At 58.5% G+C, this 55,808-nt stretch carries 54 protein-coding genes and 1 tRNA gene (1 of these 55 running past the window's edge); 27 read left to right on the plus strand and 28 right to left on the minus strand.

The window, feature by feature from the left end; genetic code table 11:
• Positions 1–121: 121 nt before the first annotated feature.
• Positions 122–601: an FxsA family protein gene (locus ACE1BR_RS03635; protein WP_374867716.1), complete on the minus strand. Its 480-nt coding sequence runs from the start codon at positions 599–601 to the stop codon at positions 122–124.
• Positions 602–1,043: 442 nt separating this feature from the next.
• On the opposite strand from ACE1BR_RS03635, the gene aspA reads away from it, so the two are divergent.
• Positions 1,044–2,486: an aspartate ammonia-lyase gene (gene aspA / locus ACE1BR_RS03640; RefSeq protein WP_374867717.1), complete on the plus strand. Its 1,443-nt coding sequence runs from the start codon at positions 1,044–1,046 to the stop codon at positions 2,484–2,486.
• A 127-nt stretch (positions 2,487–2,613) separates the two neighbouring features.
• Positions 2,614–3,933: an anaerobic C4-dicarboxylate transporter gene (locus ACE1BR_RS03645; RefSeq protein ID WP_374867719.1), complete on the plus strand. Its 1,320-nt coding sequence runs from the start codon at positions 2,614–2,616 to the stop codon at positions 3,931–3,933.
• A gap of 544 nt (positions 3,934–4,477) precedes the next feature.
• Here the strand turns inward: ACE1BR_RS03645 and tsaD are convergent.
• Positions 4,478–5,491: a tRNA (adenosine(37)-N6)-threonylcarbamoyltransferase complex transferase subunit TsaD gene (tsaD, locus tag ACE1BR_RS03650; RefSeq protein ID WP_108572294.1), complete on the minus strand. Its 1,014-nt coding sequence runs from the start codon at positions 5,489–5,491 to the stop codon at positions 4,478–4,480.
• 179 nt (positions 5,492–5,670) lie between these two features.
• Here tsaD and rpsU point away from each other — a divergent pair, with 179 nt between their 5' ends.
• The 5 genes from rpsU (at position 5,671) to ACE1BR_RS03675 (ending at position 10,564) form a co-directional block, all read left to right on the plus strand.
• On the plus strand, positions 5,671–5,886 hold the full coding sequence (gene rpsU, locus ACE1BR_RS03655; protein ID WP_005309452.1) for a 30S ribosomal protein S21: 216 nt from the start codon (positions 5,671–5,673) through the stop codon (positions 5,884–5,886).
• A 15-nt stretch (positions 5,887–5,901) separates the two neighbouring features.
• On the plus strand, positions 5,902–6,345 hold the full coding sequence (locus ACE1BR_RS03660; RefSeq protein ID WP_005349081.1) for a GatB/YqeY domain-containing protein: 444 nt from the start codon (positions 5,902–5,904) through the stop codon (positions 6,343–6,345).
• 88 nt (positions 6,346–6,433) lie between these two features.
• Positions 6,434–8,221: a DNA primase gene (gene dnaG, locus ACE1BR_RS03665; RefSeq protein ID WP_317103397.1), complete on the plus strand. Its 1,788-nt coding sequence runs from the start codon at positions 6,434–6,436 to the stop codon at positions 8,219–8,221.
• Positions 8,222–8,404: 183 nt separating this feature from the next.
• The gene (gene rpoD / locus ACE1BR_RS03670; protein WP_263718854.1) at positions 8,405–10,300 is read left to right on the plus strand and encodes an RNA polymerase sigma factor RpoD; all 1,896 of its coding nucleotides are present in this window, start codon (positions 8,405–8,407) and stop codon (positions 10,298–10,300) included.
• A gap of 187 nt (positions 10,301–10,487) precedes the next feature.
• Positions 10,488–10,564: transfer RNA gene (locus ACE1BR_RS03675), tRNA-Ile, on the plus strand.
• A 150-nt stretch (positions 10,565–10,714) separates the two neighbouring features.
• Here the strand turns inward: ACE1BR_RS03675 and ACE1BR_RS03680 are convergent.
• From ACE1BR_RS03680 to purH, 4 genes are all read right to left on the minus strand, one after another.
• A complete protein-coding gene (locus ACE1BR_RS03680; protein WP_374867721.1) occupies positions 10,715–11,269 on the minus strand; it encodes a cytochrome b/b6 domain-containing protein in 555 nt (184 codons plus the stop codon).
• Positions 11,250–11,624, minus strand: a complete 375-nt coding sequence (locus ACE1BR_RS03685) for a cytochrome b562 (protein WP_101317984.1) — start codon at positions 11,622–11,624, stop codon at positions 11,250–11,252. The genes ACE1BR_RS03680 and ACE1BR_RS03685 overlap by 20 nt, the downstream gene beginning before the upstream one ends.
• Before the next feature lie 276 nt (positions 11,625–11,900).
• Positions 11,901–13,187, minus strand: a complete 1,287-nt coding sequence (gene purD, locus ACE1BR_RS03690; RefSeq protein ID WP_374867723.1) for a phosphoribosylamine--glycine ligase — start codon at positions 13,185–13,187, stop codon at positions 11,901–11,903.
• A 110-nt stretch (positions 13,188–13,297) separates the two neighbouring features.
• On the minus strand, positions 13,298–14,905 hold the full coding sequence (purH, locus tag ACE1BR_RS03695) for a bifunctional phosphoribosylaminoimidazolecarboxamide formyltransferase/IMP cyclohydrolase (protein WP_374867725.1): 1,608 nt from the start codon (positions 14,903–14,905) through the stop codon (positions 13,298–13,300).
• Between the two features lie 419 nt (positions 14,906–15,324).
• Here purH and zntR point away from each other — a divergent pair, with 419 nt between their 5' ends.
• Complete coding sequence (zntR, locus tag ACE1BR_RS03700; protein WP_374814810.1) at positions 15,325–15,780, plus strand: Zn(2+)-responsive transcriptional regulator; 456 nt, start codon at positions 15,325–15,327, stop codon at positions 15,778–15,780.
• 200 nt (positions 15,781–15,980) lie between these two features.
• On the plus strand, positions 15,981–16,220 hold the full coding sequence (locus tag ACE1BR_RS03705; protein ID WP_374867727.1) for an alternative ribosome-rescue factor A: 240 nt from the start codon (positions 15,981–15,983) through the stop codon (positions 16,218–16,220).
• A 171-nt stretch (positions 16,221–16,391) separates the two neighbouring features.
• Here the strand turns inward: ACE1BR_RS03705 and hemW are convergent, their stop codons facing one another.
• Together hemW and rdgB are read right to left on the minus strand one after the other, a co-directional pair.
• Entirely contained in the window at positions 16,392–17,537 is a 1,146-nt protein-coding gene (gene hemW, locus ACE1BR_RS03710) for a radical SAM family heme chaperone HemW (protein WP_374867729.1), read from the minus strand.
• Between the two features lie 90 nt (positions 17,538–17,627).
• Positions 17,628–18,224 (minus strand): RdgB/HAM1 family non-canonical purine NTP pyrophosphatase, encoded by a 597-nt coding sequence (gene rdgB, locus ACE1BR_RS03715; protein WP_374814804.1) that lies wholly within the window; start codon positions 18,222–18,224, stop codon positions 17,628–17,630.
• Positions 18,225–18,459: 235 nt separating this feature from the next.
• Between rdgB and ACE1BR_RS03720 the strand changes: the two genes are divergently transcribed.
• From ACE1BR_RS03720 to ACE1BR_RS03730, 3 genes are all read left to right on the plus strand, one after another.
• Positions 18,460–19,623, plus strand: a complete 1,164-nt coding sequence (locus ACE1BR_RS03720; protein ID WP_374867731.1) for a multidrug effflux MFS transporter — start codon at positions 18,460–18,462, stop codon at positions 19,621–19,623.
• Positions 19,624–19,755: 132 nt separating this feature from the next.
• Entirely contained in the window at positions 19,756–20,805 is a 1,050-nt protein-coding gene (locus tag ACE1BR_RS03725) for an oxidoreductase (protein WP_374867733.1), read from the plus strand.
• A gap of 308 nt (positions 20,806–21,113) precedes the next feature.
• Positions 21,114–21,329, plus strand: coding sequence for a hypothetical protein (locus ACE1BR_RS03730; RefSeq protein ID WP_033135449.1), 216 nt, complete (start codon positions 21,114–21,116; stop codon positions 21,327–21,329).
• 62 nt (positions 21,330–21,391) lie between these two features.
• Here ACE1BR_RS03730 and rimJ read toward each other — a convergent pair whose 3' ends face one another.
• The 3 genes from rimJ to ACE1BR_RS03745 form a co-directional block, all read right to left on the minus strand.
• Positions 21,392–21,943 carry a ribosomal protein S5-alanine N-acetyltransferase gene (gene rimJ, locus ACE1BR_RS03735; protein ID WP_374867735.1) on the minus strand — a complete coding sequence of 184 codons (552 nt, stop codon included), beginning with the start codon at positions 21,941–21,943 and terminating at the stop codon, positions 21,392–21,394.
• Entirely contained in the window at positions 21,943–22,497 is a 555-nt protein-coding gene (locus ACE1BR_RS03740) for a GNAT family N-acetyltransferase (RefSeq protein WP_374867737.1), read from the minus strand. Before ACE1BR_RS03740 ends, rimJ begins: the two co-directional genes overlap by 1 nt.
• A 106-nt stretch (positions 22,498–22,603) precedes the next feature.
• Entirely contained in the window at positions 22,604–23,500 is an 897-nt protein-coding gene (locus ACE1BR_RS03745; RefSeq protein WP_374867739.1) for a LysR family transcriptional regulator, read from the minus strand.
• Positions 23,501–23,592: 92 nt separating this feature from the next.
• Here ACE1BR_RS03745 and mdtH point away from each other — a divergent pair, with 92 nt between their 5' ends.
• The 3 genes from mdtH to ACE1BR_RS03760 all read left to right on the plus strand — a co-directional run bounded on the left by mdtH (position 23,593) and on the right by ACE1BR_RS03760 (position 26,309).
• Complete coding sequence (mdtH, locus tag ACE1BR_RS03750) at positions 23,593–24,789, plus strand: multidrug efflux MFS transporter MdtH (RefSeq protein ID WP_374867741.1); 1,197 nt, start codon at positions 23,593–23,595, stop codon at positions 24,787–24,789.
• A gap of 135 nt (positions 24,790–24,924) precedes the next feature.
• Positions 24,925–25,851, plus strand: coding sequence for a GNAT family N-acetyltransferase (locus ACE1BR_RS03755; RefSeq protein ID WP_374867743.1), 927 nt, complete (start codon positions 24,925–24,927; stop codon positions 25,849–25,851).
• The gene (locus tag ACE1BR_RS03760; RefSeq protein WP_374867745.1) at positions 25,848–26,309 is read left to right on the plus strand and encodes an acyltransferase; all 462 of its coding nucleotides are present in this window, start codon (positions 25,848–25,850) and stop codon (positions 26,307–26,309) included. The genes ACE1BR_RS03755 and ACE1BR_RS03760 overlap by 4 nt, the downstream gene beginning before the upstream one ends.
• Before the next feature lie 56 nt (positions 26,310–26,365).
• Here ACE1BR_RS03760 and ACE1BR_RS03765 read toward each other — a convergent pair whose 3' ends face one another.
• The 5 genes from ACE1BR_RS03765 to ACE1BR_RS03785 form a co-directional block, all read right to left on the minus strand.
• Positions 26,366–26,842, minus strand: a complete 477-nt coding sequence (locus ACE1BR_RS03765) for an ASCH domain-containing protein (RefSeq protein ID WP_374867747.1) — start codon at positions 26,840–26,842, stop codon at positions 26,366–26,368.
• A 57-nt stretch (positions 26,843–26,899) separates the two neighbouring features.
• Positions 26,900–28,486 carry a peptide chain release factor 3 gene (gene prfC / locus ACE1BR_RS03770; protein ID WP_374867749.1) on the minus strand — a complete coding sequence of 529 codons (1,587 nt, stop codon included), beginning with the start codon at positions 28,484–28,486 and terminating at the stop codon, positions 26,900–26,902.
• Between the two features lie 294 nt (positions 28,487–28,780).
• Positions 28,781–30,655, minus strand: coding sequence for a diguanylate cyclase (locus tag ACE1BR_RS03775; protein WP_374868059.1), 1,875 nt, complete (start codon positions 30,653–30,655; stop codon positions 28,781–28,783).
• Positions 30,656–30,809: 154 nt separating this feature from the next.
• Positions 30,810–32,261: an ATPase RavA stimulator ViaA gene (viaA, locus tag ACE1BR_RS03780; protein ID WP_374867751.1), complete on the minus strand. Its 1,452-nt coding sequence runs from the start codon at positions 32,259–32,261 to the stop codon at positions 30,810–30,812.
• A gap of 9 nt (positions 32,262–32,270) precedes the next feature.
• Positions 32,271–33,884 carry an ATPase RavA domain-containing protein gene (locus tag ACE1BR_RS03785; protein ID WP_374867753.1) on the minus strand — a complete coding sequence of 538 codons (1,614 nt, stop codon included), beginning with the start codon at positions 33,882–33,884 and terminating at the stop codon, positions 32,271–32,273.
• A gap of 235 nt (positions 33,885–34,119) precedes the next feature.
• Here ACE1BR_RS03785 and ACE1BR_RS03790 point away from each other — a divergent pair, with 235 nt between their 5' ends.
• Together ACE1BR_RS03790 and rimI are read left to right on the plus strand one after the other, a co-directional pair.
• A complete protein-coding gene (locus tag ACE1BR_RS03790) occupies positions 34,120–34,542 on the plus strand; it encodes a DNA polymerase III subunit psi (RefSeq protein WP_374867755.1) in 423 nt (140 codons plus the stop codon).
• Positions 34,543–34,594: 52 nt separating this feature from the next.
• Positions 34,595–35,044: a ribosomal protein S18-alanine N-acetyltransferase gene (gene rimI, locus ACE1BR_RS03795; protein ID WP_374867757.1), complete on the plus strand. Its 450-nt coding sequence runs from the start codon at positions 34,595–34,597 to the stop codon at positions 35,042–35,044.
• A gap of 45 nt (positions 35,045–35,089) precedes the next feature.
• Here the strand turns inward: rimI and ACE1BR_RS03800 are convergent, their stop codons facing one another.
• A complete protein-coding gene (locus tag ACE1BR_RS03800; RefSeq protein ID WP_374867759.1) occupies positions 35,090–35,635 on the minus strand; it encodes a hypothetical protein in 546 nt (181 codons plus the stop codon).
• Between the two features lie 185 nt (positions 35,636–35,820).
• Between ACE1BR_RS03800 and ACE1BR_RS03805 the strand changes: the two genes are divergently transcribed.
• Positions 35,821–37,611, plus strand: coding sequence for an AMP-dependent synthetase/ligase (locus ACE1BR_RS03805; protein WP_374867760.1), 1,791 nt, complete (start codon positions 35,821–35,823; stop codon positions 37,609–37,611).
• A gap of 61 nt (positions 37,612–37,672) precedes the next feature.
• Here ACE1BR_RS03805 and gshA read toward each other — a convergent pair whose 3' ends face one another.
• The 4 genes from gshA to ACE1BR_RS03825 form a co-directional block, all read right to left on the minus strand.
• Positions 37,673–39,271: a glutamate--cysteine ligase gene (gshA, locus tag ACE1BR_RS03810; protein WP_374867762.1), complete on the minus strand. Its 1,599-nt coding sequence runs from the start codon at positions 39,269–39,271 to the stop codon at positions 37,673–37,675.
• Positions 39,272–39,332: 61 nt separating this feature from the next.
• Positions 39,333–42,146: a M16 family metallopeptidase gene (locus ACE1BR_RS03815; protein ID WP_374867764.1), complete on the minus strand. Its 2,814-nt coding sequence runs from the start codon at positions 42,144–42,146 to the stop codon at positions 39,333–39,335.
• 26 nt (positions 42,147–42,172) lie between these two features.
• A complete protein-coding gene (locus ACE1BR_RS03820) occupies positions 42,173–42,610 on the minus strand; it encodes a YqaA family protein (protein WP_374867766.1) in 438 nt (145 codons plus the stop codon).
• A gap of 79 nt (positions 42,611–42,689) precedes the next feature.
• On the minus strand, positions 42,690–43,664 hold the full coding sequence (locus ACE1BR_RS03825) for an NADP-dependent oxidoreductase (protein WP_374867768.1): 975 nt from the start codon (positions 43,662–43,664) through the stop codon (positions 42,690–42,692).
• A 65-nt stretch (positions 43,665–43,729) separates the two neighbouring features.
• Here ACE1BR_RS03825 and ACE1BR_RS03830 point away from each other — a divergent pair, with 65 nt between their 5' ends.
• Complete coding sequence (locus ACE1BR_RS03830; RefSeq protein ID WP_010673126.1) at positions 43,730–43,888, plus strand: hypothetical protein; 159 nt, start codon at positions 43,730–43,732, stop codon at positions 43,886–43,888.
• A 54-nt stretch (positions 43,889–43,942) separates the two neighbouring features.
• Here ACE1BR_RS03830 and ACE1BR_RS03835 read toward each other — a convergent pair whose 3' ends face one another.
• Complete coding sequence (locus tag ACE1BR_RS03835) at positions 43,943–44,953, minus strand: Preprotein translocase subunit SecY (RefSeq protein ID WP_374867770.1); 1,011 nt, start codon at positions 44,951–44,953, stop codon at positions 43,943–43,945.
• A gap of 257 nt (positions 44,954–45,210) precedes the next feature.
• On the opposite strand from ACE1BR_RS03835, the gene ACE1BR_RS03840 reads away from it, so the two are divergent.
• Positions 45,211–45,507, plus strand: a complete 297-nt coding sequence (locus ACE1BR_RS03840; RefSeq protein ID WP_374867772.1) for a hypothetical protein — start codon at positions 45,211–45,213, stop codon at positions 45,505–45,507.
• Between the two features lie 19 nt (positions 45,508–45,526).
• The gene (locus tag ACE1BR_RS03845; protein ID WP_374867774.1) at positions 45,527–45,868 is read left to right on the plus strand and encodes a hypothetical protein; all 342 of its coding nucleotides are present in this window, start codon (positions 45,527–45,529) and stop codon (positions 45,866–45,868) included.
• Between the two features lie 50 nt (positions 45,869–45,918).
• Here ACE1BR_RS03845 and ACE1BR_RS03850 read toward each other — a convergent pair whose 3' ends face one another.
• From ACE1BR_RS03850 to rpsF, 4 genes are all read right to left on the minus strand, one after another.
• The gene (locus tag ACE1BR_RS03850) at positions 45,919–46,659 is read right to left on the minus strand and encodes a ferredoxin--NADP reductase (RefSeq protein ID WP_374867776.1); all 741 of its coding nucleotides are present in this window, start codon (positions 46,657–46,659) and stop codon (positions 45,919–45,921) included.
• A 101-nt stretch (positions 46,660–46,760) separates the two neighbouring features.
• Positions 46,761–47,207 (minus strand): 50S ribosomal protein L9, encoded by a 447-nt coding sequence (rplI, locus tag ACE1BR_RS03855; RefSeq protein WP_005340490.1) that lies wholly within the window; start codon positions 47,205–47,207, stop codon positions 46,761–46,763.
• A 52-nt stretch (positions 47,208–47,259) separates the two neighbouring features.
• Entirely contained in the window at positions 47,260–47,490 is a 231-nt protein-coding gene (gene rpsR / locus ACE1BR_RS03860) for a 30S ribosomal protein S18 (RefSeq protein ID WP_005308890.1), read from the minus strand.
• Positions 47,491–47,520: 30 nt separating this feature from the next.
• The gene (rpsF, locus tag ACE1BR_RS03865; protein WP_005308887.1) at positions 47,521–47,907 is read right to left on the minus strand and encodes a 30S ribosomal protein S6; all 387 of its coding nucleotides are present in this window, start codon (positions 47,905–47,907) and stop codon (positions 47,521–47,523) included.
• A 237-nt stretch (positions 47,908–48,144) separates the two neighbouring features.
• Here rpsF and ACE1BR_RS03870 point away from each other — a divergent pair, with 237 nt between their 5' ends.
• From ACE1BR_RS03870 to ACE1BR_RS03880, 3 genes are all read left to right on the plus strand, one after another.
• Positions 48,145–49,368, plus strand: coding sequence for an Nramp family divalent metal transporter (locus tag ACE1BR_RS03870; protein WP_374867778.1), 1,224 nt, complete (start codon positions 48,145–48,147; stop codon positions 49,366–49,368).
• A 109-nt stretch (positions 49,369–49,477) separates the two neighbouring features.
• Entirely contained in the window at positions 49,478–50,335 is an 858-nt protein-coding gene (locus tag ACE1BR_RS03875) for a hypothetical protein (protein WP_374867780.1), read from the plus strand.
• 102 nt (positions 50,336–50,437) lie between these two features.
• The gene (locus tag ACE1BR_RS03880; RefSeq protein ID WP_374867782.1) at positions 50,438–50,881 is read left to right on the plus strand and encodes a PACE efflux transporter; all 444 of its coding nucleotides are present in this window, start codon (positions 50,438–50,440) and stop codon (positions 50,879–50,881) included.
• Positions 50,882–51,024: 143 nt separating this feature from the next.
• Here the strand turns inward: ACE1BR_RS03880 and ACE1BR_RS03885 are convergent, their stop codons facing one another.
• Entirely contained in the window at positions 51,025–51,297 is a 273-nt protein-coding gene (locus tag ACE1BR_RS03885) for an HU family DNA-binding protein (protein WP_042011816.1), read from the minus strand.
• A 331-nt stretch (positions 51,298–51,628) separates the two neighbouring features.
• Here ACE1BR_RS03885 and rsd point away from each other — a divergent pair, with 331 nt between their 5' ends.
• Both rsd and ACE1BR_RS03895 read left to right on the plus strand, forming a co-directional pair.
• Positions 51,629–52,111, plus strand: coding sequence for a sigma D regulator (gene rsd / locus ACE1BR_RS03890; protein WP_374867784.1), 483 nt, complete (start codon positions 51,629–51,631; stop codon positions 52,109–52,111).
• A gap of 99 nt (positions 52,112–52,210) precedes the next feature.
• Positions 52,211–52,591, plus strand: a complete 381-nt coding sequence (locus tag ACE1BR_RS03895; protein ID WP_374867786.1) for a PilZ domain-containing protein — start codon at positions 52,211–52,213, stop codon at positions 52,589–52,591.
• An 85-nt stretch (positions 52,592–52,676) separates the two neighbouring features.
• Here ACE1BR_RS03895 and radA read toward each other — a convergent pair whose 3' ends face one another.
• On the minus strand, positions 52,677–54,044 hold the full coding sequence (gene radA, locus ACE1BR_RS03900) for a DNA repair protein RadA (protein ID WP_374867788.1): 1,368 nt from the start codon (positions 54,042–54,044) through the stop codon (positions 52,677–52,679).
• A 101-nt stretch (positions 54,045–54,145) separates the two neighbouring features.
• Between radA and ACE1BR_RS03905 the strand changes: the two genes are divergently transcribed.
• Positions 54,146–55,808, plus strand: the 5' portion of a protein-coding gene (locus ACE1BR_RS03905; protein WP_374867790.1) for a PilZ domain-containing protein. It continues 716 nt past the right edge of the window; only the first 1,663 of its 2,379 coding nucleotides appear in the window; the start codon lies at positions 54,146–54,148; its stop codon lies off the right edge, out of view.

Below are 55,808 nucleotides of genomic sequence, written 5' to 3' on the forward strand. Positions count from 1 at the left end.
CTGCTGGCCAATCTGGCGGCGGGCACCCTCGCATGGTGGTATGCCCGACACCGTTTCGAGGCACTGTGCCATCAGGGCAAACCCTGATCGGTCACTCGCCTCTGGTTATTCGTCTCGTCGATTACTCTTTGCGCTCAAACTCACCTTCGATCGTAGTGCCACCCTGCTTGGGTTGTCCCAGATGATCGTCAGATGAAGATGGGCCAAACGGCGATTGTGCTCCTTGATGAAAGCCACCCATCTGCATCCGGAACTGGTTGCTGCCGATCAGCTTGTCGGCCAGCTTGTTGCGCAGCCAGGGCTGCAGCAGCAGGATCCCGAAGAAGTCGGTCACAAAACCCGGGATGATCAGCAAAAGGCCAGCCAGCGCCAGCATCATGCCGCCCATTACTTCACGGCCCGGCATCTCGCCCTGTTGCATCTTTTGCTGGGCGCTAAACAGGGTCTTGAGGCCCTCACTGCGCACCAGAGAAGAGCCCAGAATGGCGGTCAGTATGAGCAAGCCGACGGTCGGCAGCGCTCCAATCACTGACCCGACCTCGATCATCACGGTGAGCTCCAACACAACCAGCCCAACCAACAACAGAAACAGCTTGCCCATATTTGCTCCAACACCAATAAATTGAGAAAAAGCAGCGCCAGCTACACAGCTGCCGATGAACAGTTTTCATCCGAATCATCGCCACTTTCTACCCCGATTAAATGGGGGCATAGTGCCCTATTTCAAGTACTCCAACTGACACCTGCATCAGCGGTTTCCCAAAAAATCGGCAAATTAACGCTAATTTTTATAAAAATCATAGTGATAAACCATGTGCAACATATGTGTACATTCATCAAAGGAATTTGAAAATGTCTCAAATTTAGTGATCCACCTCTAATAACCGATACCTCAATTGGAGTAGTATATTGATTAGTTTTTCGGGAGGTCATTCTCCCAACCGCCCCACTCGATGCGTGGTGCTTCAGGATGAGCTGTGCGCAAGGAACTCGCGACCACTCGGTGAGGATTTTTCCATTTATCTGATTTCTGAGGCATTACAATGAGCGACATCAAGAACGTCCGCATTGAAGAAGACCTGCTGGGCACTAAAGAAGTTTCCAATGATCTCTACTACGGTGTACACACCCTGCGTGCCGTAGAGAACTTCAAAATCAGCTCTCAGAAGATTTCTGACGTTCCGGAATTCGTCCGCGGCATGGTGCTGACCAAAAAAGCTGCTGCGCTGGCTAACGGCGAACTGGGGACCATCCGTCCTGAAATTGCTGACAAGATCGTGGAAGCCTGTGACCTGATGCTGAACACCGGCAAATGCTTCGACCAGTTCCCGGTCGACGTTTACCAGGGTGGTGCCGGTACCTCCGTTAACATGAACACCAACGAAGTGCTGGCTAACATCGCACTGGAGATCATGGGTCTGGAAAAAGGCAGCTACGACGTCATCAACCCGAACGACCACGTCAACAAGTGCCAGTCCACCAACGATGCCTACCCTACCGGTTTCCGCGTAGCGGTAGTTAACAGCACAGATGTCACCCTGCATGCGCTGGAGCACCTGATCGCCGCATTCGATGCCAAAGCATCTGAATTCAAAAACATCCTGAAGATGGGTCGTACCCAACTGCAAGATGCGGTACCGATGACCCTGGGTCAGGAGTTCCACGCCTTCGCCGTCACCCTGCGTGAAGAGATCAAATCCATCAAGCGTTGCCAAGACCTGCTGCTGGAAGTGAACCTGGGCGCAACCGCTATCGGTACCGGCCTGAACACCCCGCCCGAGTACTCCGAGCTGGCCATCAAGCGTCTGGCCGAGATCACCGGTCGTGCCTATGTACCGGCAGAAGATCTGATCGAAGCGACCTCCGACTGTGGTGCCTACGTCATGCTGCACGGCGCCATCAAGCGTCTGGCCATGAAAATGTCCAAGATCTGTAACGACCTGCGTCTGCTCTCCTCCGGTCCGCGCACTGCACTGAAAGAGATCAACCTGCCGGAAATGCAGGCTGGTTCCTCCATCATGCCGGCCAAGGTCAACCCGGTTATCCCGGAAGTAGTCAACCAGTCCTGCTTCAAGGTATTCGGTAACGACATCACCATCACCTTCGCCGCCGAAGCCGGTCAGCTGCAGCTGAACGTCATGGAGCCGGTCATTGGTCAGGCGATGTTCGAATCCCTGAGCCTGATGGAAAAAGCTTGTATCTCCCTGCGCGAGAAGTGCGTGGAAGGTATCACTGCCAACCCGGAAATCTGCATGAACCACGTGCTGAACTCCATCGGTATCGTGACCTACCTGAACCCCTTCATCGGTCACCACGAAGGTGACATCGTCGGCAAAATCTGTGCCCAGACCGGCAAGAATGTCCGCGAAGTCGTGCTGGAGCGCGGTCTGCTGAGCGCCGAGCAACTGGACGAAATTCTCTCCATCGAGAACCTGATGAACCCGCAATACAAGGCCAAGCGTTTCACCCGCGAAGCCACCGTATAAGCGAGTATGGGCCGGGATCTTCCCGGCCCATTAAAGTCAGTTCCCGATTGGTCTTTATCCCCAGCCCGATCGGGAATTGGCTTTTTGCCAAATAAAAACCAAAAAACTAAAAAATGGAGTTATCGCTATGATTGGAATCGAGTTACTTGTCGTGCTCGCCGCTATCTATCTGGGGGCCCGGATAGGCAGCATCGGCATCGGCTTTGCCGGTGGTCTGGGGGTTCTGGTCCTGACCTGGGGCCTCGGGGTGCAGATCCCGAGCGACCAGCTGGTCAGCTACATCCCCTGGGATGTAATCATGATCATTGCGTCCGTCATTTGCGCCATCGCCTGTATGCAACTGGCTGGCGGGATGGACTATCTGGTTTCCCTGGCAGAGAAAGCCCTGCGCAAGAACCCCAAATACATCACCTTCGCCGCCCCGGTCGTCACCTACCTGATGACCATGCTGGCCGGTACCGGTCACACCGCCTTCTCCACCCTGCCGGTTATCGCAGAAGTGGCCAAAGAGCAGGGGATCCGCCCGTCCCGTCCGCTCTCCATCGCGGTAGTTGCCTCCCAGATCGCCATCACAGCCTCCCCGATCTCGGCCGCTGTGGTTGCCTTCTCCGGCATGCTGGAGCCGTTTGGTGTTGACTACCTGACCCTGCTGGCCATCTGCATCCCCTCCACCTTCCTGGCCTGTATCCTGGGCGCCTTCATCGCCAACATGATGGGCAAGCCGCTGGATCAGGACGAAGTCTATCTGGAGCGTAAAGCCAAGGGCCTGATCAAGCTGCGCGGTACCAGCCAGCTGGAAATCAAGCCGTACGCCAAGCTGTCCGTCTGGATCTTCATCGCAGCCATCGTGGCCGTGATGGCCTATGCCACCGCGATCTCCGGTAAAGTTGGCCTCATCACCAACCCGCCGATCCCCCGCGATGGCGCCATCATGGGCATCATGCTGGCCGCGGCCACCATCATGACTCTGGTGTGCAAACTGGACGCCACTCAAGTGACCAACATGCCGACCTTCAAGTCCGGTATGTCCGCTTGTATCTGCGTACTGGGTGTGGCCTGGCTGGGTAACGTCTTCGTGAAAGGCAACATGGACACCATCCAGCTGATCGCTGGCGACCTGCTGAACCAGTACTCCTGGCTGCTGGCCGTGGTGCTCTTCTTCGCCGCCATGCTGCTCTACTCACAGGGTGCAACCACCAAGGCTCTGATGCCTGCTGCTCTGGCTCTGGGTGTCAGCCCGCTGACCGCCATCGCCTCTTTCGCGGCCGTGAGCGCCCTGTTCGTACTGCCAACCTACCCGACCCTGCTGGCTGCGGTAGAGATGGACGACACCGGCTCAACCCGCATCGGCAAAGCCGTGTTCAACCACCCCTTCTTTATCCCTGGCACCGCGACTATCGCCTTCGCCGTAGCTCTGGGCTTCTTCTTCGGCGGCATCATGCTCTAATCGCATCGCCTGCCGATAGCCAAACAAAAATCCCCGCCAGTTGGCGGGGATTTTTTTCGCCTCGCGCTGACGCTGGCTGCTGATAGCAAAACCGTCGCGCCGGATCCCGCATCAACCCCTATCAAACGCACCAGATGGCCGTGCATGGCTTCGCCCCTCACCGTCACCACCTTCTCCTCACCTCTTTATCAGGCGCTTGCTGGCAGCCCCCTGGTGGATGCAGGCATCGATCAGGATCGGACGATGACTAGCTGACGGTGATAAAGGACAAAAACAGAGCCACAGGCAGGAGTTGGCAAAGACATAAGGAAAAATGAGGTCAATTAGCCAAAATGCATAAATTTAATTTATAGCGCGGCATAGATGCCAAAAGTGGGCTTGAAAGGATGACCGCAGACGCCGCGGAGAGCTCTTCCGATCCACAAGGGCAATCAGGCAAGCAGTGGCGCAGCAACAAAAATGCCCCGGACAGGCTCCCGTCTTCACAGAGAGCATGCCCGGGGCATTTCACATCACTGGCCCGGTAGGGGCAGGATCCTCAGGATCAGACCGGATCCAGGGTATCCAGCGGCCAGCGAGGTACCGCCTTGACCGCCAGCGGCTCAAACACACCGGCTTTCAGGCGCTGCATACCGGCATAGGCAATCATCGCGCCGTTATCGGTGCAATATTCGGTGCGCGGATAGAACACCTCACCCTTGAGACTCTCCATCAGCTCGGCCAGCTGGGCGCGCAGGTGACGGTTGGCACTGACGCCGCCAGCCACCACCAGACGCTTGAGGCCGGTCTCTTTCAAGGCGCGGCGACACTTGATGGCCAGGGTATCGACCACCGCATCTTCAAACGCCCGGGCAATATCGGCACGGGTCTGCTCATCATCGCCATTCGCGGCAATGGTGTTGGCGGCAAAGGTCTTGAGACCGGAGAAGCTCATGTCGAGCCCCGGTCGATCGGTCATAGGACGGGGGAAGTGGAAGCGTCCGGTGGTGCCCTTCTCGGCCAGACGGGAGAGCAGCGGGCCGCCCGGATAGTCTAGCCCCATCAGCTTGGCGGTCTTGTCGAACGCTTCGCCGGCGGCATCGTCGATGGATTCGCCCAGCAGCTGATAGCTACCGATGCCATCAACTCGTACCAGCATGGAGTGGCCGCCGGAAACCAGCAGCGCCACGAAGGGGAACTCGGGGGCCTTCTCCTCCAGCATGGGGGCCAGCAGGTGGCCTTCCATGTGGTGAACGGCGATAGCCGGTTTGTTCCACGCCATCGCCAGCGAGCGGCCGATGGTGGCCCCCACCAGAATGGCGCCGACCAGACCCGGCCCTGCGGTATACGCGATGCCATCGATGTCATCTTTGCCCAGTCCCGCCTCTTGCAATGCGGCCTGGATCAACGGGATCGTCTTGCGAACATGATCCCGGCTGGCGAGCTCGGGGACGACGCCACCGTAGTCCGCATGCAGCTTGACCTGGCTGTATAACTGATGGGAAAGGATCCCTTTTTGATCGTCGAAGATCGCGATCCCGGTTTCGTCACAGGATGTCTCTATGCCCAATACACGCATTGCTAAAAAATTTCACTGCTAAAATGAGACGGCTATGGTAACCTTCGCGGGTTTTTTAAACCAGAGCGATCTCTGCGGGTTTACTTTCATTCCCTGTCCAGAGTATAATTTCGCACCATTTTAAGACATGCTGATCGATTGAAGGTCAGCTAACAATTTATCACTGAGGTGAAAGGCACATGCCAGTAATCAAAGTCCGTGAAAATGAGCCGTTTGACGTTGCTCTGCGTCGTTTCAAGCGTTCTTGCGAAAAAGCCGGTATCCTGTCCGAAGTTCGTAGCCGTGAGTTCTACGAGAAGCCGACTACCATTCGTAAGCGCGCCAAAGCGTCTGCTGTTAAGCGTCACGCCAAGAAGCTGTCTCGCGAAAACGCACGTCGTATCCGCCTGTACTAATCGGGAGATATTGCCGTGTCTCTGAAGGATCAACTCAAGGATCAACAAAAACTCGCCATGCTTGCCAAAGATAAGGCACGTCTGGGAGCGATCCGCCTGTTGATGGCAGAAATCAAGCAACGTGAAGTCGATACCCGTATCGAGCTGAATGATGAGGATATCCTCGCTGTCGTGACCAAAATGGTCAAACAGCGCCGCGATTCCATCAGCCAATTTGAAGCTGCCGGTCGCCAGGATCTCGCCGACAAAGAGTCCGCCGAGATCGTTGTGTTGCAGGAGTTCCTGCCGCAACAGCTGACCGCAGATGAAATTGCCGCTCTGATCGAGCAAGCCATCACTGAAAGTGGTGCTGCCGTCATGGCTGATATGGGCAAGGTCATGGCTGTCTTGAAGCCGAAAATTCAGGGGCGTGCCGATGTCGGCGCCGTCAGTGCTCAGGTGAAAACCCGCTTGGCGTAACAGGCAACTCTCTTGTTTGGTCGAAGAAGCCGTGCTTCCCTTGGATGCGCGGCTTTTTTATTTTCTATCGCAATGAAACAGGACGGTTATGGCAGGCAGGATCCCCCAATCCTTTATCGACGATCTGCTCGTACGCACAGACATAGTCGAGCTGATCGACTCGCGAGTGCGGCTGAAAAAAGCCGGTAAGAACTACCAGGCTTGCTGCCCTTTTCATAACGAAAAAAGCCCCTCTTTTACCGTCAGCCAGGAGAAGCAGTTCTACCACTGTTTCGGCTGTGGCGCCCACGGCAACGCCATCGGCTTTGTCATGGAGTACGATGGCCTCGAATTTCCCGATGCCATCGAAGAGCTCGCCAGCATGCAGGGCATGCAGGTGCCTCGCGAGCAGAGCATTGGCGGCTCGGCCAGTTCCCAACCCGCCGTCAGCAAGGATCTGTTCGAGCTGATGAACCAGATCGCCCGCTTCTACGAAAGCAATCTCAAGAGTGCTCCCCATGCGGTGGAGTACCTCAAGGGACGCGGTCTGACCGGCGAAGTGGTCAAGCGCTTCAATATCGGTTATGCCCCCAGCGATTGGGATCAGGTGCGCCGCCGCTTCGGCGCCAGCCGGGATCACGAGCAGCTTCTTATCTCGGGTGGCATGCTGATCACTCGTGAAAATGGTGGGGGCAGCTACGATCGTTTCCGCGATCGCATCATGTTCCCGATCCGCGACAAGCGTGGCCGGGTCATCGGCTTCGGTGGCCGGGTATTGGGTGATGGCACCCCCAAGTACCTGAACTCACCGGAGACACCCATCTTCCATAAAGGGCGAGAGCTGTTCGGCCTCTACGAAGTGAAGCAGGCACACAAGGATCCGCGCCGGATCCTTGTTGTGGAAGGCTACATGGATGTGGTGGCACTCGGTCAGTACGACATCGACTATGCGGTGGCGGCGCTGGGTACTGCAACAACCAGCGACCATATCCACACCCTGTTTCGCACCACCGCCGAGGTGGTCTGCTGCTACGACGGCGACAACGCCGGTCGTGAAGCCGCCTGGCGGGCGCTGGATAATGCCCTCTCCCATCTGCAGGATGGTCGTGAGCTGAAGTTCGTGTTCCTGCCCGATGGCGAGGATCCCGACTCGCTGGTACGCCAGATCGGCAAGGAAGGCTTCGAGGCCCTGCTTGATGAAGCCCAACCGTTCGCCGACTTCATGTTCGAGCGTCTTGGTCGCGATGCAGCGCTCTCCGGTGAAGCGGGCAAGTTTGAGGTGGCCAACAAGGCCGCTGAACTTATTCGCCGCGTACCGGAAGGGTTTACCCGTGAAGGGTTGATCACCCGCCTCTCCAGCATGATGCGCTGGGGTGAGAACAAGCAACGTATTGCCGAACTGTTTGCCCGCAACAGTCAGCCCAAGGCTGAGGTCAACAAGCCCAAGGCTGCCAAGCTGACACCGCTACGCCGGGCACTGGCACTGATGGTGCAATATCCGGCGGTGACGGCTGAACTGCCCCCCATGCCGGAATTGGCCGGACTGCGCGTACAGGGCATCAAGTTCCTGTTGCAACTGCACCAGCAGATTCTGGCACAGCCCGGTATCACCACTGGTATCCTGCTGGAACACTGGCGTGGTACCAAGGAGGGAGAGATCCTCGCCCAGCTGGCGATGCACGATCTCTTTGAAGAGGTCAGGCTCGACCAGGAACCCGATATTCTGGGAGAATTGCAGGACACCTTCGTCGGCTTCATCAATCAATTTCTGAAACAGCGGATCGAAGAATTGCAGGCCAAAGTGGCTCAGGAAGGACTAAGCTCCGAAGAAACCCAAGAGCTGATGATGCTGATAAGAGAGGTGCAAATTGAGAAAAGAAATGAGAGTGGGGCTTGATATTTGAGTGATTAGTCCCAATATGGAGAGCGTTGCCCGAATCGACGGGATGAAAAGCAAAAACTTTATAACCGCCTGGCCCCGACAATACTGCGGGCAGGGGTTTCTCATGACCGACGCCGCAACCAGACATAGCATGTCTGGCGGTTTTCTATTAGAATTGGCTATTTGCGCAGCAGTGCACTGTACGCGCAACCTAGCAACACCAACCGGATGAGTTCTATGGAGCAAACCCCGCAGTCTCAGCTTAAACTCCTCGTTGCCAAAGGTAAAGAACAGGGCTACCTGACCTATGCCGAGGTGAACGATCACCTCCCGCAAGACATTGTCGATTCAGACCAGATCGAAGACATCATCCAGATGATCAACGATATGGGCATTCAAGTGGTTGAAAACGCTCCGGATGCCGATGACCTTATCATGGCTGAAGGTGGTACCGCCGATGAGGACGCTGCCGAAGCAGCGGCCCAGGCACTGGCATCTGTTGAATCTGAGATTGGTCGTACGACCGATCCCGTCCGCATGTACATGCGGGAAATGGGTACCGTCGAACTGCTGACCCGTGAAGGCGAAATCGACATCGCCAAGCGGATCGAAGACGGTATCAACCAGGTACAAAGCTCCGTAGCCGAGTACCCTGAAGCAATTACTTACCTGCTCGAACAGTACGACAAGTACGAAGCCGAGCAGCTGCGTCTCTCTGACATCATCTCTGGCTTTATTGACCCGAACGAAACCGAAGACATGGCCCCTACCGCCACGCACATCGGTTCCGAACTCGGCGAAGACGATCTGGCCGACGAAGATGAAGAAGACGAAGAAGACGAAGATGAAGATGGCGACAGCTCTGACGACGACGGTGATGGTGGTCCGGATCCGGAAGTCGCTCGCGAGAAGTTTGGCGAACTGCGTGCCCAGTATGAAGTGACCCGCCTCTCCATTCAGAAGAATGGTCGCGCGCACGAAGATACCCAGGCAGCCATCGCCCAGCTGGCCGATGTATTCCGTCAATTCCGCCTGATGCCCAAGCAGTTCGATCGCCTGGTCAACAACATGCGCGAGATGATGGAGCGCGTCCGCGTGCAGGAACGTATCATCATGAAGCTCTGCGTTGAGCAGGCCAAGATGCCGAAGAAAACCTTCGTCGCGGCCTTCACCAACAACGAGTGTGAAACTGCCTGGTTTGAATATCAGAAGCAAGCTGGCAAAGCCTGGTCTCCCCGTCTGGTTGAAATGGACGAGGATATTCAGCGCGCCATCGGCAAGCTGCAGCAGATTGAAGAAGAGACCGGTCTGTCGATTGCCCAGATCAAGGATATCAACCGTCGCATGAGCATCGGTGAGGCCAAAGCCCGCCGTGCGAAGAAAGAGATGGTTGAGGCAAACTTGCGTCTGGTTATCTCTATCGCCAAGAAATACACCAACCGTGGCCTGCAGTTCCTGGATCTGATCCAGGAGGGCAACATCGGTCTGATGAAGGCGGTAGACAAGTTTGAATACCGTCGTGGCTACAAGTTCTCGACCTATGCAACCTGGTGGATCCGTCAGGCCATTACCCGCTCCATCGCGGATCAGGCCCGTACCATCCGTATCCCGGTACACATGATCGAGACCATCAACAAGCTCAACCGAATCTCCCGTCAGATGCTGCAGGAGATGGGTCGTGAACCGAACCCGGAAGAGCTGGCCATGCGCATGGGCATGCCGGAAGACAAGATCCGCAAGGTACTGAAAATCGCCAAAGAGCCTATCTCCATGGAGACGCCCATCGGTGATGATGAAGATTCCCACTTGGGCGACTTTATCGAAGATACCACCCTGGCTCTGCCAGCGGATGCCGCGACCAGCGAAAGCCTGCGCAACGCCACCCGCGAAGTGCTGGCTGGCCTGACCGCCCGCGAAGCCAAGGTACTGCGGATGCGTTTCGGTATCGACATGAACACTGACCACACCCTCGAGGAAGTGGGCAAGCAGTTCGACGTAACCCGTGAGCGTATTCGTCAGATCGAAGCCAAGGCACTGCGTAAACTGCGCCATCCGAGCCGCTCGGAAGTGCTGCGCAGCTTCCTGGACGAATAGTCCTGACACTGTGTCACAGCGCTCTGCCAAAGCCCCGCCATGCGGGGCTTTGTTTTATCTGCAATCAGCATGGATTGCCTATTCGTCATCCTCTGACCAGCTGGACAATTAGTCGCCAAGTGGTTGATCTACCTATAGACTGCCCTTTCCTCTTCCCCTATAATCCACGCCGCTAAACGCACAATTTGGCCCCTTAGCTCAGTTGGTCAGAGCAGTCGACTCATAATCGATTGGTCGTGGGTTCAAGTCCCCCAGGGGCCACCAAATTGAAAAAAGCCGCTCATCATGAGCGGCTTTTTTGCATCCGGCGTTTGCACTTCACACCAGGTCAACAGAGAAGATCCGACACTGGCGGGCCTGGACAGGTTCCGGCTCAGGCACCTCGAGCGAGGACAAGGAGCCTAATGCTGAGCCTCATGTCCGCTCGTCGTGACGCTGGCTTGAGGCTTGGCTAGGTATTGCGGGCAACATCCGGCTCACCAGACTGCTGCGCTGGCGCCACGAGGTGAACACTATGGCCAGCAGATGCAGTGCAATCATGCCCTGCAGTGCCCAGGTGCACCAGACGTGCCAATCATCAGCACCCAGATCAAACCCCATCTCGGTATTTTGAAACCAACCCGTACCGGCTGTCGCCAGCACCAGCAACCAGAGCGCCCATACCGCCAGCTTGCCGCTGCCGTGATGGCCAGGCGTCGGCGGCAACCGCTCGCGCATCTCGTGCATCTGCTGACGAAAATCCTCGCCTCTGGGGATGAGTGAGCCAAGGCGGGCGTGACCACGGGCAAAGGTGAGCCCCCAGAGCAAACGCAAGGAGACCAGCGCGATGGCGCTATAACCGAGCCATTCGTGCCACTCTTCCCCAGCCTCGTTAATCCAGAGGTTGCTAATACATACTGCAGCCAACCCCCAGTGAGTCAGGCGAACCAGCGCGTCCCAGCGAAAAGGATCACCCTTTCTGCTTGGCATATTTGTGGTACTCCTTCTTCAGGTCATTGACCTTGGCCAGGTGTTCACGTGCCTTGGCTTCATCCCCAGCCTTGAGTGCCGCCAGACTGGCGTCCAGCTCGGTCTGTACTTCATTCATCCCTTCGAGGAACTTCTCTTTCTTGGCCGTCGGCATGTTTTTCTGCTTGGCGACATCAAGCTGTGCTTTCATCTCGTTGATGTACTTCTCCATGGTCGCGGCATCATCAGCTTTGACAGCCTGCTTGTAGTTGAAGCCAATCTTCTTCATCGGCTGCTCCAGATCACCGGCCATAGCTGGCAGGGTCATCAAGCCAAACATCAGAGGCAGCAGCAGGGGGCGAACGGTTTTCAACATGGGATTTCCTTATATAACGACATGCTCAAATGATTAGAGTTACTTATGAATCCACACCGGAGTTCATCATCAGCATAATGCCATGACTCATGGTGAAGCGTTTGTGAAAAACGCTGTTTTTTGTACCCAATAATGACAAAAATGTCGATCTTGTTTGCAAGTGGTAATCAGGTGAGTGATGACCCGGCACAGCTGTAAGGCTTCCACCCCGCGCCCTGGACATAAAAAACCCCGCCGCTGGCGGGGTCTGAGTCAGTGGCTAAACGCCAATTCCTATTACTCCTGCTCGCGAGCAATGGCGCGCCAGCCGATGTCATTGCGATAGAAGACACCATCCCACTGGATACGGGCAGCCAGCTGATAGGCGCGCTGCTGCGCTTCGGCCACGGTGTGGCCCAGCGCGGTAGCACACAACACCCGGCCACCGGCAGTAACCACGGTATCGCCCTCAAGGCGGGTACCCGCGTGGAATACCTTCTCGCCGCTCGCCTCTTCCACCGGCAGACCGCTGATGGCCTTGCCCTGCTGGTAGTCGCCGGGATAGCCGCCAGCTGCCAGTACCACGCCAATAGCCACGCGGGGATCGTAATTCGCTTCCACCTGATCCAGCTTGCCGGCACAGGCGGCCAGACAGAGTTCCACCAGATCGGAACGCATCCGCAGCATGATGGGCTGGGTCTCGGGATCGCCGAAACGGCAGTTGAATTCGATCACCTTGGGATTGCCCTGACCGTCGATCATCAGGCCTGCGTAGAGGAAACCGGTGTAGACGTTGCCCTCGGCCGCCATGCCGCGCACGGTCGGCATGATCACCTGCTCCATCACCTTGCGGTGCACGGCATCGGTCACCACAGGTGCCGGCGAATAGGCGCCCATACCGCCGGTATTGAGGCCGGTATCGCCATCCCCGACCCGCTTGTGATCCTGACTGGTCGCCATCGGCAACACATGCTCGCCATCGACCATGACGATGAAGCTCGCCTCTTCCCCTTCCAGAAACTCCTCGATCACCACCCGGGCACCGGCGTCGCCAAAAACATTGCCGGAGAGCATGTCGCGCACGGCCTCTTCGGCCTCGGTCAGGGTCATCGCCACAATCACCCCCTTCCCCGCAGCCAGACCATCAGCCTTGATAACGATGGGAGCCCCCTTCTCGCGCAGATAGGCCAGCGCAGGCTCCACTTCGGTGAAGTTCTGGTACTCGGCGGTAGGAATGGCGTGACGGGCCAAGAAATCCTTGGCAAAGGCCTTGGAGCCCTCCAGCTGGGCGGAAGCTGCGGTCGGACCGAAGATAGCCAGCCCCTCGGCACGGAAGGCATCGACCACCCCTTTCACCAGAGGAGCTTCCGGGCCGACGATAGTCAGACCGATGCGCTGCTCCTTGGCAAACGCCAGCAGAGCCGGGATATCGGTGGCTGCGATGGCCACGTTCTCGATGCTCCCTTCGTGCGCGGTGCCGGCATTGCCGGGGGCAACGAAGACCCGGGTCACCAGAGGGGATTGCTTGGCCTTCCAGGCCAGGGCGTGTTCACGGCCACCATTGCCAATGATCAGTACTTTCATCGTATCGCTCGCTTCTATGTGGGGTCACAGGCTTCCGCAACAGGGAAGCCGGTCGCAATAGTCAGTTGAAAAGAGACAACAAAAGGGCCGCTTGCGGCGGCCCTGATCCATCAGTGACGGAAGTGGCGCATGTTGGTGAAGACCATGCACATGCCGTGCTCGTTGGCGGCGTCGATCACCTCCTGATCGCGCATCGAACCACCCGGTTGGATAACGCAGGAGATACCGGCAGCGGCGGCCGCATCGATGCCGTCGCGGAACGGGAAGAAGGCATCAGAGGCCATAACGGAGCCCGCCACGGTCAACCCTTCATCAGCCGCCTTGATACCGGCGATTTTAGCGGAGTAGACGCGGCTCATCTGGCCGGCGCCAACGCCGATGGTCTGGCCATCTTTGGCGTAGACGATGGCGTTGGATTTGACGAACTTGGCCACTTTCCAGCAGAACAGCAGATCTTGCAGCTCGGCCTCGGTCGGCTGACGCTTGCTGACCACGGTCAGGTCACCCAGCGTCACCATGCCGAGATCCCGCTCCTGTACCAGCAGGCCGCCGTTGACGCGCTTGAGGTCAAACCCTTGCGCCGGAGCAGTCCACTGACCGCATTCAAGCAGACGCACGTTCTGCTTGGCAGCGACCGCATCGCGGGCCTCTGCGCTGACACTCGGGGCGATGATCACTTCGACAAACTGGCGGGCAACGATGGCTGCCGCAGTGGCGCCGTCCAGCTCACGGTTGAAGGCGATGATACCGCCAAAGGCAGAGGTGGGATCAGTCTGGTAAGCGCGATCGTAGGCGCTCAGCAGGTCGTCACCAATGGCCACGCCGCAGGGGTTGGCATGCTTGACGATGACGCAGGCCGGCTCGTCGAACTCCTTCACGCACTCCAGCGCCGCGTCGGTGTCAGCGATGTTGTTGTAGGAGAGCGCCTTGCCCTGCAGCTGAACCGCGCTGGAGACGGAACCCGGCGTGGCATGCTCCTCGGCATAGAAAGCGGCAGCCTGATGACTGTTCTCGCCGTAGCGCATGTCCTGCTTCTTGATGAACTGGCTGTTGAAGGTGCGCGGGAAGCGGGACTCCTCGTCACCCTCCTTGTTGTCACCGTAAGAGGGCACCCCATAACTAGGAACAAGGGTGCCGAAGTAGTTGGCGATCATGCCGTCGTAGGCAGCGGTGTGCTCGAAGGCGGCGATGGCCAGATCGAAACGGGTTGCCAGTTTCAGGCTGTTGCCGTTGGCATCCATTTCGCGAATAACCCGATCATAGTCGGCAGCTTTGACGACGATGACGACATCTTTATGGTTTTTTGCGGCAGAGCGCACCATGGTCGGGCCGCCGATGTCGATATTCTCGACCGCATCAGCCAGAGTGCAGCCCGCTTTGGCCACGGTAGCTGCGAAGGGGTAGAGGTTGACGACAACCATGTCGATGGGGGAGATAGCGTGCTGGGCCATGATGGCGTCATCCTGATCCCGACGGCCGAGAATACCGCCATGAACCTTGGGATGCAGGGTCTTGACCCGGCCATCCATCATTTCAGGGAAACCCGTGTAGTCGGAGACCTCGGTCACTGGCAGACCCGCCTCGCCAAGCAGCTTGGCGGTACCGCCCGTGGAGAGCAGGGCGACGCCGCGTTCGTTGAGAGCCTTGGCAAATTCCAGAATGCCGGTTTTGTCAGACACACTCAGCAGTGCACGGCGAATGGGTCGAGCTTGTTCCATCACACTATCGTCCTCAACATAACGGGGACCATTCCATGGGAGGCGAGGCTCAACACAGAGAGTCCCCAAATAAATGGAAGTGGGGGGATTTCGCAAACCACTCTCGCCAAAAGCCTGACAACGACAAAAGTACTTTAAGAAATGCCCGCTTGGTGCGGCGCTCTCTTATGGGCGCGTATTCTACACAAAAAATGTGACGGGTGGTGGATTTTTTAAATAGACAAACCCTTGCGTGGCGCGGCGTTAAACGTTTTCCAATCGACCTTGGCAAAACGTTTGCACTTTCAGTGTTTTATGGGGAAAAAGGCTGAAAGGCGATGTTTATTTGCACCTTTTATGCCCTTGACTGGCAATCCATTGGCAAAGGGGCGATAGTGGATTCCGGTTTTTGTTGCGGCACACATCCAAGGGGAGAGAGCATGTATCGGATCGGTGAACTGGCCAAAGCGTGTGGAGTCAAGGCAGATACCCTGCGTTTTTACGAGAAGAACGGGCTCATCTCACCAGGGATCCGCAACGAATCCGGCTACCGCCTCTACAGCGAACAGGACAAGCGGCGGCTGGAGTTCATCATCCGTGCCAAGTCGGTGGGCTTCTCGCTGGCCGACATCGGCGAGCTGCTCGACCTCGATACCAATAAGGCCAAGGTGACCTGTCAGGAGGTGAAAGCGGTAGCCGATACCAAGCTTGAGCAGGTGGAGCAGAAGATCGTCGAGCTAACCCGCTTTCGCAATAATCTGCGCGAGCTCTCCAACATCTGCTGCGGCGGGCCGAGCTCGGCGGAGCACTGCGCCATCCTCGAAACGCTGGAATCTGGCACCCCGGCCCATCACGAGCATCACAACCACGATGCGCATGACCACGTTCACGGCTGACACTATGTGCCTGACTGAACATGCCTGACTCGACGCGCCAGACTCATTGCTCCAGCGGCGATTTGGTGACAAAATCGCCGCGTTTTTAACCGGTGCCAGTGCATCAGATTGCCGGACGCTCACTGAACAGCGAGACGGCAGCAAAAACCACCACCGTGAAACCAGAGTCAGCACACCAAGAGAAAACAAGAGGAGCCATCATGGCCAGAATTCGGGTCGAACAACCCGCCCTCCCCCGTGAGGAGAATGCGCAAGGGGGCAACTATGCCCATCAGCGCGGCGAGATAAAGGATAACCATCTGCACGCCCTGCTCTCCGATCCCCTGTTTCGCAGCCGGGTCGAGCGCAATAAGAAGGGCAAGGGCAGTTATCAGCGCAAGGCCAAGCACGGCAAGCGGTGGGAGCCCGGCCAACAGCAGATGATCAGCGTCTGCTGCTGAGCGGGTTTCTACCGACCATAAACAATCAGGGCGCCATTGGCGCCCTGATTGTTATCTCGAAACACTGTTCACCAAAACGGGCTCACGACCTGTCGCGAGAAGCTGTCCGCAAGGTGAAGAGCAGTGCATGAACCTTGATCACGGCTTCGCAGCAAGATCGTGAGCCAGTTTTCACTCATCCATAAAGAGTTCGAGCAATACGTTCAGATAGCGATGGCCGAGGGAGGTGAGCTGCCAGCTCTCCCCCAAATCCTCGATCAGCTCCTTGCTCTGGGCAATGGTCAGTACCGTCTCAACCCGCTCCAACGGCAAGCCGGTATAGGCCTCGAACTCTGCCTTGGGGGCCGGTTCGAACAGGCGGAAGCGGTTCATAAAGTACTCGAGCGGCAGATCATCTGCCGTCACCTGCCACTGCTCGTCCAGATAGGGGCGACCTGGATCCAGATACCCTTTCGGATGCTTCACCTTGGCTGTGCGCAGGATCTGTTGGTTCGCGAGATCAGTCACCTTGCCATGGGCGCCACAGCCAATCCCCAGATAGTCGCCAAAGCGCCAGTAGTTGAGGTTGTGGCGGCACTGATAACCCTCTTTGGCATAGGCAGAGATCTCATACTGGCGATAACCGCTGGCGGTCAGCATGGCGTGGCCCTGCTCGTAGATATCCCACAGGGTGTCATCTTCCGGCAGCCGAGGCGGCTTGGAAGCAAACGCCGTGTTCGGCTCTATGGTGAGCTGATACCAGGAGAGGTGCGGCGGTGCACAGTCGATAGCCTGCTGCAGGTCATAAAGTGCATCGTCCAGACTCTGATCCGGCAGACCGTGCATCAGATCCAGATTGAAAGTGGGCAACTTGATAGCGTGGGCCAGTGCGGCGGCCTTGCGCGCCTCTTCCGGACCGTGAATACGGCCGAGGCGGGTCAGCTTCTCCTGCTGGAAGCTCTGCACCCCGATGGAGATGCGGTTGATGCCTGCCCGCTGGAAACCGGCAAACTTGTCCGCCTCTACCGTGCCCGGGTTGGCCTCCATGGTGATCTCGCAATTTGCAGTGAGCGGAATGCGGGCCCGAACTCCATCCAGCAAGGCCTGCATCGCCTCCACCGTCAACAGGCTGGGGGTGCCGCCGCCGATAAAGATCGAGGAGAGCGGCCGCCCCTGTGCCCACTTCAGATCCTGCTCCAGATCCTCCAGCAGCGCCGCCACATATTCGAGGTGAGGCAGCTCCCCCTTCTGGGCATGGGAGTTGAAATCGCAGTAGGGGCACTTCTGAACGCACCAGGGCACGTGGATATAGAGGGAGAGAGGCGGCAGTTGCAGCATGGGGCTTCCAATAAAACGGGGGCTCAAGGCCCCCATTGTAGATGACTGTGTGTAATTAACCGTGTGTAATCGACGAGGTGGCGAAGTAACTCAGTGCGCCGCAGCCAGCGCCGCTTTCAACTTCGCCAGCGCCTGACCGCGATGGCTGAGCTGGTTTTTCAGCTCGGCTGGCATCTGGGCGGCGGTGCAGTCGTGATCTGGTACGAAGAACACGGGATCATAGCCAAAACCGTGCTGACCACGCTGCTCATCGATGATCATCCCTTCCCAGCTTGCCTGACAGATGATGGGGGTGGGATCGTCGGCGTGACGCATATAGACCAGCACACACCAGAAGCGGGCGCTCTTCAGGTACTCAGGGGCGCCTTGCAGCTCATCCATCAGTTTGGCGATATTATCTTTGTCGCTGGCACCGTTACCGGCAAAACGGGCGGAGTAGACACCGGGGCGGCCGTGCAGCAGATCCACTTCCAGACCGGAGTCATCGGCAACGGCGGGCAGACCGGTGATGCGGGCGGCATGGCGGGCCTTGATGATGGCATTCTCGACGAAGGTGGTGCCAGTTTCGTCAGCATCGGAGACTGCAAACTCGCTCTGCGGGATCACCTGGATCTTCATGTCGGCCAGCATGGCGGCCAACTCCTTCACCTTTTTCTGGTTACCTGTTGCCAGGACAAGCTTGTTCATCGAGCACCTCCGCAAAAATAATCTGCGCATTCTATGCGGCGCAAGCGTTTAGTAAAAGCGTCAATTACACCCGCAGATGTGACATCAAGAGCAGGCTAAGCGCCCGAGATAGGCTACTTTTCAATACATGTTTCCATAGAGGAATAACCAAAGTGATTAAATACCATTTCAATTCATTACAGTGAGCCAGTAGACTCGCGCCCCAATCGATTTTCCCCATACCACGAGGTGACAGATGCCATTGATACTTTTGCTCGTACTACTGGTGCTGTTCAGTCCGCTGGCCATCGACATCTACCTGCCCGCCATTCCGCAGATGGCCGAGCAGCTGGGTGCCAAAGTGACCCTGATGCAGGGCACCATCACCTGGTTCCTGTTCAGCATGGGGCTGGGACAACTGCTGGTGGGACCGCTGGCCGATCGCTACGGTCGCAAGCCCATCGCCCTGGGTGGCGTGCTGTTATACGGTCTGAGTGCGCTGGCGGCCGGTTTCGCCGCCAGTCTCGGCGAACTGATGGTTGCCCGGGTACTGCAGGGTTTCGGCGCCTGCGCCACCTCGGTCGCCGCCTTCTCGGTGGTGCGTGACAGCTATGGCCCGAAAAAGAGCGGCCAGATGATCTCCTATCTGAATGGCGCCATCTGCTTTATTCCGGCACTGGCTCCCCTGCTCGGTGGCTGGCTCACCGCCAAGGCAGGCTGGTCTGCCAACTTCTGGTTTATGGCGGGCTATGCGGTCATCGTCGGCAGCTGGTTGATGTGGCGGATGCCGGAGACCCGCCCGGAAGAGACCCGCAGCGAAGGCGCCCTCATCAGCTGGTCGCGCTACAGCCCGGTGCTGCGCTCCCCCAGCTTCCTGTTCAATGCCGCACTCTGCATGCTGGCGATGGCAGTGATCCTCGCCTATGTCACCGCAGCACCGGTGCAGTTGATGGTGAAGCTGGGACTGGATATGAGCGGCTTTAGCTACTGGTTTACCGCCAATGCGGCGCTCAATATCCTGGCCTGCTTCATGGCTCCGCGCCTGATTGCCAAGATGGGGCCAAGACGCACCCTGCGCATCGGCCTGCTGGTGCTGCTGCTCTCTGCCGTCGCCCTGACCCTGGCGATGCACATCGCACATCCGCTGGCGATGATGGGGCCGGTGTTCCTCTCCAGTATCGGCTTTGCCATGATCCTGGGCTCAGCCGCCGGAATGGCACTGGCTCCGTTTGGTCACTGCGCCGGTACCGCCGCGGCCCTGCTCGGCCTGTTCCAGATGAGCGGCTCCGGCGCCCTGGTTGGCCTGACCGGCATCCTGATGCACGACCCGCTCAGCCAGCTGGCGCTACATATGTGGCTGCTGCTGCCGCCCCTGGTGATGCTGATGACACGCCGCGGACGCCGCTTGTGTTTGCAATAAATCCTGTGCTCTGATGGGCACGCTCAGGGGGCCACGGCCCCCTTCGTTTTTTATCGCCTTTACAGCGCATGACCATCTGCAGCCCGGCTGCAATGGCAACCTCTCTCATTCGATGTCAGCGGAGAATACCCGATGAGCCACACTCTCAGCGCAGCCCTGGTGGGCTATGGCTTTGCAGGCAAGACCTTCCACGCCCCCTTCCTCTCCACCACGCCGGGCTTATCCCTGAGCTGGGTAGTGAGCCGCGATGCCGCCAAGGTGCAGGCCGATCTGCCCGGCTGCCGGGTCGGTTCGCTGGAACAGGTGCTGAACGATGACTCCGTCGATCTGGTGGTCATCGCCACCCCCAACGATACTCACGCCCCCCTCGCCCGCCAGGCGCTGCTGGCAGGCAAGCATGTGGTGATCGACAAGCCGTTTGCACTGGATCTGACCGAAGCAAAAGCGCTGGTCGAACTGGCCGAAAAACAGCAGCGACTGCTCAGCATCTTCCACAATCGGCGCTGGGATGGCGATTTTCTGACCGTACGCCGTCTGCTGGCTGATGGCTCGCTGGGGCAGGTAGCCCAGTTCGAATCTCATTTCGATCGCTATCGCCCGGAGGTTCGTCAACGTTGGCGCGAGGCGGGCGGTCCCGGTTCCGGCCTCTGGTTCGATCTCGGCCCCCACGTGCTGGATCAGGCACTGCAACTGTTCGGGCAGCCGGACTGGCTGCAGGCCGACCTGGCACAGCAGCGCCCCGGCGCGCTGGCGGATGACTACTTCCATGTAGTGCTGGGTTACGGCGAGATGAGAGTGATCCTGCACGGCAGCTGTCTGGTGTCAGCCACCATGCCCCGCTTTGTCATCCATGGCAGCCAGGGCTCGTTCGTCAAATTCGGTATGGATGTGCAGGAAGATCAGCTCAAGCAGGGCTTGCGGCCACCGGCAGCAGATTGGGGTCTGGATGGCGAGCTTGGTCAGCTGAGCCGCATTGTGGATGGCCAGCTGCAGCAGCAAAACGTGGTCGGCGAGGCAGGCGATTATGGCGCCTACTATCGCGGCGTCTGTGCCGCCATCAAGGGCGAAGGGGACAACCCGGTGCCAGCTACGGAAGCATTGGCGGTAATGGCACTGCTGGATCTGGCCCGCCAGAGCAATCAGGAAGGAAAACGGCTGCCCTGTCAGAAGCTGTCTGACTGACACCTCGTCTATCGGCATCCCTGATACGGGTAAAATCTAGCCAAACTGCCAAGCGATGACGATAACGTGGGGTTTTATTGTGCACCTTAGCGACTATATCGGCATCTTGTATTGATATCCGTGGATAAAGCAGTGCTTTTTATCCACGGAACGAAAAAATGTCATTGTGATATCCGTTTCCATCGGTAACCAATGGGGCTATATTGCGCCCGCCTGCTGCCTCCCGGCCTCCTGTTTCAATACCGGGCCTCGGCAGGCGCTGTGATGGTTCTACAACCATCTCTCCATCTTTTTTTGAGGGTATGCACATGAACAAAGTACTGGTAGCCGGTATCCTGGGTCTGATGTTGACCGCGTGTGGTCAGAAAGAAGAGAAAGCTGCTGCTCCTGCTGCAGCTCCGGCCGCCGAAGTTGCTGCAACTGTAGAAAAAGCCGCCTCTGAAGCGACTGCAACCGTTGAAAAAGCTGCTGATGAAGCTGCTACCAAGGTTGAAGCTGCAGTGAGCGATGCCAAGGCCAACTAAGCCTGCACCTCATTGGAAGACGGGTCCGAAGGCAACTTCGGACCCGTTTTTTTATCTGTCACTCAGGGGGCTGGATTAATCAGCGAGGTGAGGATGTGATCCTCCCAGCGGCCATTGATCATCAGATACTCCCGCGCATACCCCTCCCGCTCGAAACCGAGCCGCTCCAGCAAAGCGCCGCTACGCTGGTTGGCGGGCATATAGCACGCCATGACGCGATGCAGATCATGCTCGTGAAACAGATAGTCGATGGCGGCTGACAATACCTCTCGCATCACCCCCTGCCCCTCATGCTGCTGGTCGATGGCATAGCCCAGATGGCACGCCTTGAAGACCCCCATCAGGATATTGCTGAAGTTGCAGGTGGCAATCACCTGCTCGCCCGCCGGGTCGAGGGCCACCAGATTGACGCAGGTGCCGTTGAAAAACTGGCTGTAGCTATCCTGCAACCGGGTATGCCAGTAAGAGAGGGTGTAAAAATGGTCATCTCTTAGCGGCTCCCAAGGGGCGAGATGGGCACGGTTGCGCCGGTAGAAATCGAGCATCATCGGAGCCTGATCCGGCGCCAGTATGGTCAGGTGGGTACGGGCCGTTTTTATATGCGGTAGCGCCATCAAGACTCCCTCAGTCTTAGCCACTCCTCGCGAAGCAGGCAGTAGTGCACATGATCCACTACCCGTGAACCCAGTCGTTCGGCACGCCGGGTAATCCCCTCCTGCTGCATCCCGAGTCGCTCACAGACCGCTCTGCTGGGCTCGTTATCGGTGGCGGCGCTGATCTCCACCTTCTCCATCCCCATCTCTTCGAAGGCGTGATGGATCAGGGCCTGACAGGCCCGGGTAATAATGCCGTTACCCTGCCAGCGCTCCGCCAACCAGTAACCGATGGCCACCTTGCTCAGGTTGTGGTCGATACGGTTGTAACTTATCACCCCCACCACTTCCCCCTGATACTCGATAGCAGTGGTAAGCCCCTCGCCACTGGCGAACTTCTCGATGGCACTGCGAATGAACAGGGTGTAATCGGCGGGGCGCTGCATAAGAGGTGGCCAAGGCAACCACTGGGAAAGGTATTCCCGGTTGTCATTGCAGAGGGCGAACAGTTCGCTCGCCATATCGGGCTGCAAAAAGAGCAGCGCAAGCTCGTCGTCCAACTGCCATGAAAACATGGAAATCTCCTTTTAAATCAGTCGTAAAATAGTTAGCCAGCCACCCAATGTAGCCAATCGCAACTCCCCGCGCCAACACTTTTACATCTCGTCGATGAGCTAATGTTCACCACTCATTGCGCCAGCGTTTTGCCAACGAACGAGCTGTCGCCAGTACCGCCTCCCGAGCGGGATTGGGGCGCTTGCCACCGCGCCAGGCCATCATCACATCCCAATGATCCTGCGGCAGATTGCGCACATCAAGCCGGACCAACCGACCCACCTCCAGATCCCGCTTGATGGCCAGCTCAGGCATCAGGGTAATAAAACCGTGCTCCAGCGCCAGATCCCGGGCGGCACTGGCTGGCTGCACCCCATGCAGGGGACTGGCTGCCCGCCGCAACCGCCGCAACTGCTGGATAAAGGCATCACAACCGGGCCCCCACACCTGTGGCGCCAGCCGTTGATCGGCAATATCGTGCAAGGTCAACCCGTGGCACCCGGCCAGCGGGTGCAGAGGCGAGGCGATGGCAATAATGGGAGAGCAGCACAGCAGCTCCATCTGCAGGCCAGCCACCGGCGGACACTTGAGTACAAAACCGATATCGGTCACCCCGGTCAGCAACTCCTGCATGATGACGCCAGAGTGATCCGTGGTACAGCGGATCTCGAATGGTTCATCCACCAGCTCCATCAACAAGGAACCGAACACCACCGAGGTGAGAGATGGCAGGCTGGCAAGGCGAATACAAGGCAATGCGGGAGCGCCCTGCAGCGCCAGCCTCCCTTCATTCAAGGTCGCCAGCGCAGAGCGAGCCGATGGCAGAAACTGCTCGCAGGCCCGGGTCGGTGTCACCCCGCGCCGATGACGCTGAAACAGTGGCGCCCCCAGACTCAATTCCAGCTGTGCTATACGCTGGCTCACCAACGGCTGTGACCAGCCACGGATAGCCGCAGCCTGACTAAAGCTGCCCAGCTCGGCGACATCCAGCAGCAGCTGCAGATCATCCAGATCCATAGACATAAATAATCCTGATATGAAATATAGGTAGTTGTCGTCTACCACTATATCTAAACCCCCTCCAGAATGAAGTTATCTATGAATGAGAGGGTGTTATGGTCGATAGGGCGAGATTTTGGGGACGCTGGTTTCTGGCATTGGATACGACCTTGGTGATCCTGGGTTTCTTTGTGGTAATGCCGATGATAAGTCTGCGCTTCGTCGATCAACTCGGCTGGGCAGCAGGCCTGGTAGGGCTGGCGCTCGGCCTGCGCCAGCTGACCCAGCAGGGACTGGGGATCTTTGGCGGCTCGCTGGCTGACCGCTTCGGCGCTCGTCCACTCATCGTCACCGGCATGCTGTTGCGGGCTGTCGGTTTTGCCACCCTGGCCTGGGCCGACAGCGGTGCCATGCTGATCTTCTCCTGCTTCCTCTCGGGCCTTGGCGGCTGTCTGTTCGATCCGCCACGGGCGGCACTGGTGATCAAATTCACCCGCCCCCATGAGCGAGGCCGTTTCATCTCCTTGCTGATGATGCTGGAGAGTGCGGGCGCCGTGACCGGGGCCCTGCTCGGCAGCTGGCTGCTTCGCTTTGACTTCACCTATGTCTGCCTGCTGGGGGCCGGACTCTTCACCCTGGCCGCGATCTGTAACTGGACCCTGTTGCCCGCCTACCGCCTCTCCGTCAAGCCGACCCCGATGCGGGAAGGACTGGGGCAGGTGCTGGCAGATCGCGCCTTCTGTCGGCTGGTGCTGATCCTGAGCGGCTACTACATGCTGTGGGTACAGGTGATGCTGATCTTCCCGATCCTGGTCAAGCAGCTGGCTGGCACCACCACCGCGGTCGGCTGGATGTACAGCCTGGAGACCGCCTTGTCACTGGCCCTGCTCTATCCCATCGCCCGTTTCAGTGAGCGGCGCTACCGGCTGGAGAACCGGCTAATGGCGGGTATCCTGCTGATGACGGTAGGGATCGGGTTGGTCGCGTTTGTCAGCACCCTCTCCGGTATTTTTGTACTGCTGGCCTGCTTCTATCTGGGCATCATCATCTGTGAACCGGCGCGGGAAACTCTGATGACCCGGCTCGCCAACCCTTCAGCGCGTGGCAGCTACATGGGCTTTAGCCGCCTCGGGCTGGCACTGGGAGGCATGACCGGCTACGTAGGGGGTGGCTCCCTCTATGACTTTTCCCTGCAGCAGGGTCAGCCCGCCCTCCCCTGGCTGGTGCTGGGCACCATAGGCGTCGTCACCATGCTGCTGCTCGCCCGCTGCTTCTCCCGTCGTCCCGAACTGGGGGCAAGAGCTGCCGCCTGATTGTTGCCCTCCTCCTGCGGCAGCCCCCAAGGCTGCCGCAGATCATTTAAAGCCCGCAGGAGCATGAAAAAAGTTGTGCATTACAACTTTTAAACTATTTTAGTTGTCAGGCACAACCAAACAGGAAACCCCGACATGGATCCCCGCCCCCTGCGCGCGTTGTCGCGCGATCTGGTTCGCGAACTCGGTATGCTATCCCAACAGTGCGGCAATCTGGCCCTCACTCCCATCGAGGCTCACCTGCTCATCGAGCTGGAGAATGCCCCCGCCACCAACCAGCAACTGGCGGAAAAACTGCACATCGACAAGTCCAATGCCAGCCGCCCGCTGGCTCGTCTGGCCGAGCGGGAGCTGATTAGCTGGCATCCCCACCCCTCCGATGGCCGCAGCAAGGAGGCACGCCTGACCAGCGACGGCCAGGCGATGCTGGTAACACTACATCGGGAGATGGACAACGCAATGGAGGAGATGCTGGCGCAGTTGAGCCTGCCCGAGCGGGAGCTACTGTGGCAAGGATTGCTGCTCTATCGCAGTGCCCTCTCCCGCGCCCGCCGCCAGCAGGGCTACCATATCCGTCCGATCCGGGCGGCGGACAACGAGCAAATTGCCGCAGTAATTCGCGCCGTATCGGCGGAGTATGGCCTCACCGCCGACAAGGGGTACGGGGTATCAGATCCCAATCTAGATACCCTCTCTCAAAGCTATCAGGGGGAGAAGAGCCGCTATTGGGTGATCGAAGGGCTGGACGGATCCATCTTGGGTGGTGGTGGCATAGCGCCGCTGACTGGCGAAGAGGGAGTGTGCGAGCTGCAGAAGATGTACTTTATGCCTACTCTGCGCGGGCTCGGCCTTGGCAAACGGCTGGTACTGCAAGCGCTCGATGAAGCGCGAGCACTCGGCTATCGGTGCTGCTATCTGGAAACCACCGAGGTACTGCGGGAAGCTACCGGCCTCTATGAATCCCTCGGGTTTGAACATCTGCCCGGCCCCCTTGGCTGCACCGGCCACGGAGATTGCGAGATCTGCATGGTGATAGATCTGAAAGAAAGGAACGCGCCATGAACCAGCCGACACACCACCTCACGGGCATCCACAATGTCAGCTTCGGTGAGCGGGTAAAACTGGTTGAACCCGTCAATCTCTACGGCTGTACCCTGGCTGACGATGTCTTTATCGGCCCCTTCGTGGAAGTTCAGGCCAACGTCACCATTGGCCGCGCAACCAGAGTCCAGTCGCACACCTTTATCTGCGAGCATGTCACCATCGGGGAGGAGTGCTTTATCGGCCACGGGGTAATGTTTGCCAACGACCTGTTCAAAGGTGGTACCCCCGACCCGAACTCGTCCCACTGGGGCAGAACCATCGTTGAGGATGAGGTTTGCATCGGTTCCAATGCCACCATTTTGCCGGTACGCATCTGCCGGGGCGCCGTCATCGGTGCCGGAGCCGTGGTCACCCGGGATATCGAGATACCCGGTACCTATGCCGGCAATCCCGCCCGCTTGCTGCGCACGTTTTAATAGACCACCGGGTTACCGTGGCAAGCAGGGCGAGCTCGCCTGCTTGCCCGACTCATCTACTGCGGCAGTGCCACCACCCGGAATCGCTCCAGCACCAGCATGGCGTGCTCATCAAATTCGCCCCCTTCCGCCTTCATCTCCCGTTCGAAGAAGGTCCTGTGTGCCTCGCGCCACCAGGCCAGAGAGCCATCGCCCTCTCCCTCCTCGGCAGCAAACGCAGCATCAATCTCGTCGAAAGGGCACAAGGTGACAGATAGCATTTCAACCAGCGCCTTCGGTTGACCGCTCCAGTCGGTCACTACCAGCAGGTCACCCTGTTTTGAGATCCGTTCGCCCTTCTCCAGATACCAGTAGGCCAGACTACAGGTGGCACGCTTGCTCCCTGCTGCCACCAGCTCGGCACAAAGATTGGCATTGTGTTCATCAGCACAAAAGTAGTCAGCAGACACATGGCGAACCCGTGCTTCAACGGGTAGGGATAACAGATAACGCTCAACCAGAGCCGAGCAGGCAGGATTCATCGACTCAGCCATCTTCCCTCCTTGAGAGATAAAAAAATCCCGCCATCTGGCGGGATTCGGTAAGCAGTATCAATGCTCGCGGGTCTGGCGGAACTCGACGTCCGGATGACGCTCCTGTGCCAGGCGCAGGTTGACCATGGTCGGCGCGATGTAGGTGAGGTTGTCACCGCCATCGAGGGCCAGGTTGACCTCGTTCTTGCGCTTGAACTCTTCGAACTTTTTGACGTCGGTCCCTTCCACCCAGCGGGCGGTGGAGACGTTGACCGCCTCGTACAGGGCTTCGACGTTGTATTCGCTCTTCAGACGCGATACCACCACGTCAAACTGCAGCACACCGACCGCACCGACGATGAGATCGTTGCTGATCAGCGGACGGAACACCTGCACCGCGCCCTCTTCGGAGAGCTGCACCAGCCCCTTGAGCAGCTGCTTCTGCTTGAGCGGGTCGCGCAAGCGGATGCGGCGGAACAGTTCCGGCGCGAAGTTCGGGATACCGGTGAACTTGAGATCCTCACCCTGGGTGAAGGTGTCGCCGATCTGGATGGTGCCGTGGTTGTGCAGACCGATGATGTCACCGGCGAAGGCGTCTTCCGCCTGCTCCCGGTCACCGGCCATGAAGGTAACGGCGTCGGAGATGTTCACATCCTTGCCGATACGCACATGGCGCATCTTCATGCCCTTGCTGTAAGTGCCTGACACGATACGCATAAAGGCAATACGGTCGCGGTGTTTCGGATCCATGTTCGCCTGGATCTTGAACACGAAGCCGGAGAATTTCTCCTCGGTCGCTTCCACCTCGCGGCTCTCGGCCTTGCGCGGCATGGGAGCCGGTGCCCAGTCGGTCAGACCATCCAGCATGTGGTCGACACCGAAGTTACCCAGTGCGGTACCGAAGAAGACCGGGGTCATCTCGCCAGCGATAAAGGCATCGTGATCGAACTCGGGGGAGGCACCCTGCACCAGCTCCAGCTCGCCGCGCAGTTGGGCAGCCAGATCTTCGCCGATGGCGGCATCCAGATCCGGGTTGTTCAACCCCTTGACCACCCGCTTCTCCTGGATGGTGTGGCCCTGACCGGTCTGATAGAGATAGGTCTCATCCTTGTAGAGGTGGTAGACACCCTTGAAGGATTTGCCACAGCCGATCGGCCAGGTGATGGGGGCGCACATGATCTTCAGCTCGCGCTCCACCTCGTCCATCACTTCCATCGGGTCACGCACTTCACGATCCAGTTTGTTCATGAAGGTGAGGATGGGGGTGTCGCGCAGCCGGGTTACTTCCATCAGCTTGCGGGTCCGGTCTTCAACACCCTTGGCGGCATCGATGACCATCAGGCAGCAGTCGACCGCCGTCAGGGTACGGTAGGTATCTTCGGAGAAGTCCTCGTGACCCGGGGTATCGAGCAGGTTGACCAGACAGTCGGCATAGGGGAACTGCATCACCGAGGTGGTGATGGAGATACCACGCTGCTTCTCCATCTCCATCCAGTCGGATTTGGCATGCTGGCCTGAGCCACGGCCCTTGACGGTACCGGCGCGCTGAATGGCCTGTCCGAACAGCAGGACTTTTTCGGTGATGGTGGTTTTACCCGCATCCGGGTGCGAGATGATCGCAAAAGTGCGTCTCTTGGAGACTTCACTCAGAAATTCAGCTGACATAATTCAACGTTCTTCTATTTGGGCGGCGGCCTGAGCCACCGTGGGAGTAATTCCGGGATGCCGCATTGACTCACGGTCCGGCATGGATACGCAACGGGCCACGCGGACGGGTATCAGACCTGTCGGTGGAGAGAGGAAGAGGGTTGCGTTACATGGGTCTTCTCGCCTGAGTCAAAGCAAAATTGCGCGACATTATACCCGCGCGAGTGAAAAATACCCAGCCCGGCTTGGGAGATTCGGCGGTACTGGCTAATTAAAAAACAAGAAGCGAGAACCTGAAGAGCGCGGGGCTCGCTACTCGGCACAGATCACCAGATTCCGGCCAGACTGCTTGGCCCGATACATGGCGGCATCCGCTCGCTGAATCAGACCATCCAGGGCTTCATCATACGGGCCCAGCTGGGCACACCCGATACTTACATGGATAGGCCATCCCTCAGGCATCTCATCAATAGACAGCTGTGAAACCCGCTGGCGGATCCGCTCAGCCAGGTTAGCCGCCTCGTGCAAATCTCGCTCGGGCAGCAGCACCAGAAACTCCTCCCCACCATTGCGTCCAACCTGAGCCTGAGCGCCAAGCTGGGCAGCAATACAACACGCCACCGCAATCAGCACCCGATCGCCAATATGGTGGCCAAGCTGGTCATTCACCTGCTTGAAATGGTCGATATCCAGCAGCAGCACACTGAATGGCTTCTCACTCGCCCGAGCTTGCCTGAACCAGGTCTCGCCCTGTGCCAGAATTTGGCGACGGTTATGGATGCCGGTGAGCTCGTCAGTCATCGCCAGACGATGCATCTGATCGGTCCGGCGATACTGATATACCACCAACATCCCCATGACCAGCACCACCAGACCAAGTACCAGATATTGCCAGAAACGCCGCTCGTGCAACTGCTCAATCTCCGCATCCTGCAATAACTGCCTGGTCTTGAGGGACTGATTGGCAAGCTCTTTACGTGCCAGTTCGAACTCAAAGCGGATCTGGAGAGAGCGCTGCTCCATGAGCCCCTTCTCCACTTCCATTTTGGTCTTGACGTACAGCTTGAGGTTGGCCAGTGACTCGCGGATATTCCCCTTCTGCTCCAGGAGTCGTGCACGCACTTCATAGAGGCGGCTTAAAAAGCGCTTATTATTTTCCTTCACAAAAATGGGTTCTGCGAGCGCCAGGCTATCCAGTGCCCCATTCAGCTCTCCTGCAGCCTCCAGCACCATGCCCATCACCAGTTGCCAGTGCCCCACCGTAGCACTGTCAATGTCACCATCGCGGTGTAAAATCACCTCTGCGTGCTGCAGTTGGGTCATGGCCGCCGCTGTCTGCCCCTGCTGGAGCAGAATGGTTGCCAACTCGATTTTGCTCCAGGCAAGCAAACCATCCTGATGTTGCTGCTGGTAGTATTTTTCGGCTTGCTCCAGCAGAGGCCGGGCCCGTTTATACTGTCCCATTTCGCTATAGAGCAGCCCCTGCTGGGCGAGAATATCGATGTGATGCTCGACCTCATCCTCATCGTTGTACGCTTGTGCCAGCTCTTTGAAGTAACCCTCAGCCCGCTCATAAAGTCCCATCCGCCGATAGGTGTTGGCGATATTGGCCAGCACCTCCCGGGCCTTGCTGCTCAGCCCCAGCGCTTCATAGCTGCCATGAGCCATCATCAACGACTGCAATCCGGCAGCAAGCTTGCCCTGATAAGCCAGCATGTCGCCCCGGTAGTTGAGGATCCCCGCCTCCTGAACCTTGTCGCCCAGCTCGCGTGCTATCTGCAGAGCCTGCTCATAATCAGCCAGCGCCTCATCCATATTCCCCAGCAACTGCCGATGAAAACCGCGACAGGTAAGCAACCCCGCTTCGGTGGTTCTATCCTGACGCTCACGGGCACGGCTCAACATCTGGTCGGCAAACGCCACCACATTGCGATACTCGCCATCCCGCTCGGCAGGCATGGCCCAACACTGAAGACGGGTGATACGTCCCTGTACTGCGGGGGGATAGACAGCATAGTTAGCGGCCAATGCAGCAACACGCAGCCGAAATACACGTTCGGGGTGAACCCCCTCCTCCAGTTGCAGCAACTCTCTGGACAGCTTGGGCTCAACCAGTGGTTCTCTCGCGGCACTGGCGGGGCCACCGAATAGCCCTGTCAGCAAGAGCAAAGCCATGAAACGTATCATCATGTGAAGTCTCTTCTCCCCTTTGCGCCAGTCGGGCTTATGCTGACCATCATATCGCCCCGGCGTCAAACATACAGAGATTGCGAGAAGTAGCCCCGTGCAGAGCCGCACGGCGGAGGCTGCAACCAGGCGAGATGGCTCAATGGGGCCGGCGTCAGTGTTGCCAGCGGCGCAGCAAGCGACCGCGCAAGCCGCAATCGAGCAGCCAGCTGTTATCGAACACCCGCAGCAACGCCGGTTTGGCATGGCGGGACATGGCCACCGCATGAAAGCGGGTCTGGCGCTGGCGATAGCGGTTCATCTGATCAAGCAAGGCGTGCGGCAGGCTCTGGGCGATAAAGTCGGAAATGACCAGCACATCGGCCTTGGCAAAGGCGGGATCATCGAGCTTGGCCAGCGCCTTCTCGAGACAGGGCACCAGATCGGTCCCCCCATGGAAACTCATGGAGAGGAAGCGCTCCGCCTTCTCCAGCCCGGTATCGGCGGTGATCTCGAGGGTTGCCACCTCGGTGGAGAAGAGCATCAGGTAACAGCCGCGCTTCTCATCCATCGCCACCTTGAGCAGCGCCAGAAACAGCGCCTTGGCACACTCCTCGGGATAACCGCCCATAGAGCCGGAGGTATCGACACAAACGATAAAGGGACCGCGCTGCTGCAGTTGCTTGCCCCCCTGCTCCGGGGTGCGCAGCATGATGCGCTGGCGCGGCAGGGTACCGCGCGACTGGTAGCTGAGCAGGCGCCGCTCCAGATAGCGGCGGTAGAACTCCAGTTCCAGCTCCGGCAGTCCCAGCATTACCGCCTCGCTTGGCAACAGCCGCATTAGATCGCTCGCCTGATGAATGCCCACCAGATCATCCGGCACATCATCGCTGGGGGCTGGCTCCAGCTCCAACACCTCGACCGGTGGCACCGGTTGCTCCTGCGCCCGCCGATCCCGCGCACTCCGCCCGAGTAGACCGGCAATCTCCGCCAGCAGGGGCTCGCGCTGCAACATGCGAGCATACTGCTTGACCAGCACCAGGCTGCGTTTGTGCCAACTTCCCTGCGCCAGATCCCACAAGCCACCGGCAGAAATCTGGTTGGGATCGAGGGCATCGGCCAAGGTACGGCTCGCCAGCAACTGATCTTCAATCTCCTGACGCTGCTTCTCCCGCTCCGCCTCGGCGATCTGCTGCTGCAGTTGCAGCAGGCACCCCACCAGACTGGCGCGCCACTTGTCGATAAAGAGTTGACGCATGCTCTCGGTAGGATGAGCCATCAGCTGGCGCACCAAGGAGCGGGCCTCGCCGGCAAAGGGGCTGTACTGCTCCAGCGACTCCAGCAGGCTGGGCAGGCGGCCAACCAGCTCGGTCATCGCCAGTTGCCGATGGGCCTGATAGAGCAGGTACTCATGCTCCAGCGCGACCGGCACCGGTTTGTGGCGGATCTCTTCGCCCAGCTGCGCACTCCAGCTCTGCAGACGTTTTTTCAGCAGCTTGCCCTGCAACGGGGAGCGCCGGATAAATTCCGATATCTTGGGCGAGGCAGCCAGCAATATGGCGACCTCCCCTGCCAGCTCCCCTTCGCCCATCAGGAGCCCCAGATCCAGCATGCCGATCTCAAGCATGTGCGCCCCTTACTCGTCCAGTCTTGGCAAGCGCTCACGCCAGTGAAGCAGCTCGTTGCGCAACTGTTCAAGATCCCGGTTCAGCACGAAGAAGCTGTCCTCCACCTGTTGCAACCAGCGCGGGGCGATAAAGAGGTGCTGCTGATGGCGCTCGAACAGGCTGCGCTGCTGTTTGAGCTCCTGCACCACCTTGCCGACCTGGCTCAGTTGCTCGTCAAGCGCCAGTAACCAGGGCTCCAGCACCACCTCGGGGATGGCATTGCGCTCCATCAACACCAGCGGGATCTGCTGACGCTGGATGTCGAGTACATGAAGCCGCAGTTCGTCATCAAGCACCAGCTCGTAGTGTCCCTCTTTTGGATTGCCGAACTGATAACCCACCAGCGCCTCGCCAGTGGGACGCCAGTGGGAAAGCAGGGTGCGATCGAACACCAATGTACTGGTTAGGCGCTCGGGATCGCTGCCATCCAGTGGCGCCGGGGTGAGCAGATGGAAGTGCACCTGCTTGCCAAAGGGCCTGGCATTGACAAGCGGAATCTCGATCCCCCGTGCCCGCCGGCCAAACCACTGCTTGCGTTGCCGCGCCTTGCAGCAGAGGCGTTGGGCCACGCTCTGTTTAAGCTGCTTGAACTGATCCCGCAGGGCCAGCAGCTGGCGGGTCATCGCCAGTTGCTGATAACCATAGAGGCGGGAGAACTCGGTCATCATCTCCAGCAGGGCGGTGCGGGACTCTTCGTCATGCCAGAGACAATCCTTGAACAGCAGCAGGTCGAGGGGGGCCACTTCGTCGCGACCATTGAAAAAGGCACTCGCCTTGATCAGCCGTACCGCCTTTTTCCAGCGACGGTCCGACACATAACAACGGTGGGCCAGCTGGCTGTCGAGCTGCTGGCGCAGCTGATAGATAAGCTCGAAGCAGGCATCCGGCAGCCGCACCTGCTCAATCTGACTCTGCCACTGCTCATACTCATCCCCACGGATCTGCAAAGATTCCGACAGGTTCTGATGGGCATGACCATCGCTGGCCAGCATCGCCTGAAAGTTCGACTTCTCCTGCACCCGGTCCATCCAGATCCGCACCAGCATCCGGTCATAGAGCGCTTCCAGCCCGCTATCCGGCGCAGGCAGCTCGTTGGAGGCGGTGACCAGCAAGCGCATCGGGATGGGGTGCTGGCTGTCGCCGTTGCGAAACTGCCGCTCGTTGATGGCGGTGAGCAGGGTATTGAGGATGGCGGGGCCCGCCTTCCAGATCTCGTCGAGGAACACCACCTCGGCCTCTGGCAGATAACCGGCGGTGAGGCGCAGGTATTTGCCGTCCTCTTTCAGCGCCTGAATGGAGAGGGGGCCAAACACCTCCTCCGGCGTACTGAAGCGGGTCATCAGGTATTCGAAGTGGCGGGCATCAAAGAACGCCAGTTTGAGGCGGCGGGCGATCAGGCTCTTGGCAATACCGGGTGGCCCCAGCAAGAAGACGCTCTCGCCGCTAAGGGCGGCCAGCAGACCAAGGCGCAGGGCATCCTGCCGTTCATAGAGCCCCTCGCCAAGGGCCGCCAGCAGGCGGGGCAAACGCTCCTGAATGGGAATGGCGCGCGCAGAGTGAGTGGCTTGAGCTATAGGCGACATAGAGACATTTCCAGGCTGGGATGATGATAGTCCCAAGGATTGATAGCCATCTGTTCGTCCTTGGAGTTTATCTTGTTATGATATTTATCCAGTTTTCGCCCAGCCAGAATACCCGACTCTGGCTGGAAAAAAACCGGATAACCCCCGCAAGGGCCGCAAAGGGTGCAGTGGTACCACTTCAAGTGTACCCTGCCGAGACGATTTTCCCCCAACGCTGTTAAAGAGTGAGTCCCCCATGACAGACCCCGTTCGTCAAAGCATGCTGGCCCGTATGGGCATTCAGAGCTGGCAGCTGCGTCGTCCGGCTCTGCTGGGTAACGCCACCGTCGCAGAGGCCAGTATCACCACATCGCAGCAGGTTATTCCCCAAGCCACCCGCCCCACCGGCAAGCTCTGGCTACTGGCGCAGACACTGCCCGCCGCGACGCTGCTGGAAGATATCTGCCAGCTGCTTGCCATCGGTACCGACGAAGTCTCCCTGCTGCACTCGCCGCCCGAAGCGCAGTGGCTGCAACAAGAGCAGCCCCCGTTGCTCTGGCTGACGACAGCCGATCCCCGCTGGCCCGATGCCCTCGTCTGTCCGATCGCCCCTTGCAGCAGTGAAAAACGGGCACTATGGCAGCAACTGCAACCGCATCTGGCTGCCCATACAGCCTGACCGAATCCTATGCCCGTCGATGCGGGCTTTGACGTTACCCCACGGAGCTACCATGCCTGAGTTTCGCCCCCTGCTTGAAGCCGATTTCGACCTTGTCTATCCCATCGAACAGGCCGCCCACAAGGAGCCCTGGAGCCAGGCCAACCTGCTCTCCTGCTTTGGCCCCCGTTACCTCAACACCCTGATGCTGGTCGATGGCAAGCCAGCGGGTTTCTACATCTCGGATCTTGTGGCTGGCGACAGCTCGCTGATGAACATCTGCGTTCATCCCGATTTTCAGGGCAAGGGGCTGGGACGGGCGCTGTTGCAAGCTTATCTGGCTCGCAGCAAACAAGCTGGCGCAGAGGCCTGGTTTCTTGAGGTGCGGGCCGGTAACCAGACCGCCATCAACCTCTACGAGAGCGCCGGTTTTGCTGAATATTGCCGCCGTGCCGACTACTACGGCACCGGCAACGACCGGGAAGATGCGGTACTGATGTCGCGACTGTTCGATTTCGGCTGATCCAGCCAATTCGCCGCGCTTACGCGCTTAAACGTCTTGGCCCCCTCAATCGAGTGGGGCGTTGTCCAGCGCGGGGTCCTGTAAGGAGAAGGTAGTGTGCACCACCGCCTCGAATCCGGCGGCAGAGAGTGGCATATAAAAGCCACGCTGCCAGGTTTTTCCCGGCATCCAGATCTGGTCGATATCCACCACTATCTTGATGGGTCTGAGGGGCTGCCCCGGCTGCTGGATATAGATGCCGGGCGGCGTAGCGACCTTGGGAAAGCGGCGCAGGATCTGCTCGCTGCCATCCCCCTTGCCCGGGTTGAGCCGCACCTTCACCAGCCGGGCAAGCGGGCCCGCCATCTCCTTGCTCTGCCAGAATTTTTTCTCCAGATCGCCACAACGGCGGCACTTGGGGGTTTCCAGCACATAGAGCAGCGGATAACCCAACGCCAGCGCCTGTTGCTGGGCCTGATGATACCCCTCGGCTCCCTGATACCAAGGATTGGCGGGCCCCTGCACGCCCTTGCCAAGAAAGAACCAGGCTGCACCGCCCCCCACCACCATGAGCCCAACTGAGGCCAACGCCCCTTTCACCCACAGATTCATATTGTTACCCCTCTCTCGGCCTCCTTGCAGTATCGACCAGCGCGCGCAAAGGGAGAGCTATTTGCGCTCTTTGTGATCCAAGACAAACGGCGAACACTTGTAAGCTGTAATGTTGGAGTTTACACTCTAGCCCGATTTTTAGTGCCCTCGTGGGCGTACAACTGTAATTAAAGGATGTTTAACTGATGCCGAAGCTTCATCTGGTTCGACTGATGCGTGAACGGATTGCCCGACTTGGCAACAAGGCCGCCCTGCGGGTTCAGCAGGATGGTCAGTGGCGGGCCATCGGCTGGCGCACTCTGGGCCAAGCCATGGACTACTGTGCCCAGGCACTGATCCGCTGCGGCCACCAGCCAACCGAGATGGTCGGCATCTACTCGCGCAACATGCCGGAGTGGACCCAGGCCGATCTCGGCATCCTTGCCGCCCGCGGCGTCAGCGTCCCCATCTACCCCACCAGCACCCTGGATCAGCTGCGCTATATCGTGCGTGATGCCAATATCGGTCTGCTGTTTGTCGGCGAACAGCCCCAGTTCGATCAGGCGCTGCAACTGATTGAAAGCGGCGAGATCCGCCAGATCGTTGCTCTCGACGGCAACGTCAACCTGCGCGACTGCCCGCAAGCGAGCCACTTCCAGGAGTTTCTGGTCTCCGGCAACCATCAGCCCAGCGAACAGGAGCTGCGGGTACGGGAAAGCCAGTACCGGATGGATGATCTGCTGACCCTGATCTACACCTCCGGCACCACCGGCGAGCCCAAAGGGGTGATGCTCGACTTCAGCAACATCGCCGCCTGTTTCGAGATGCACAACAGCCGCCTCGACCTCAACGAGCAGGATGTGTCGCTCTGCATGCTGCCGCTCAGCCACGTGTTCGAGCGCGCCTGGAGCTACTACGTGCTCTATTGTGGCGCCGAGAACGTCTATATCCGCGATCCGCAGAAGGTGATGGAGGTGATTGGCGAGGTGCAGCCGACCGTGATGTGCGCCGTGCCGCGCCTCTACGAGAAGGCCTACGCCATGATCCAGGCCCGGGTTGCCCAGGCTCCCCGTCTGCGCCAGGCCCTGTTTGGCTGGGCCACTCGCGTCGGCAAGCAGATGGTCGCCACCCGTCAGGCTGGCAAGTCCGCCTCACCCCTGCTCTACGGCCAGCTCTGGCTCGCCGAGCGGCTGGTGTTTCGCAAGCTGCGCGCCCGTTTTGGCGGCCGAACCCGCTTCCTGCCGGTAGCCGGTGCCCGCCTCGCCGATGATGTGAACCTCTTCTTCCAGGCCATGGGGCTCAACCTCAAGTACGGCTACGGCATGACCGAGACCACCGCCACCGTCTGCTGCTACGAAGATCAACAGTTCAAGCTGGGCTCCATCGGCACTGTACTGAACGGTATCGAAGTGAAGCTGGGTGAGAACAACGAGCTGCTGGTGCGCTCCCCCACCGTGATGCGCGGCTACTACAACAAGCCGGAAGCGACCGCCGAGGTGATGACCGAAGATGGCTTCCTGCGTACCGGCGATGCCGCCGAGCTCGACAGCCAGGGCAACATCTACTTCACCGAGCGCCTCAAAGAGCTGATGAAAACCTCCAATGGCAAGTACGTAGCGCCGCAACTGGTGGAAGGAACCATCGGCAAGGATCGCTTTATCGAGCAGATCGCCATCGTCGCCGATGCCCGCCACTTCGTCTCGGCACTGATCGTCCCCTGCTTCGAGTCGCTGGAAGAGTACGCCCGCTCCATCAATCTGCAGTACCAGTGCAAGACCGAGCTGCTGCGCAACTCCCGGGTGAAGGAGTTCTTTGAGGCACGCATCGCAGATCTGCAAAAAGAGCTGGCCAAGTTCGAGCAGGTGAAGAAGTTCACCCTGCTGCCGAGCGCCTTCTCCATGGAGCTGGGTGAACTCACCCCGACCATGAAGCTGCGTCGCAAGATCATCGAAGCCAAGTATCAGAGCGAAATCGAGGCCATGTATAACCACGCCTGATACCGCTCGGATTTCCGGAAATAAAAAAGCCGCTCATCGAGCGGCTTTTGTTGGTCTGCCATCAGGCAGTCGTCGTGCTGGTACCGAAGTAGTCGGCCAGGAAATCGTCGAATGACAGGCTGTCGCTGCGCTCTCGCTCCCGCTGCTTGGCAAGCGAATCCTTCGCCTCACCGGCGAAATAGGCCTCATCCCAGTACTGCAGTTCCGCAGCCAGCAGCTCCTCGCGATAGCGGGTTGCCAGCTTGTCGCCATAGCAACCGTTGTCCTTGCCACTCTCCAGCAGCTCCTTGAGCATGCGGGCAGAGTAAGTGAGCTCGGGGTCGAGCAGCTTCTCGCGATGCATCGCCAGCGTTTTGCGATAGTGGTTGCGGCCACAACAGCGATCCAGCAGCTCGGCCACCTGCGCCAACTCGTCAAACAACTTGAGGCCGTACTCTTTCAGGCCAATGGCCGCCCCCTGCTCATCTTCCAGCTCCAGGCCGGGACGACGCCCTTCCAGCACCACCTTGGTCTGGTTGCGGCGGTTGCGGGCAATCTCTTCCTCACTCAGCACCGCAGACGGGCGCAGCAGGCACCAGACCAGGAACAGATCGAAGAAGCGGATCTGCTCGGCATCGATCCCGAGCGGCGTGAAGGGGTTGACGTCCACAGTGCGCAACTCGATGTACTCGATACCGCGCTGCTCCAGCGCGTCCGAGGGCTTCTCGCCGCTGCGCGGGGTGCGCTTGGGCCGGATCGGGGCGTAAAGCTCGTTCTCCAGCTGCAACACGTTGTCATTGAGCTGGCGGTACTCACCATCCACCTTGACCCCAATTTTGGCGAACTCGGGATCATGGGTATTGATGGCGCGGCGCAGGCTGCTGACATAGGCTGGCAGATTGTCGTGACTGATCTTGAGCCCCGCCTGGGAACTGTTGGTATAGCCCAGATCGGAGAGACGCAGCGCAGTGGCGTAGGGCAGATAGAGGGTGCCATTGCCGGTCTTCTCGAACGGCAGAGTGCTCTTGCGTCCTTTGAGGAAGGATTCGCAGATGGCAGGAGAGGCGCCAAACAGATAGGGAACCAGCCAGCCAAAACGGTAGACGTTGCGAATAAGCCCCATGTACTTGTCGGAGATAAAGCGCTGGCTGCAGCAACCGACGCACTCCAGCTCCTGCCACTCGCTCCAGAAACTGTCGGGCATGGAGAAGTTGAAGTGCACGCCGGCAATCACCTGCATCAGGCTGCCGTAGCGATTCTTCAAGCCCTGGCGATAGAGGGTCTTCATCCGCCCGATGTTGGAGCTGCCGTATTGGGCCAGCCGGATGCTCTCCTCACCACCGACGAAGCAGGGCATGGAGAGCGGCCAGATCCGCTCGTCACCCAAATGCTGCATCACGTGGTGATGGATATCACCGAGCTGCTCCATCAGGCTGTCGATAGAGTCGGTCGCCGGAGTGATGAACTCCAGCAAGCTCTCGGAGTAATCGGTGGTGATATTGGGGTGGGTCAGGGCTGAGCCCAGCGCCCGCGGGTGATCGCTCTGGGCGAGTCGGCCATCCGGGGTGATGCGCAAACATTCGCGCTCGATCCCGCGCCGGATCCCCTTGAGGGCGGTCAACCGCTCCGGTGATCCCAGAACGTTCAACAACTCGGTGAGCGACAAGCTTGTAGTAGTCATATTAACGGCTCATGTGAGGCCGCCCCATCCGGGGCGGCTCTTGATTTTTATAAAGCGTCAGTTACGGCAACTGCAGCGGATAGATGGGAAGATGAAGCTCCTTCAGGGGTTTTTCAAGCTTTTGCTTGTCTCCCACTACCACGATCACCATCTCGGCGGGATTGAGCCAACGGGCGGCACTGGCCTTGAGCGTCTCGGCCGATACCGTCTTGATCAGGTTGCTCTGGGCCTGCACATAGTCCGGCTTCAGGTCATACATCACCATCTGCAGCAGGAATCCTGCCTTCTGGCCGAGGGTCTCGTAAGAGAGGGCATCCTGCTGGGACACGGCGCTGCGCATATAGGCCAGCTCGACCGGCGTCGGACCGCTCTTGCGATAGTTATCCATCTCCTTGATAAACTGGCGAATGGCATCAACGGTCGCATCGGTGCGCACATTGGCACCGGTGGCAAAGGTACCCACCTCGCGGTTGGCGGAGAAGCCGGAGCTGGCACCATAGGTGTAGCCCTTGTCTTCCCGCAGGTTGAGGTTGATACGGCTGTTGAAGTTGCCACCCAGATTGAAGTTCATCAGCCCGGCGGTGAAGTAATCGCCAGTGGTATCAAACGGCATGGCGCGGCGGCCGATGCGGATCACCGACTGGGGGGCACCCGGTTTGTCCACCAGATAGATTCCCGGTTTGGCCTGTTTGCCCTTGAACTTGAGATCGCCCAGAGTCGGCGTCGCCCCTTTCCACTCGCTCAGGAAGCCAAGCTGCTCCTCAATCTGTTTCTGGGTCACATCCCCGGCCACCACCACCTTGGCGTTGGTGGGGTTGTAGTAGGCCTGATAGAAGTGCTTCACATCTGCCAGAGTCAGCTTGGCCACATCGGCAGGCACTCCGTCGGAAGGCTGCCCCAAACGACTGTTCTTGCCATAGACCAGCTCGCGGAACGCCTGCCCGGCCAGCCATTCCGGCTGCTGCTGGGCCTGCTGCATCCCTTGCAGCAGCTGCGCCTTGACCCGCTCGAAGTCCGCCTCCCGCATCCCGGGGCGTTCGAACACTTCACGCACCAGGCCCAAGGTCTCGGGCAGCTTGTCCGCCAGCGAGCTAATCGTCACCAGGGTGTTGTACTGAGCGCTGGAGACATCGATGGAAGAGCCCAGCTTTTGCAGCTCATCGCTCAGTTGCCCCTCGGTCAAACGCACCGAACCCTGTCCCATCATGGCCGCGGTCAGATTGGCCAGCCCCAGCTGCCCTTGCTCCTCGGCCCGGATACCGCCCGGCAGGGCGATCATGATGGAAACAGCGGGGATCTCGTCACTCTTGGTGCCGATGATCTCGATGTTCTTGTCGAGCTTGCCGTGCCAGATGGTGGGCACCTTGACGCTGACTGCATCACCAACCTTGGGTTGCACGCTGCGATCGAAGCTGTCCTGCACCGGCCGCTCGGCCAGCGCCTCGTCATGCTTGCTGTAATCCGGCAGCTCACGCTTGGCGGGAGTGAAGTTGGGTGCAGCTACCTGCCATGCACTCTTGCCTTTGGGTACCACGCTCAACACCACCGCCGGTTTGTTGGCAATGAACTGGTCGTAGGCGGTTTTCACCTGCTCCGGAGTCACCTTGCCGATGGCGTCGAGAGTCTTGAAGACGTAGTTGGGATCCTGGGCAAACACCTGACCCATGGCGAGCTGACTCACCTTGCCATCCACGCTGTCGAGTCCCCAGATGGCCGAGGCGCGATAGCTGTTGATCGCCTTCTCCAGATCCTCCGGCTTGAGACCGCGCTGGGCGAACTCGCCGATCACCTTGTCCACCTCCCCCTTGAGGGTTTTCAGGCTGCCATCCACTGCCGGGTTGGGATAGGCGTACACAGTCAGGGTACAGGCCAACTCTTCGCAGTAGTGAGAGGCGCCTGCATCGATCGCCTTGCCGGTTTTAACCAGCGACTGGTAGAGCATGGAGCTGGCGCTGCCACCGAGCACGTCGGCAAACATGTCGAGTGCCGGCTCCTGCGGATCACCCAGTGACACGGTCGGATAGCTGATATAGAGCAGCGGCAGATGCACCTTGTCCTGCAGCGTCACGTAACGGGTCTCTGGCAGGGCGACCGGCTTTGGCGTCGGCTCGGCCACATCCGGGCCACGCGGGATGGAGCCGAAGTACTGCTCGATCCAGTCGAGGGCCTGCTTGGTATCGAAGTCGCCACCCAGAGTGAGGGTTGCATTGTTGGGGCCATACCAGCGCAGGAAGAACTGCTTGAGGTCGTTGACGTCAACCCGGTCGAGATCTTCCACATAGCCGATGGGCTGCCAGGAGTAGGGATGAGTGCGTGGATAGAGCGCCTCGCCCACCTTCTCGCTCACCAGACCATAGGGCTGGTTGTCGATACGCTGGGCCCGCTCGTTCTTGACGGTAGCGCGCTGGATCTCGAACTTCTTCTGGCTCACGGCATCGAGCAGGAAGCCCATCCGATCCGCCTCCAGCCAGAGCACCTTCTCCAACTGATTGGCAGGCACTGTCTCGTAGTAGTTGGTGCGGTCCTTGTTGGTGGTGCCATTCATGTCGCCACCAGCCTCATTGATGATCCGCATATGCTCCTGATCACCGACGTGCTTGGAGCCCTGGAACATCATGTGCTCGAAGAAGTGGGCAAAACCGGACTTGCCGACCGTTTCGCGCGACGATCCGACGTGATAGGTAACATCGAGATGCACCAGCGGATCCGACTTGTCGGGGGCCAGAATAACGGTCAGGCCGTTGTCCAGCTTGTACATCTGATAGGGGATGGCGAGCTTGCCCTCCTCCTTGCCCTGTTCGGAGACGAGGGTGGGTGCTGCCAGCACCGGCAGGGTGAAACCCAGCAGAATCGTTAAAGGTATGACTTTGTTCACGGTAACCTCGTGAGTGACAAAAAAGGCTAGAAAATGTGACTGGCCAGCAGAAAAACCACAGCATAACGCAACAATTTGCCGAGCCCGATCAGGACAAGAGAACGCCAGAAGGAGAGACGCAGCCAACCGGCCAGCAGACAGAGTCCATCACCGACCACCGGCGTCCAGGCAAGCAACAAACACCAGTGACCATGTTGTTTGAGCCAGCCGAGGGCTTTTTGTTCCCCACGGCCTTGAAAATCTTCCGGTTTTTTCTTGAAGGTGGCGAGCCAGCCGAGCCACCAGGTCGTCATGGAACCGAGGGTGTTGCCCAGCGTCGCCCACAGCAACAGGCTGGCCATGCTCCACTCCCCCTTGGCCGCCATGGCCCCCAGCAGCACTTCCGAGCTGCCGGGCAGCAGGGTGGCTGAGGTGAAGGCGCTTAAAAAGAGCCAACCCAGCCCCATCTCCATCAGTTCATTCATGAGGCTCTTCCCCACCACACAGGCAAGAAAGCGAAGCGCTTAGCCTCAACCCAACCATGCGTCATCGTCATCATCCCGCTCATGCAGAATAACCGTCGGCGGCGGGCATCCGCAGCAGCAGCTTGCCACGAACATGACCCTCCTCAATGGTCTGGTGGGCCAACCCCCCTTCGCTCAGGGCAAATTCACCAGCGATGGCAATGTTTACTTCGCCCTGGCGCAGCAGCATCAGCATCTGGCCCAGCTGCTTATGGTCGGGGTGTACCAGCATGCCAACCACCTCGACGCCCGCCGTTGCACCAGCATCCTTGATCTGCTGGGCGGTGATGGTAGGCACGGTCACCAAGCGGCCACCCGGTTTGACGCAGGCGAGCGCCGCCTTGCCGCTCTCGCCGCCCACCAGATCCAGCACCAGATCGAACTGGCCATCGGCGATCGCCTCGGCGAACCATTCGGCCTGATGGTAATCCACCATCCGGTTCGCCCCGAGACTATGGAGGAAGCTGTGGTTGTCGCCGCTCGCCGTGGCCACTACGTGGGCACCATAAGCAGCGGCAAACTGCACCGCCAGATGACCGACACCGCCAGCACCGGCAAGAACCAGCACTCGCTGCCCCGCCTTGAGCTCACCGTGTTCGAACAGTCCCTGCCAGGCGGTGAGACCCGCCAGTGGCAGCGCCGCTCCCTGCTGGAGGATCACTCCGTCAAGCTTGACCAGCTCGTGCTCGCTCGCCACCACGGATTCAGCGTACCCACCGGCTGCAAGGGGAAAACCGACCATGCCGCACACCAGATCGCCCTCAGCCAACGAGGCTACGCCGGGGCCCACACTCTCCACCACGCCCGCCACATCATAACCGGGCGTCCAGGGCAGCTTGTCCTTGTTTTGGGCCGCCGCCCAGCCAAGTCCGGCCCGGGTCTTGGCATCGATGGGGTTAACCCCCGCAAAGCAAATGCGCACCCGCACTTCGCCATCGGCTGGCACCTTGTCGAGAGAGGGGTTGAGCTTGAGTACCGAGGGGTCGCCGAATGCGGTAATCTGTAGTTGCGTCATTGCACAAGCCATCCTGTTGATGCATCGAGGGTCAACAGAATAACAGCGAGGAGACTATGGCTCGAATGTTTCTTATTCCTCTGTTGCTAGCGCTGGGATGGTGGGCATTTCTGCTCTACTTTCGCATCCCGCTCAAACAGGGGGCCAAAGGGTTTTACTGGATCATCGGCATCGGTGGCGGGCTTGCCGCCTTCCTCAGCCTGATGATGGTGCTGACTCACTGAGCGCCACTGACATTCGATAACGAAAAAGGCCACCGCATTCCGGTGGCCTTCTCATTATCCGACTTGTTGCTCCTGCGCAGGATTGAGGTAGTAGTGACGATTGCTCCCCTGCCCCAACACCCCTTGCGACAGCAGATGGTGGAATACCCGATCCACCTCATCAAGCGAAAGTGACAGCGCCTGTGCCACCGAGCGTTTGCTGCACTTGAGCTCACCGCTTTCCAGCGCGCCGCGCACCTGTGCCAGTACCTCGGGAGCGGGCTCGGGCGGCAGCATGGGCTCGAGCTGGGCTGCCTGCGTCAGCGCTTCCTGCTCCTCGGCACAGGCGCGAGCCTGTTGCCAGCGCCACATCCGGCGAAAGCGGTTCTCCTCGCCGATCAGGCTGACAAAGAAGGCACCGAATACGTCGAGCAGCACCGAGAGGAAACAGACCAGCAGAAACTGAACCTGACTGATGCTCATCCCCACCCCGTCCGCCAGACTGCTCATCAGCCCCAGCATGGAGGATTGTTCGTTGATCGGCTTGGCATCGCGCTGCTGGCGCAGCTCATCCTGCTGCAAACGCAGCTTGGTGTTGGCGTGCTGCAGTGAGGATACACCGCTAGAGATGCGCTCCAGCTCGATGTATTTGCGAGCAGCCTCCTCGTTGAGCTGGATCTGCCGTTCAATACTGGCGATCTGCTCGTCGAAGCGAGCGATCTCCCGCTCGTGGCGCGCCTGCTGGCTCAACACCGTATTGGTGGCGCTGTTGATGCCGCCGATACTGCCACCGATGGAGATGGCCGCCAGCACGCTGTAGAACAGCAGCGACCAGAAAGCCCCGCCCAGATCCCGGCGCGCCTTGCGCTCGCCGTACTCATACCAGACATAGAACTTGCCCAGCTCAAAAATGATCGCCAGACCACCAAACAGCCACTTCATCAGCGGATTGTCATCGATGGAGAGGAACAGCAGCAGGGAGAAAATGATGGAGGCCAGAATGGCCAGTCCGGTAAAACTGTATACCGTGGTGAGCGCAAACCATCCCTTGGGATAACGCAACGCGGAAGTGTCCTGTGTGATCATGATGAAACTGTGGTGCAGTGCAGGAAAAGTTGGCTGCAGATTATAGTCGGCAGCGCCGTTCAGAGAAGGGCAAACACCTGAATTCCCGGATATTGCAGACCAGCTGCCCAGAGTGCGACCAAAACGGACAAATTGGCGACAGAAAAGCGCTACAATCCCCCTCCTGACTTCATCGTATGGCGAAATGAGGTACGATTCCGGCCGGGTTCTGCCCGCCGATATATACTCATCCGCCGTTGCAATTATCCGAGGCCATCATGAACAGCACGACTCCTTTGCTACTCTCCCTTCTTCTGGTTACCGGCAGCGCCTCTGCGACACAGCAATATCAAGAGAGCAGTGGCTCCGAATTCTCTGTTGATGAGCTTAAATTCAATCTGGACTGGGATGACAAGCAGTTCGGCTGGTCACAAACCGATTGTCTCGATCTCGGCGTCGGTGAAAGCGTCCCCTCCGACTGCAAGGCAGTAAAATTCAATCTGGAGGATGAAGAGAACCGCAACCAACCTCCCAGCACCAATCAGATAACTGCCCCTCAGGGCAACAACCAGTAATGTCATGGAGCATTGCGATATGAGCTCACCGACCAGGCCCCTACTGAACAGAAATGCCTTGCTGCTCTCGCTGCTGCTGGTGCAAGGTATCGCCTTTGCCGCCCCGCCGACCAAAAACAGCGATGGACTCAAGATCTCCGGCGATGACATCAAGGTCGATCTCGACTGGGATCAGAAAGAGTACGACTGGTGGCAAAACAACTGTCTGGATATCGGTATCGGTGACAGCCGACTAAAGCTCAACTGCGACAAGATGGATGGCAAATATCGGGATCACTACAACCACAGCATCCACAGCGGCAACAACCCGGGCCAGGGTCACGACAAGCACAAGAACAAGGGCAACAGCAAAAAAAACTGACGCTCCCATTTTCTCATCCAGCAGGGGCTCAGGCCCCTGCGTGATTTGTGCTACCAGTAGTTTTCCGCACTGATATTGCCCGGCGCCCGGCGCAGGTTTTTAGCCAATCCCAGTGCCAGCAGGGTCTGCTGGGTCTCTTTCACCATCTCCGGATTGCCACAGATAAGCACCTGACTCAGCTCGGGTGAGAACTCCAACCCCACCCGCTGCTGCAACTGGCCGCTGGCAATCGCAGCCGGGATCCGCCCGGTCATCGCATCGGCCCAAGGCTCGCGGCTGACAAAGGGAACATAGCGAAAACGCTCGCCCTGTTGCTCGGCAAAGCTCGCAATCAAATCCTGATAACTCAGCTCTTCGCCTTTGCGTACCCCATGCACCAGCACCAGATTCTCGAAGCGCTTGAATGCTTCACCATCGGCCAGCATGGCGAGGAAGGGGCCAATGGCAGTACCGGTGGAAAGCAGCCAGAGATCGCGTCCGGCCGGTACCTCATCCAGTGTCAGAAAGCCGGTGGCCAGGGACTGCACCAGCAGGGTATCGCCTGCTTGCAGCGAGCCGAGGGAAGGGGTCAGCTCACCGCTCGGGATCTCGACCAGATAGAACTCGTGGTATGGCGCAGAGGGAGGATTGACAAAGGAGTAGGCGCGCTGAATGCGCCGCTCGCCCTGCTCAAGGGCCAGTTTGGTGAATTGACCTGCCTTGTAGGGGGCCAGATCGGCCGCTACCCGCAGGGAGAACAGAGTGGGTGTCCATTCGATGCGTTCGATGACGCGACCTTCGACCCAGGCCATAGAGATCTCCTCCAGAGGAACAGAGCTTCACTCTACCCCCGGGCCTGAAAATAAAAAACCCGCGCAAGTGCGCGGGTTTTTTCTGCAAAAGCGAATCGCTATTACAGGGCAACAACCTGGATCTGTACGGTTGCTTTAACGTCAGCGTGCAGCTGAACAGCAACTTCGTAGTCACCGGTGTTACGCAGAACGTTGCCCATGCGGACTTCGCTCTTGGCAACGGCTACGCCGGCAGCAGTGATGGCTTCAGCCACGTCACGGGTACCGATGGAACCGAACAGCTTGCCTTCGTCGCCAGACTTGGAAGCGATAACCACGGTAGCCAGTTCGGCCAGCTTGGCAGCACGCTCTTCAGCAGCAGCTTTGTTGGCAGCCAGTTTGGCTTCCAGCTCAGCGCGACGAGCACCGAAAGCTTCGATGTTGGCCTTGGTGGCCATAACAGCTTTGCCTTGCGGGATCAGGTAGTTACGGGCATAACCAGATTTCACAGAAACTTGGTCACCCAGACCGCCCAGTTTGGCGATTTTGTCGAGCAGGATAACTTGCATTACCTTTCCTCTATAAATTTCGTTGAGTTAGGCTTAAGTGCCGGACCGATTCTTACTTGTTGTGCAGATCGGTGTACGGCAGCAGAGCCAGGTAACGAGCACGCTTGATGGCGCGTGCCAGCTGACGCTGATACTTGGCGCGGGTACCGGTGATACGGCTCGGTACGATCTTGCCAGATTCAGTGATGTAGTTTTTCAGAGTAACGATATCTTTGTAGTCGATCTCGGTAACGTTCTCGGCAGTGAAGCGACAGAACTTACGACGACGGAAATAACGTGCCATGGCCTTTATCCTCTAGTCAGTGATCCAGAATTACTCTTCGGAAGCAGCTTCAGTAGCTTCTTCGCGGCGCTCGTCGTCACGACGGGTGAAGCGCTCTTCTTTGGCCTTGGCCATCGGAGAAACTTCAGTCACGGCGTGCTTGGTGCGCATGATCATGTTGCGGATAACGGCATCGTTGAAGCGGAAGTTGGTTTCCAGCTCATCGATAACGGCTTGCTCTGCTTCTACGTTCATCAGAACGTAGTGGGCTTTGTGCAGTTTGTCGATCGGGTAAGCCAGCTGACGACGGCCCCAATCTTCCAGGCGATGAATGGTACCACCGGAGGTGGTGATGGCGCCGGTGTAACGCTCGATCATGCCGGGAACTTGCTCGCTCTGGTCCGGATGAACCATGAAGACGATTTCGTAATGACGCATTTTAGCTCCTTACGGATTAATTCAGCCTCCGCCCAGGTGCAGCCAGACCTCGGAGGCAAGGAACATAATGGTGTTTAGTCGCTGCTTTTCTAGGGCGGCGTATTGTACGAAATCGCATCCCTCACTGCAACTGACGACCTCAAAAGTTTTTCCCGATGGATATGATACAAAAGATCAATTGATAATAATTATCATTTAGATCTATTCTCTCTCCATATCCTGATGGAGGGTGATGCTATGCAACCCGTACTGACTACAACGATTCCAACCCGCAAATTCAAGCTGACCCTGCTCGGGCCCGCCTTTATTGCCGCCATCGGTTATATAGACCCGGGTAACTTCGCCACCAATATTCAGGCTGGCTCAACATTCGGCTACCAGCTGCTATGGGTGGTGGTATGGGCCAACCTGATGGCCATGGTGGTGCAAACACTGTCGGCCAAACTCGGCATCGTTACCGGCAAGAATCTGGCGGAGCACATCCGCGACCGACTGCCGAAACCGGCGGTCTGGGCCTACTGGGTGCAAGCAGAGATCATCGCCATGGCGACCGATCTGGCTGAATTTATCGGGGCGGCCGTGGGCTTCAAACTGCTGCTCGGGGTCACCCTGCTGGAAGGGGCCTGTATCACAGCTGTGGTGACCTGGGGGATCCTGATGTTGCAATCCCGCGGCCAGAAACCGCTGGAGTTCGTAGTCGGTGGCCTGTTGCTGTTTGTCGCAGCGGCCTACATCGTCGAGCTGATCTTCTCCCGCCCCCATCTGCCGAGTCTGCTGGAGGGCGCCCTCTTCCCCGGTCTGCCCAACAGCGATGCCGTCTATCTGGCTGCCGGGGTGCTGGGCGCGACCGTGATGCCCCACGTCATCTACCTGCACTCGGCGCTGACCCAGCACACTCAGGATCAGGGCTCGGTCAGCCAGCGACTGCACACCACCCGGGTCGATGTGGCGATTGCCATGACGATTGCTGGCTTCGTCAACCTGGCGATGATGGCGATGGCGGCAGCAGCCTTTCATAACTCGGGCCACCAGCAGGTAGCCGAGCTGGAGTCCGCCTACCAGACCCTCACTCCGCTGTTGGGTCAAGCCGCGGCCACCCTGTTTGGCCTCTCGCTGGTCGCGTCCGGCATCAGCTCAACCGTGGTGGGGACGCTGGCCGGGCAAGTAGTGATGCAGGGCTTTGTCCGCTTCACCATCCCGCTCTGGCTACGTCGCGCCATCACCATGGCTCCCGCCTTCGTGGTGATCGCCATGGGGCTCAACACCACAGAAATTCTGGTGCTGAGTCAGGTGGTGCTGAGCTTTGGTATCGCACTGGCCCTGATCCCGCTGTTGATATTGACCGGCGATCGGGCGCTGATGGGGCAACATCGCAACCACCCCGTCACCCAGGCGGTAGGACGCCTTATCGTTGCGCTGGTGATCGGGCTCAACGCCTATCTGCTGGTCGCCATGATCTAGCAACTCATCACACATATCAGGGGCTCATTAACGCTGGTTAATGAGCCCCTTCGCACTTTGGCGTATGCTGCCGCTTTCTCTTCTCATTTATCGTTGCGGGAGCCTTGCCATGGAACATACCCGAGTCAGCTTCGTGCTGGGCCATCATCAGGAGCAGGCCAGCGTGGTCTGCTGCCAGCGCGGTGCAACCACTCTGCTGGTCACCGACCTCACCCCCTTTCACCCTCAGAGTCATCTCTGGCCCGATCAGCCAGGGGATGTCGGCCATGTTCGCTGGGAAGGTGGCGAAACCGCTATTGGCCCCTGCAGGATGGGGGCCATCAGCCCGGATGGCGAGCTGTTCGTCGACGCCGATATTCCGGTCAAACGGGGTGCAGAGGGATGGCGGTTCGTGGTGGTCCATCCGCTGACCGGTGACCACGCGCTGGCCGTCGGCAGCCAGATAGAGTTGCAGGTTGATAGCGCGGCCCGCCACGCCATGAGTCTCGGCCATAGTGGATGCCATCTGGCTGCGCTCGCTCTCAACCGGACTCTCACTCCTTACTGGCGTAAAGAAGTGAGTGAGCGCGATGCACTGGGTCAACCCGATTTCGACCGCCTCGCCATCCAGAGCTCACGGGTCGAACCTTGCGGTTCGCAGGAGCAGTACCGCATCGGTAAAAGTCTGCGCAAGAAGGGAGTCAACAGTGAAGCATTGCTGGCGGATCTGGCGCTGATTGAAGAGAAGGTCAACCGGCAGTTGGCCGACTGGATTGCAGCCGGGAGCGAGATCCGCCGCAGCCGTGCGGGCGAGGCGATCATTGATTCGCGCTACTGGCACTGTACGCTGGAAGGCCAGGAGGTGACCATTCCCTGTGGCGGTACCCATGTTGCCTCGCTTGCCGAGCTGGGAGAGGTCAGGGTGACGCTCAACCCTTCAGAGGAAGGGTTCACACTCCACACCCAAGTGATTGCGCCTGCAGCCTAGAGCGGCGAAAAACCTACAGTGCAACGGCAGGCCAGAGACAAATTGCTTCATTTTTGGTCAACCGCTCATTAAAATGCGCCTCCCACAGGAGGCACATCACCCATGAGTAGTACCCAACTGCGCACCACTTCGGATCGACTTCGCTATCTGGTTCTCTATGAAGGCATAGGCTTGGCCATGGTCGCGCCGCTTATCAGCCAGCTGTTTGGTCAAGGGGTTGCCGAGGTCGGTTCGCTGGCCATCTTCTTCTCCATCGTAGCCACCGCCTGGACCTACGGCTGGAACCTGTTGTTTGACATGGGCTTGCTCAGACTGTGCGGGCGCACCAACAAGCGACCGCTGGACCGCTTCCTGCACGCGTTTGGCTACGAGGCGAGCTTTATGATGCTCTCGCTCCCCTGCGTCATGTTCTGGCTCGATCTGGGAGTGTGGGATGCCCTGATGCTGGATCTCGGCTTCGTCGCCTTCTACCTCGTTTACATCATGGTCTTTACCTGGGCCTATGAGCGGATCTGGCCGCTGCCATCCACCCCGCAGACGGCATGAATCCTCAGCCGCAACAAGGCTGGTGAAAGGAGCTGGCACTGCTGGAAAAGTCTGGAATAACTAACCGGAAGGATGGGAGAACCCCATAAAAACAATGCCAGTCAGCAAGCTGACTGGCATTGGACAAAAACAGACTTTCGGACTTACTTAACGGCGTCTTTCAGCGCCTTGCCAGCCACGAATGAAGGCACGTTGGCAGCAGCAATCTGGATCTCTTGACCAGTTTGCGGGTTACGACCAGTGCGGCCTGCGCGGTGGGTAACCTTGAAGGTGCCAAAACCGACCAGTTGCACAGCATCGCCTTCTTTCAAGCTCTGGGTAATACCATTGATGATCTCTTCCAGAGCCACTTTGGCCTGAGCTTTGCTCAGATCTGCTTTGGCGGCAATCGCATCGACAAGTTGAGCTTTGTTCATAACATTTCCTTTATGATCGGGCATTTAGCGCTGGGCCACTCTATGCAAAAAAAAACGCTCAAGCAAAGGCTTTATCGAGCCGAACGCATCAAACGCTGGGGATTTCATCAAGATCTGCGGAAATAGTCACATTCCACAGGTGACAAAGCGCACTCAGGCCCAAAACCTGCTTGTCGCAAGAACCAACCCGCTGTCTATTTCTTCTTCACTTAACAATATCCCCGCAAGCCTATTGACGCTTGGTCAGATTTTCCCTAGTTATAGATTGTGTCACTGCTCAAATGGCTAGGAAGCCCCATCAAACGCCCAGCCTTTGCCCCATGGAGGGATTATGTTGACGAAACTGGAACAGACCAAACAGGCGCTGGCTGGCAAGCATAAAGCGATCGACGATTGGCTGGATGCAAGGCAAGCTTTGCTGGTCGAATATATGCGGCTGGCTGGTCTTACCCCGGCCCGCACCAAACAGCGCAACCTCCCCAGAACAGAAGAGCTGCAGCACTTTTGCGATAAGCTGGTTGATTATGTCAGCGCGGGTCACTTCGAAATTTACAACCATGTAGTCACCGCGTTTGAACAAGCCAGCGGCGAAACGCTGGAGCTGGCCAAGCGCATCTACCCCCACATCCGTACCAGCACCGAATTTGCCCTCGAATTCAACGACAAATACAGTGAAGCCGACGAAGCTCAATTGCTGCTGCTCGATGATGATCTCAACGAACTGGGTCCGGTGCTGGAAGAGCGCTTCAAACAGGAAGACCGTCTGGTCAAAGCACTCCATGTGGTGGAATCCTTGAGTACCCAGCAAGTCTGAACGCCATTTTCGGAGCAAGTTCAAGATACTGGCAACCAAGGTGGATTACACTCAGAGCAATGACCTAGCGTCCACACTTATTGCATACAGGAGATGAGCATGTCTGAGCGCCGCCGTTTTGCACGGATCCTCTACTTGACCATGGCCGAACTCACTCAGGGGGAACGAAAGTGGCAGACTCAGCTTGTCGATATCTCCCTGCAAGGGGCTCTGTTGATCAGGCCCGACGACTGGGAAAGCCGTGACAACAAGGAGTATCAGCTCAGTTTTGTCCTGAGCGGCAGCGATATCGAGATCAAGATGCAGGTCGAGCTGACCCACGAAGCCAGCAAGAAGCTGGGGTTCTACTGCCACCACATCGATATCGACAGTGCCACCCACCTCAAGCGGATGATCGAGCTCAACGTCGGCGACGAAGAGTTGCTGCACCGTGAGCTGGAACAACTGCTGAGCGAACATCTGGAACATAGCCAGCCCTGATGGCTGTTTCTATGCCGTAAAAAAGAGCGCTGTGGCGCTCTTTTTTGTTGCTGTCCTGTTTCGATTCAATTGGCCTGCGGCACAGTTACAAGGCCTCTAACGCATCGGACAACTTCTTGACCGGCACCACTTCCATCCCCTCGATAGGGTGTTTGGGGGCATTGGCGTGCGGCACGATGGCTCGACGGAAGCCATGTTTGGCCGCCTCCTGCAGCCGCTCCTGGCCGGACGGGACCGGGCGAATTTCACCGGAGAGCCCCACTTCACCAAACACCACCAGATCCTTGGGCAGCGCCTGATCCCGAAAACTGGAGACCATGGCCAGCAGCAGCGCCAGATCCGCGCTGGTCTCCTCGACCTTGACGCCGCCAACCACGTTGATGAAGACATCCTGATCCGCCATCTGCAGACCGCCATGGCGGTGCAATACGGCCAGCAGCATGGCGAGCCGGTTGTGATCCATCCCCACCGCCACCCGACGCGGGTTGGAGAGCTGGGAGTAGTCCACCAGCGCCTGCAGCTCCACCAGCAACGGTCTGGTCCCTTCCCAGATCACCATGACGATGGAACCGGGCGCCTGCTCCTGGCCACGGCTGAGGAAAATAGCCGAGGGGTTGCTCACCTCACGCATCCCCTGCTCTGTCATGGCAAAGACCCCCAGCTCGTTGACCGCGCCGAATCGGTTCTTGTGGGAACGCAGGGTCCGAAAACGGGAGTCATGGCCACCGTCAAGCAGCACCGAGCAGTCGATGCAGTGCTCCAGCACCTTGGGACCAGCCAGGCTGCCATCCTTGGTCACGTGACCCACCATGAAAATGGCCACATGATTCTGCTTGGCGTAACGGGTCAGCAACGCTGCCGCTTCGCGCACCTGAGAGACAGAGCCGGGGGACGATTGTACATCCGCCACATGCATCACCTGAATGGAGTCGATCACCATGATCTGCGGCTGCTCCTGCTGGGCAATCAGGCAGATCTGCTCGACGCTGGTCTCGGAGAGCATCCGCAGTTTGTCAGTCGGCAAACCGAGACGGTTGGCCCGCATCGCCACCTGCTGCAGCGACTCCTCACCGGTGACATACAGGGTTTTCATCCGCTCTGCCAGACCGCACATGGTCTGCAACAGCAGGGTCGACTTGCCCGCCCCCGGGTTGCCGCCGATCAGAATCGCCGAACCGGGCACCACGCCACCGCCAAGTACCCGATCCAGCTCCTTGAAACCTGAAGTAAAACGGGGGATCTCGGTGGTGGCGATCTCTGCCAGTGTCTGTACCTGACTGCCAACGGCACCAGCATAACCGGTGTAACGGGCACTCTTGCCGGCAGGGCTCACCGAGCCGAGACGCACCTCGGTAATGGTGTTCCACTCCTTGCACTCGCTGCATTGGCCTTGCCAGCGTGTGAAATCGGCACCACATTCGGAACAAACATAAGCAGTTTTATTTTTGGCCATTGATAACTCGGGGACAGGATGAATTCCTGCTTGATATACTTGTTTGCGACCGGCAGATCAAACCCAGAATCGGAAAAGTGACTTTCCGTGGCAGGAAACACATGGATTTAGAGCACCAGCAACACCTGATTGAACAACTCGTCCCCTTGCTGCGAGAGAAAGATTTCGAGGAGATCTTCAACCGCATGACCCAGGAGGAGAACAGCAACAGCCGTTTTCTGCTCAAAATGGAGCTCACGCGCAAATGCTCGCCCTGCCGCAGGGTCATCGACATGCGCGATGAGCTGGAAGATGAGTGCCTGGTACACGAGTTTGACGGGATCACCCACTTCATGCCGGGCGAGGCCATCGGCCTGTTCCAGTCCCAGTGCTATCTCTACCGCGACGCCTATACCATGGGAGTCTACGAAGCACTCCAGCTGTGGCAAAAAAACCATCACCATGCCAAGGTTGACGGCCAACTGTTACCACCAGCCAGCCCCTTCAGGCAATATGATGTCAATACCATCGCCTTTGCCAGCTACTATGGCCGTCGTCAGGAGCGGATGCACTTCAGCTCGCCGGTACTCATCAAGTTTCAGGATGGGGAGAAACTGTTCGCCAAGAGCTCAGATCTCTCGCTGGGCGGGATGCGGGTTTCAGTACCCTATCGACCCAATTACCATACGGGAGCCCAGGTAGAGGTCTTCTTCACCGGACTGGAGCGAGATACCCCCAACCCGATACTGCATCAACCGGTCAGCTACCAGATCCTCGGCGAAGAGAGCAAAGAGGGGAAATTCTGGCTGCGGCTGGTACGCTCTGGCGAACAGCCCGCCTTCGACGCCTTCCTCAGCGACTTTATCGAGGCCAACAAGCTCCGCTACCGGGTCAGCGTCGACTATCTGCTCTCCGCTGCCGTCATCAAGGGGTATGAGCAGTTCTACCTGCCGCGGATGACCGGCATGCCGCTCTTCTTCAGCACAGGCGACAGTCCCAACCTCGAGATTGCCCTGCGCACGGAAAACAATCAGCATCTGCTGGAGTACTGGCGCGACGAGAAGAACCGCGACACGCTGGCAAGCCTCTTCAGTGCCGAACGGATGAAGCGACTCTGCCCGGCCCCCGGCGCCACCACAGAGACCCTCATCTACAGCTTTACCCATACGATTCGCAGCCACATCTACTTCTTCTCGGCCACCACCGAGGAGTTGCGCCAAAGTGGCCTAACCGCCCTCTTTTTCCAGGTTGGTTCCCGTCGGCCAAGCTGGCGAGTCTACAAATTTTCGCTGGAAGCGTGCGAGTTGCTCGAGGCAGACGTCGGCCAGATCCAGGGACTCGACAATCCTCAGCTGCAAGATATCCTGCTGCTCGAGCGGCTTAAACAGATTGGTTACTGCGGCCTGATACAGGAGATCAGCCTGGAGTCCCAGCGGGAAGAGTTCCATCAGGAGGATGTCAGCAACAACGCCAACGAGCTGCAACGCTTTGGCCACGAACCGGGGGCGGCTCCGTTCGAGATCGAAACCCTGCACTATGTCCAGTTGCGCAAGGAGCTGCGCTACATCCACAAGACGGCAGTCGCCATTCATCACAACGGCAAATCCTGGCTGGGCTGGACCCGCGACATCTCGGCCCATGGCCTGCAGATCGAGCTGGAAGAAGCTTTCATCGGCGAGAAAAACGATGTGGTGACCATTGCCCTGCCACGTCTGCAGGAGCTCTCCAAGAGCATGGATCTGCAACATCTCTCCTACCGGCTGGTCAGTCTTAATATGACCCGCA

This window comes from Aeromonas sp. MdU4 (assembly GCF_041929505.1).
Classification (GTDB): Bacteria; Pseudomonadota; Gammaproteobacteria; order Enterobacterales; family Aeromonadaceae; genus Aeromonas.

Excerpts from the sequence above, each read along its gene's own strand:
- ACE1BR_RS03635 (WP_374867716.1), bottom strand. The coding sequence starts at position 601 with ATGGGCAAGCTGTTTCTGTTGTTGGTTGGGCTGGTTGTGTTGGAGCTC.
- aspA (WP_374867717.1), top strand. The coding sequence starts at position 1,044 with ATGAGCGACATCAAGAACGTCCGCATTGAAGAAGACCTGCTGGGCACT.
- ACE1BR_RS03645 (WP_374867719.1), top strand. The coding sequence starts at position 2,614 with ATGATTGGAATCGAGTTACTTGTCGTGCTCGCCGCTATCTATCTGGGG.
- tsaD (WP_108572294.1), bottom strand. The coding sequence starts at position 5,491 with ATGCGTGTATTGGGCATAGAGACATCCTGTGACGAAACCGGGATCGCG.
- rpsU (WP_005309452.1), top strand. The coding sequence starts at position 5,671 with ATGCCAGTAATCAAAGTCCGTGAAAATGAGCCGTTTGACGTTGCTCTG.
- dnaG (WP_317103397.1), top strand. The coding sequence starts at position 6,434 with ATGGCAGGCAGGATCCCCCAATCCTTTATCGACGATCTGCTCGTACGC.
- ACE1BR_RS03680 (WP_374867721.1), bottom strand. The coding sequence starts at position 11,269 with ATGCCAAGCAGAAAGGGTGATCCTTTTCGCTGGGACGCGCTGGTTCGC.
- ACE1BR_RS03685 (WP_101317984.1), bottom strand. The coding sequence starts at position 11,624 with ATGTTGAAAACCGTTCGCCCCCTGCTGCTGCCTCTGATGTTTGGCTTG.
- purD (WP_374867723.1), bottom strand. The coding sequence starts at position 13,187 with ATGAAAGTACTGATCATTGGCAATGGTGGCCGTGAACACGCCCTGGCC.
- purH (WP_374867725.1), bottom strand. The coding sequence starts at position 14,905 with ATGGAACAAGCTCGACCCATTCGCCGTGCACTGCTGAGTGTGTCTGAC.
- zntR (WP_374814810.1), top strand. The coding sequence starts at position 15,325 with ATGTATCGGATCGGTGAACTGGCCAAAGCGTGTGGAGTCAAGGCAGAT.
- ACE1BR_RS03705 (WP_374867727.1), top strand. The coding sequence starts at position 15,981 with ATGGCCAGAATTCGGGTCGAACAACCCGCCCTCCCCCGTGAGGAGAAT.
- hemW (WP_374867729.1), bottom strand. The coding sequence starts at position 17,537 with ATGCTGCAACTGCCGCCTCTCTCCCTCTATATCCACGTGCCCTGGTGC.
- rdgB (WP_374814804.1), bottom strand. The coding sequence starts at position 18,224 with ATGAACAAGCTTGTCCTGGCAACAGGTAACCAGAAAAAGGTGAAGGAG.
- ACE1BR_RS03720 (WP_374867731.1), top strand. The coding sequence starts at position 18,460 with ATGCCATTGATACTTTTGCTCGTACTACTGGTGCTGTTCAGTCCGCTG.
- ACE1BR_RS03725 (WP_374867733.1), top strand. The coding sequence starts at position 19,756 with ATGAGCCACACTCTCAGCGCAGCCCTGGTGGGCTATGGCTTTGCAGGC.
- ACE1BR_RS03730 (WP_033135449.1), top strand. The coding sequence starts at position 21,114 with ATGAACAAAGTACTGGTAGCCGGTATCCTGGGTCTGATGTTGACCGCG.
- rimJ (WP_374867735.1), bottom strand. The coding sequence starts at position 21,943 with ATGGCGCTACCGCATATAAAAACGGCCCGTACCCACCTGACCATACTG.
- ACE1BR_RS03740 (WP_374867737.1), bottom strand. The coding sequence starts at position 22,497 with ATGTTTTCATGGCAGTTGGACGACGAGCTTGCGCTGCTCTTTTTGCAG.
- ACE1BR_RS03745 (WP_374867739.1), bottom strand. The coding sequence starts at position 23,500 with ATGTCTATGGATCTGGATGATCTGCAGCTGCTGCTGGATGTCGCCGAG.
- mdtH (WP_374867741.1), top strand. The coding sequence starts at position 23,593 with ATGGTCGATAGGGCGAGATTTTGGGGACGCTGGTTTCTGGCATTGGAT.
- ACE1BR_RS03755 (WP_374867743.1), top strand. The coding sequence starts at position 24,925 with ATGGATCCCCGCCCCCTGCGCGCGTTGTCGCGCGATCTGGTTCGCGAA.
- ACE1BR_RS03760 (WP_374867745.1), top strand. The coding sequence starts at position 25,848 with ATGAACCAGCCGACACACCACCTCACGGGCATCCACAATGTCAGCTTC.
- ACE1BR_RS03765 (WP_374867747.1), bottom strand. The coding sequence starts at position 26,842 with ATGGCTGAGTCGATGAATCCTGCCTGCTCGGCTCTGGTTGAGCGTTAT.
- prfC (WP_374867749.1), bottom strand. The coding sequence starts at position 28,486 with ATGTCAGCTGAATTTCTGAGTGAAGTCTCCAAGAGACGCACTTTTGCG.
- ACE1BR_RS03775 (WP_374868059.1), bottom strand. The coding sequence starts at position 30,655 with ATGATACGTTTCATGGCTTTGCTCTTGCTGACAGGGCTATTCGGTGGC.
- viaA (WP_374867751.1), bottom strand. The coding sequence starts at position 32,261 with ATGCTTGAGATCGGCATGCTGGATCTGGGGCTCCTGATGGGCGAAGGG.
- ACE1BR_RS03785 (WP_374867753.1), bottom strand. The coding sequence starts at position 33,884 with ATGTCGCCTATAGCTCAAGCCACTCACTCTGCGCGCGCCATTCCCATT.
- ACE1BR_RS03790 (WP_374867755.1), top strand. The coding sequence starts at position 34,120 with ATGACAGACCCCGTTCGTCAAAGCATGCTGGCCCGTATGGGCATTCAG.
- rimI (WP_374867757.1), top strand. The coding sequence starts at position 34,595 with ATGCCTGAGTTTCGCCCCCTGCTTGAAGCCGATTTCGACCTTGTCTAT.
- ACE1BR_RS03800 (WP_374867759.1), bottom strand. The coding sequence starts at position 35,635 with ATGAATCTGTGGGTGAAAGGGGCGTTGGCCTCAGTTGGGCTCATGGTG.
- ACE1BR_RS03805 (WP_374867760.1), top strand. The coding sequence starts at position 35,821 with ATGCCGAAGCTTCATCTGGTTCGACTGATGCGTGAACGGATTGCCCGA.
- gshA (WP_374867762.1), bottom strand. The coding sequence starts at position 39,271 with ATGACTACTACAAGCTTGTCGCTCACCGAGTTGTTGAACGTTCTGGGA.
- ACE1BR_RS03820 (WP_374867766.1), bottom strand. The coding sequence starts at position 42,610 with ATGAATGAACTGATGGAGATGGGGCTGGGTTGGCTCTTTTTAAGCGCC.
- ACE1BR_RS03825 (WP_374867768.1), bottom strand. The coding sequence starts at position 43,664 with ATGACGCAACTACAGATTACCGCATTCGGCGACCCCTCGGTACTCAAG.
- ACE1BR_RS03830 (WP_010673126.1), top strand. The coding sequence starts at position 43,730 with ATGTTTCTTATTCCTCTGTTGCTAGCGCTGGGATGGTGGGCATTTCTG.
- ACE1BR_RS03835 (WP_374867770.1), bottom strand. The coding sequence starts at position 44,953 with ATGATCACACAGGACACTTCCGCGTTGCGTTATCCCAAGGGATGGTTT.
- ACE1BR_RS03840 (WP_374867772.1), top strand. The coding sequence starts at position 45,211 with ATGAACAGCACGACTCCTTTGCTACTCTCCCTTCTTCTGGTTACCGGC.
- ACE1BR_RS03845 (WP_374867774.1), top strand. The coding sequence starts at position 45,527 with ATGAGCTCACCGACCAGGCCCCTACTGAACAGAAATGCCTTGCTGCTC.
- ACE1BR_RS03850 (WP_374867776.1), bottom strand. The coding sequence starts at position 46,659 with ATGGCCTGGGTCGAAGGTCGCGTCATCGAACGCATCGAATGGACACCC.
- rplI (WP_005340490.1), bottom strand. The coding sequence starts at position 47,207 with ATGCAAGTTATCCTGCTCGACAAAATCGCCAAACTGGGCGGTCTGGGT.
- rpsR (WP_005308890.1), bottom strand. The coding sequence starts at position 47,490 with ATGGCACGTTATTTCCGTCGTCGTAAGTTCTGTCGCTTCACTGCCGAG.
- rpsF (WP_005308887.1), bottom strand. The coding sequence starts at position 47,907 with ATGCGTCATTACGAAATCGTCTTCATGGTTCATCCGGACCAGAGCGAG.
- ACE1BR_RS03870 (WP_374867778.1), top strand. The coding sequence starts at position 48,145 with ATGCAACCCGTACTGACTACAACGATTCCAACCCGCAAATTCAAGCTG.
- ACE1BR_RS03875 (WP_374867780.1), top strand. The coding sequence starts at position 49,478 with ATGGAACATACCCGAGTCAGCTTCGTGCTGGGCCATCATCAGGAGCAG.
- ACE1BR_RS03880 (WP_374867782.1), top strand. The coding sequence starts at position 50,438 with ATGAGTAGTACCCAACTGCGCACCACTTCGGATCGACTTCGCTATCTG.
- ACE1BR_RS03885 (WP_042011816.1), bottom strand. The coding sequence starts at position 51,297 with ATGAACAAAGCTCAACTTGTCGATGCGATTGCCGCCAAAGCAGATCTG.
- rsd (WP_374867784.1), top strand. The coding sequence starts at position 51,629 with ATGTTGACGAAACTGGAACAGACCAAACAGGCGCTGGCTGGCAAGCAT.
- ACE1BR_RS03895 (WP_374867786.1), top strand. The coding sequence starts at position 52,211 with ATGTCTGAGCGCCGCCGTTTTGCACGGATCCTCTACTTGACCATGGCC.
- radA (WP_374867788.1), bottom strand. The coding sequence starts at position 54,044 with ATGGCCAAAAATAAAACTGCTTATGTTTGTTCCGAATGTGGTGCCGAT.